The 54,885-nt window shown below is 53.8% G+C and carries 58 protein-coding genes and 2 tRNA genes (1 of these 60 running past the window's edge); 36 read left to right on the top strand and 24 right to left on the bottom strand.

Annotated elements, in window-relative coordinates; genetic code table 11:
* The first annotated feature begins 480 nt into the window (after window positions 1-480).
* Together IEW12_RS02110 and IEW12_RS02105 are read left to right on the top strand one after the other, a co-directional pair.
* Window positions 481-927, top strand: a complete 447-nt coding sequence (locus IEW12_RS02110) for a DUF2844 domain-containing protein (RefSeq protein WP_188564333.1) — start codon at window positions 481-483, stop codon at window positions 925-927.
* 67 nt (window positions 928-994) lie between these two features.
* Window positions 995-2,272, top strand: coding sequence for a DUF3443 domain-containing protein (locus IEW12_RS02105; protein WP_188564332.1), 1,278 nt, complete (start codon window positions 995-997; stop codon window positions 2,270-2,272).
* Window positions 2,273-2,297: 25 nt separating this feature from the next.
* Here IEW12_RS02105 and IEW12_RS02100 read toward each other — a convergent pair whose 3' ends face one another.
* Window positions 2,298-2,909: a TetR/AcrR family transcriptional regulator gene (locus tag IEW12_RS02100; protein ID WP_229750861.1), complete on the bottom strand. Its 612-nt coding sequence runs from the start codon at window positions 2,907-2,909 to the stop codon at window positions 2,298-2,300.
* 65 nt (window positions 2,910-2,974) lie between these two features.
* Between IEW12_RS02100 and IEW12_RS02095 the strand changes: the two genes are divergently transcribed.
* Both IEW12_RS02095 and IEW12_RS02090 read left to right on the top strand, forming a co-directional pair.
* Complete coding sequence (locus IEW12_RS02095; RefSeq protein ID WP_188564330.1) at window positions 2,975-3,574, top strand: hydrolase; 600 nt, start codon at window positions 2,975-2,977, stop codon at window positions 3,572-3,574.
* 12 nt (window positions 3,575-3,586) lie between these two features.
* Window positions 3,587-4,039, top strand: a complete 453-nt coding sequence (locus tag IEW12_RS02090; RefSeq protein WP_188564329.1) for a GNAT family N-acetyltransferase — start codon at window positions 3,587-3,589, stop codon at window positions 4,037-4,039.
* 15 nt (window positions 4,040-4,054) lie between these two features.
* Here IEW12_RS02090 and IEW12_RS02085 read toward each other — a convergent pair whose 3' ends face one another.
* Complete coding sequence (locus IEW12_RS02085; RefSeq protein ID WP_188564328.1) at window positions 4,055-4,678, bottom strand: class I SAM-dependent rRNA methyltransferase; 624 nt, start codon at window positions 4,676-4,678, stop codon at window positions 4,055-4,057.
* Window positions 4,679-4,944: 266 nt separating this feature from the next.
* Between IEW12_RS02085 and IEW12_RS02080 the strand changes: the two genes are divergently transcribed.
* From IEW12_RS02080 to IEW12_RS02070, 3 genes are all read left to right on the top strand, one after another.
* Window positions 4,945-5,337: a hypothetical protein gene (locus IEW12_RS02080; RefSeq protein ID WP_188564327.1), complete on the top strand. Its 393-nt coding sequence runs from the start codon at window positions 4,945-4,947 to the stop codon at window positions 5,335-5,337.
* Between the two features lie 19 nt (window positions 5,338-5,356).
* Window positions 5,357-5,569, top strand: a complete 213-nt coding sequence (locus tag IEW12_RS02075; protein WP_188564326.1) for a hypothetical protein — start codon at window positions 5,357-5,359, stop codon at window positions 5,567-5,569.
* A 127-nt stretch (window positions 5,570-5,696) separates the two neighbouring features.
* Complete coding sequence (locus IEW12_RS02070; RefSeq protein WP_229750860.1) at window positions 5,697-6,296, top strand: hypothetical protein; 600 nt, start codon at window positions 5,697-5,699, stop codon at window positions 6,294-6,296.
* Window positions 6,297-6,412: 116 nt separating this feature from the next.
* Here IEW12_RS02070 and IEW12_RS02065 read toward each other — a convergent pair whose 3' ends face one another.
* A complete protein-coding gene (locus IEW12_RS02065; RefSeq protein WP_188564325.1) occupies window positions 6,413-7,087 on the bottom strand; it encodes a DsbA family oxidoreductase in 675 nt (224 codons plus the stop codon).
* 196 nt (window positions 7,088-7,283) lie between these two features.
* On the opposite strand from IEW12_RS02065, the gene IEW12_RS02060 reads away from it, so the two are divergent.
* Window positions 7,284-8,054 carry a tetratricopeptide repeat protein gene (locus IEW12_RS02060; RefSeq protein WP_188564324.1) on the top strand — a complete coding sequence of 257 codons (771 nt, stop codon included), beginning with the start codon at window positions 7,284-7,286 and terminating at the stop codon, window positions 8,052-8,054.
* Between the two features lie 50 nt (window positions 8,055-8,104).
* Here IEW12_RS02060 and dacB read toward each other — a convergent pair whose 3' ends face one another.
* Window positions 8,105-9,547: a D-alanyl-D-alanine carboxypeptidase/D-alanyl-D-alanine endopeptidase gene (gene dacB, locus IEW12_RS02055; protein WP_188564323.1), complete on the bottom strand. Its 1,443-nt coding sequence runs from the start codon at window positions 9,545-9,547 to the stop codon at window positions 8,105-8,107.
* A gap of 260 nt (window positions 9,548-9,807) precedes the next feature.
* On the opposite strand from dacB, the gene IEW12_RS02050 reads away from it, so the two are divergent.
* Window positions 9,808-10,074, top strand: coding sequence for a hypothetical protein (locus IEW12_RS02050; RefSeq protein WP_229750859.1), 267 nt, complete (start codon window positions 9,808-9,810; stop codon window positions 10,072-10,074).
* A 100-nt stretch (window positions 10,075-10,174) separates the two neighbouring features.
* Here IEW12_RS02050 and IEW12_RS02045 read toward each other — a convergent pair whose 3' ends face one another.
* Window positions 10,175-10,720 carry a carboxymuconolactone decarboxylase family protein gene (locus tag IEW12_RS02045; protein WP_188564322.1) on the bottom strand — a complete coding sequence of 182 codons (546 nt, stop codon included), beginning with the start codon at window positions 10,718-10,720 and terminating at the stop codon, window positions 10,175-10,177.
* Between the two features lie 178 nt (window positions 10,721-10,898).
* Here IEW12_RS02045 and IEW12_RS02040 point away from each other — a divergent pair, with 178 nt between their 5' ends.
* On the top strand, window positions 10,899-11,804 hold the full coding sequence (locus tag IEW12_RS02040) for a LysR family transcriptional regulator (RefSeq protein ID WP_188564321.1): 906 nt from the start codon (window positions 10,899-10,901) through the stop codon (window positions 11,802-11,804).
* A 12-nt stretch (window positions 11,805-11,816) separates the two neighbouring features.
* Here IEW12_RS02040 and IEW12_RS02035 read toward each other — a convergent pair whose 3' ends face one another.
* From IEW12_RS02035 to IEW12_RS02020, 4 genes are all read right to left on the bottom strand, one after another.
* Window positions 11,817-13,100 (bottom strand): cytochrome-c peroxidase, encoded by a 1,284-nt coding sequence (locus tag IEW12_RS02035; RefSeq protein WP_229750858.1) that lies wholly within the window; start codon window positions 13,098-13,100, stop codon window positions 11,817-11,819.
* A gap of 32 nt (window positions 13,101-13,132) precedes the next feature.
* Window positions 13,133-14,599 (bottom strand): metallophosphoesterase, encoded by a 1,467-nt coding sequence (locus tag IEW12_RS02030; RefSeq protein ID WP_188564320.1) that lies wholly within the window; start codon window positions 14,597-14,599, stop codon window positions 13,133-13,135.
* A gap of 187 nt (window positions 14,600-14,786) precedes the next feature.
* Complete coding sequence (locus tag IEW12_RS02025; protein WP_188564319.1) at window positions 14,787-15,281, bottom strand: pyridoxamine 5'-phosphate oxidase family protein; 495 nt, start codon at window positions 15,279-15,281, stop codon at window positions 14,787-14,789.
* Window positions 15,282-15,368: 87 nt separating this feature from the next.
* Window positions 15,369-16,508: a hypothetical protein gene (locus IEW12_RS02020; RefSeq protein WP_188564318.1), complete on the bottom strand. Its 1,140-nt coding sequence runs from the start codon at window positions 16,506-16,508 to the stop codon at window positions 15,369-15,371.
* Between the two features lie 998 nt (window positions 16,509-17,506).
* On the opposite strand from IEW12_RS02020, the gene IEW12_RS02015 reads away from it, so the two are divergent.
* A complete protein-coding gene (locus tag IEW12_RS02015) occupies window positions 17,507-17,917 on the top strand; it encodes a hypothetical protein (RefSeq protein WP_188564317.1) in 411 nt (136 codons plus the stop codon).
* An 80-nt stretch (window positions 17,918-17,997) separates the two neighbouring features.
* On the opposite strand, the gene IEW12_RS02010 is transcribed toward IEW12_RS02015, so the two are convergent.
* The gene (locus tag IEW12_RS02010; RefSeq protein WP_188564316.1) at window positions 17,998-18,387 is read right to left on the bottom strand and encodes a nuclear transport factor 2 family protein; all 390 of its coding nucleotides are present in this window, start codon (window positions 18,385-18,387) and stop codon (window positions 17,998-18,000) included.
* Between the two features lie 45 nt (window positions 18,388-18,432).
* Complete coding sequence (locus tag IEW12_RS02005; RefSeq protein ID WP_188564315.1) at window positions 18,433-18,783, bottom strand: S24 family peptidase; 351 nt, start codon at window positions 18,781-18,783, stop codon at window positions 18,433-18,435.
* Window positions 18,784-18,953: 170 nt separating this feature from the next.
* On the opposite strand from IEW12_RS02005, the gene IEW12_RS02000 reads away from it, so the two are divergent.
* Window positions 18,954-19,343 (top strand): OsmC family protein, encoded by a 390-nt coding sequence (locus IEW12_RS02000; RefSeq protein ID WP_188564314.1) that lies wholly within the window; start codon window positions 18,954-18,956, stop codon window positions 19,341-19,343.
* A 37-nt stretch (window positions 19,344-19,380) separates the two neighbouring features.
* Here IEW12_RS02000 and IEW12_RS01995 read toward each other — a convergent pair whose 3' ends face one another.
* Window positions 19,381-19,821: a hypothetical protein gene (locus IEW12_RS01995; protein ID WP_188564313.1), complete on the bottom strand. Its 441-nt coding sequence runs from the start codon at window positions 19,819-19,821 to the stop codon at window positions 19,381-19,383.
* 237 nt (window positions 19,822-20,058) lie between these two features.
* Between IEW12_RS01995 and IEW12_RS01990 the strand changes: the two genes are divergently transcribed.
* Window positions 20,059-20,730, top strand: coding sequence for a putative signal transducing protein (locus tag IEW12_RS01990; protein ID WP_188564312.1), 672 nt, complete (start codon window positions 20,059-20,061; stop codon window positions 20,728-20,730).
* 42 nt (window positions 20,731-20,772) lie between these two features.
* Here the strand turns inward: IEW12_RS01990 and IEW12_RS01985 are convergent, their stop codons facing one another.
* Together IEW12_RS01985 and IEW12_RS01980 are read right to left on the bottom strand one after the other, a co-directional pair.
* Entirely contained in the window at window positions 20,773-21,495 is a 723-nt protein-coding gene (locus IEW12_RS01985; RefSeq protein WP_188564311.1) for a substrate-binding periplasmic protein, read from the bottom strand.
* A gap of 273 nt (window positions 21,496-21,768) precedes the next feature.
* Complete coding sequence (locus IEW12_RS01980) at window positions 21,769-22,053, bottom strand: HU family DNA-binding protein (protein WP_188564310.1); 285 nt, start codon at window positions 22,051-22,053, stop codon at window positions 21,769-21,771.
* A 436-nt stretch (window positions 22,054-22,489) separates the two neighbouring features.
* Here IEW12_RS01980 and IEW12_RS01975 point away from each other — a divergent pair, with 436 nt between their 5' ends.
* The 7 genes from IEW12_RS01975 (at window position 22,490) to IEW12_RS01945 (ending at window position 26,270) form a co-directional block, all read left to right on the top strand.
* Window positions 22,490-23,083 (top strand): TetR/AcrR family transcriptional regulator, encoded by a 594-nt coding sequence (locus IEW12_RS01975; protein WP_188564309.1) that lies wholly within the window; start codon window positions 22,490-22,492, stop codon window positions 23,081-23,083.
* Complete coding sequence (locus IEW12_RS01970; RefSeq protein ID WP_188564308.1) at window positions 23,080-23,370, top strand: SelT/SelW/SelH family protein; 291 nt, start codon at window positions 23,080-23,082, stop codon at window positions 23,368-23,370. Before IEW12_RS01975 ends, IEW12_RS01970 begins: the two co-directional genes overlap by 4 nt.
* 138 nt (window positions 23,371-23,508) lie before the next feature.
* Window positions 23,509-23,874 carry a VOC family protein gene (locus IEW12_RS01965; RefSeq protein ID WP_188564307.1) on the top strand — a complete coding sequence of 122 codons (366 nt, stop codon included), beginning with the start codon at window positions 23,509-23,511 and terminating at the stop codon, window positions 23,872-23,874.
* Window positions 23,871-24,347 (top strand): hypothetical protein, encoded by a 477-nt coding sequence (locus tag IEW12_RS01960; protein WP_188564306.1) that lies wholly within the window; start codon window positions 23,871-23,873, stop codon window positions 24,345-24,347. Before IEW12_RS01965 ends, IEW12_RS01960 begins: the two co-directional genes overlap by 4 nt.
* An 87-nt stretch (window positions 24,348-24,434) precedes the next feature.
* Window positions 24,435-24,860: a hypothetical protein gene (locus IEW12_RS01955; protein WP_188564305.1), complete on the top strand. Its 426-nt coding sequence runs from the start codon at window positions 24,435-24,437 to the stop codon at window positions 24,858-24,860.
* Window positions 24,857-25,552 (top strand): hypothetical protein, encoded by a 696-nt coding sequence (locus tag IEW12_RS01950; RefSeq protein ID WP_188564304.1) that lies wholly within the window; start codon window positions 24,857-24,859, stop codon window positions 25,550-25,552. The genes IEW12_RS01955 and IEW12_RS01950 overlap by 4 nt, the downstream gene beginning before the upstream one ends.
* Window positions 25,553-25,685: 133 nt before the next feature.
* Window positions 25,686-26,270: a cysteine hydrolase family protein gene (locus tag IEW12_RS01945; RefSeq protein WP_229750857.1), complete on the top strand. Its 585-nt coding sequence runs from the start codon at window positions 25,686-25,688 to the stop codon at window positions 26,268-26,270.
* A 31-nt stretch (window positions 26,271-26,301) separates the two neighbouring features.
* Here the strand turns inward: IEW12_RS01945 and IEW12_RS29050 are convergent, their stop codons facing one another.
* Window positions 26,302-28,377, bottom strand: coding sequence for a methyl-accepting chemotaxis protein (locus IEW12_RS29050; protein ID WP_308789108.1), 2,076 nt, complete (start codon window positions 28,375-28,377; stop codon window positions 26,302-26,304).
* A 584-nt stretch (window positions 28,378-28,961) separates the two neighbouring features.
* Between IEW12_RS29050 and IEW12_RS01935 the strand changes: the two genes are divergently transcribed.
* The 3 genes from IEW12_RS01935 (at window position 28,962) to IEW12_RS01925 (ending at window position 32,272) form a co-directional block, all read left to right on the top strand.
* The gene (locus IEW12_RS01935; RefSeq protein WP_188564303.1) at window positions 28,962-30,725 is read left to right on the top strand and encodes a chloride channel protein; all 1,764 of its coding nucleotides are present in this window, start codon (window positions 28,962-28,964) and stop codon (window positions 30,723-30,725) included.
* A 176-nt stretch (window positions 30,726-30,901) separates the two neighbouring features.
* Window positions 30,902-31,306: a nuclear transport factor 2 family protein gene (locus tag IEW12_RS01930; protein WP_188564302.1), complete on the top strand. Its 405-nt coding sequence runs from the start codon at window positions 30,902-30,904 to the stop codon at window positions 31,304-31,306.
* A gap of 105 nt (window positions 31,307-31,411) precedes the next feature.
* Complete coding sequence (locus IEW12_RS01925) at window positions 31,412-32,272, top strand: helix-turn-helix domain-containing protein (protein ID WP_188564301.1); 861 nt, start codon at window positions 31,412-31,414, stop codon at window positions 32,270-32,272.
* A 28-nt stretch (window positions 32,273-32,300) separates the two neighbouring features.
* Here IEW12_RS01925 and IEW12_RS01920 read toward each other — a convergent pair whose 3' ends face one another.
* Window positions 32,301-32,600: a YciI family protein gene (locus IEW12_RS01920; protein WP_188564300.1), complete on the bottom strand. Its 300-nt coding sequence runs from the start codon at window positions 32,598-32,600 to the stop codon at window positions 32,301-32,303.
* A 104-nt stretch (window positions 32,601-32,704) separates the two neighbouring features.
* Window positions 32,705-33,874 (bottom strand): HPP family protein, encoded by a 1,170-nt coding sequence (locus IEW12_RS01915; RefSeq protein ID WP_188564299.1) that lies wholly within the window; start codon window positions 33,872-33,874, stop codon window positions 32,705-32,707.
* A 227-nt stretch (window positions 33,875-34,101) separates the two neighbouring features.
* On the opposite strand from IEW12_RS01915, the gene IEW12_RS01910 reads away from it, so the two are divergent.
* From IEW12_RS01910 to IEW12_RS01885, 6 genes are all read left to right on the top strand, one after another.
* Window positions 34,102-34,533, top strand: coding sequence for a hypothetical protein (locus IEW12_RS01910; protein ID WP_229750856.1), 432 nt, complete (start codon window positions 34,102-34,104; stop codon window positions 34,531-34,533).
* Window positions 34,534-34,759: 226 nt separating this feature from the next.
* Window positions 34,760-37,723: a PAS domain S-box protein gene (locus IEW12_RS01905; RefSeq protein ID WP_188564298.1), complete on the top strand. Its 2,964-nt coding sequence runs from the start codon at window positions 34,760-34,762 to the stop codon at window positions 37,721-37,723.
* 37 nt (window positions 37,724-37,760) lie between these two features.
* Window positions 37,761-38,321 (top strand): VTT domain-containing protein, encoded by a 561-nt coding sequence (locus IEW12_RS01900; RefSeq protein ID WP_188564297.1) that lies wholly within the window; start codon window positions 37,761-37,763, stop codon window positions 38,319-38,321.
* Between the two features lie 201 nt (window positions 38,322-38,522).
* Window positions 38,523-39,059: a hypothetical protein gene (locus IEW12_RS01895; protein ID WP_188564296.1), complete on the top strand. Its 537-nt coding sequence runs from the start codon at window positions 38,523-38,525 to the stop codon at window positions 39,057-39,059.
* Window positions 39,060-39,243: 184 nt separating this feature from the next.
* Window positions 39,244-39,561 carry a hypothetical protein gene (locus IEW12_RS01890; RefSeq protein WP_188564295.1) on the top strand — a complete coding sequence of 106 codons (318 nt, stop codon included), beginning with the start codon at window positions 39,244-39,246 and terminating at the stop codon, window positions 39,559-39,561.
* A 253-nt stretch (window positions 39,562-39,814) separates the two neighbouring features.
* Window positions 39,815-41,404: an EAL domain-containing protein gene (locus tag IEW12_RS01885; RefSeq protein WP_188564294.1), complete on the top strand. Its 1,590-nt coding sequence runs from the start codon at window positions 39,815-39,817 to the stop codon at window positions 41,402-41,404.
* A gap of 3 nt (window positions 41,405-41,407) precedes the next feature.
* Here IEW12_RS01885 and IEW12_RS01880 read toward each other — a convergent pair whose 3' ends face one another.
* From IEW12_RS01880 to IEW12_RS01865, 4 genes are all read right to left on the bottom strand, one after another.
* Window positions 41,408-42,451, bottom strand: a complete 1,044-nt coding sequence (locus IEW12_RS01880) for a bifunctional nicotinamide-nucleotide adenylyltransferase/Nudix hydroxylase (protein ID WP_188564293.1) — start codon at window positions 42,449-42,451, stop codon at window positions 41,408-41,410.
* Window positions 42,452-42,467: 16 nt separating this feature from the next.
* Entirely contained in the window at window positions 42,468-44,162 is a 1,695-nt protein-coding gene (locus IEW12_RS01875) for an NAD+ synthase (protein ID WP_188564292.1), read from the bottom strand.
* Between the two features lie 63 nt (window positions 44,163-44,225).
* Complete coding sequence (gene pncB, locus IEW12_RS01870) at window positions 44,226-45,413, bottom strand: nicotinate phosphoribosyltransferase (RefSeq protein ID WP_188564291.1); 1,188 nt, start codon at window positions 45,411-45,413, stop codon at window positions 44,226-44,228.
* 94 nt (window positions 45,414-45,507) lie between these two features.
* Window positions 45,508-46,377, bottom strand: coding sequence for a cysteine hydrolase family protein (locus IEW12_RS01865; RefSeq protein WP_188565593.1), 870 nt, complete (start codon window positions 46,375-46,377; stop codon window positions 45,508-45,510).
* Window positions 46,378-46,576: 199 nt separating this feature from the next.
* On the opposite strand from IEW12_RS01865, the gene IEW12_RS01860 reads away from it, so the two are divergent.
* The 4 genes from IEW12_RS01860 (at window position 46,577) to IEW12_RS01845 (ending at window position 51,846) form a co-directional block, all read left to right on the top strand.
* Window positions 46,577-47,251 (top strand): NUDIX hydrolase, encoded by a 675-nt coding sequence (locus IEW12_RS01860; protein ID WP_188564290.1) that lies wholly within the window; start codon window positions 46,577-46,579, stop codon window positions 47,249-47,251.
* Window positions 47,252-47,747: 496 nt separating this feature from the next.
* On the top strand, window positions 47,748-49,625 hold the full coding sequence (locus tag IEW12_RS01855; protein ID WP_188564289.1) for a potassium transporter Kup: 1,878 nt from the start codon (window positions 47,748-47,750) through the stop codon (window positions 49,623-49,625).
* 50 nt (window positions 49,626-49,675) lie between these two features.
* Window positions 49,676-49,752: transfer RNA gene (locus IEW12_RS01850), tRNA-Arg, on the top strand.
* Between the two features lie 318 nt (window positions 49,753-50,070).
* Window positions 50,071-51,846 (top strand): O-linked N-acetylglucosamine transferase, SPINDLY family protein, encoded by a 1,776-nt coding sequence (locus tag IEW12_RS01845; RefSeq protein ID WP_188564288.1) that lies wholly within the window; start codon window positions 50,071-50,073, stop codon window positions 51,844-51,846.
* A gap of 55 nt (window positions 51,847-51,901) precedes the next feature.
* Here IEW12_RS01845 and IEW12_RS01840 read toward each other — a convergent pair whose 3' ends face one another.
* Together IEW12_RS01840 and IEW12_RS01835 are read right to left on the bottom strand one after the other, a co-directional pair.
* Complete coding sequence (locus IEW12_RS01840; protein WP_188564287.1) at window positions 51,902-52,306, bottom strand: response regulator; 405 nt, start codon at window positions 52,304-52,306, stop codon at window positions 51,902-51,904.
* Entirely contained in the window at window positions 52,299-52,802 is a 504-nt protein-coding gene (locus tag IEW12_RS01835) for a GAF domain-containing protein (RefSeq protein ID WP_188564286.1), read from the bottom strand. The genes IEW12_RS01840 and IEW12_RS01835 overlap by 8 nt, the downstream gene beginning before the upstream one ends.
* Window positions 52,803-53,086: 284 nt before the next feature.
* On the opposite strand from IEW12_RS01835, the gene IEW12_RS01830 reads away from it, so the two are divergent.
* Together IEW12_RS01830 and IEW12_RS01825 are read left to right on the top strand one after the other, a co-directional pair.
* Window positions 53,087-53,386, top strand: coding sequence for a high-potential iron-sulfur protein (locus tag IEW12_RS01830; RefSeq protein ID WP_188564285.1), 300 nt, complete (start codon window positions 53,087-53,089; stop codon window positions 53,384-53,386).
* Between the two features lie 140 nt (window positions 53,387-53,526).
* Window positions 53,527-53,603, top strand: a tRNA-Arg gene (locus IEW12_RS01825).
* Window positions 53,604-53,696: 93 nt separating this feature from the next.
* Here the strand turns inward: IEW12_RS01825 and IEW12_RS01820 are convergent.
* Entirely contained in the window at window positions 53,697-54,113 is a 417-nt protein-coding gene (locus IEW12_RS01820; RefSeq protein WP_188564284.1) for a thioredoxin domain-containing protein, read from the bottom strand.
* Window positions 54,114-54,257: 144 nt separating this feature from the next.
* Between IEW12_RS01820 and tsaB the strand changes: the two genes are divergently transcribed.
* On the top strand, window positions 54,258-54,885 hold the 5' portion of the coding sequence (gene tsaB, locus IEW12_RS01815) for a tRNA (adenosine(37)-N6)-threonylcarbamoyltransferase complex dimerization subunit type 1 TsaB (protein WP_188564283.1). Its footprint extends 92 nt past the window's final position; 628 of the gene's 720 nt are visible here — the first part of the coding sequence; it begins with the start codon at window positions 54,258-54,260; its stop codon lies beyond the right edge, outside the window.

Genomic DNA, 54,885 nt, shown 5'->3' with positions numbered 1-54,885 from the left:
GGATATATCTGCGACGCGCTGTGTTTGGTGCTAACTTGTATATTAGTAGGAGTGCCGAATTAAAAGCAAAAACTGGATGCTGCTGTAGCACTTGCCGCGATCATAACAAAGATTGATAGCCCCCGTACATAGCTTTCTTTGAATTGGCCTGGGCGATCAGATAAAGCTGTTTATGTAAATGCAAGTAAAACGGCGTAAAGCTCATGGACAGGTTTGTGAGCAACTGGTTCAATTTTTTGTTGAAATTTAAATGGTGAACCGGGTAATGAGCTTGTCAGGATAATCAGGTATGTTGATAGAATGGACAGAGGGAGCACATAAAAATATGCGCGGATAACCAAGGATGCTGACAAGCTGACCATGGCGGTTACCAACAGTTACAGACAGTTGCTGCAGCAAACTTTACATTGTTGCCAGGTGCTTCATTTGGATTTACTTCAGCTTATTTCGACTTATTCAGGGACTCATTAAGGGATTTTTATGCGCTTTATTATTCCACTGCTCGTGTTATCTGCGTATTGTTCTGCCGCCAGCGCCGCTTTGGGTGGTGCACCTACTGATTTTGGCGCAAAAGATAGCGGCCGCCAGGTGCGTTCGCTGGCCGCGAGCAAAAATGGAAGCAGTTATAACGTGACCGAAAGCACCTTATCTTCCGGTACGGTCGTAAAAGAATATGCAGCGGCCGGAGTAGTGTTTGCGGTTAGCTGGAAGGGGCCCAGCATGCCTGATTTGCAAACCTTGCTGGGCAAACATGGCGAGACCCTGAATGCGCAGGCGGCCAGGAAGCCCAAGGCCGGCAACTCCCAGGTATCCGTCAATCAGGCTGATGTGGTCATCCATTCCGGCGGACATATGCGTGCCTATACGGGTAGCGCCTATCTGCCGTCGGAGCTGCCGGCCGGCTTTACCGCGGACGACATTCAATAACAGACCTGACGATGCATTGTTACATGCATTCTATAAACGCAGTCCACAATAACAGGGGCGAATACCCATGAGATTTTTTGCCGGCTTGCAAAGCCAATTAAAACATACGCGCGTCACGGCAGTGTCCGTTGCCAAGCGCGCACGCGGCCTGGTGCTGCTGTCGTCACTGGTGCTGGCCGCCTGCGGAGGCGGCGGTGGCTCAAGTGCTCCGACTACGCCCACAACACCGACCACTCCGGTCGTCAACAACACGGTGGCGATGATTGTTGATAGCGGCCCCGCTGGAGCCAGCGGCGTGATCAACCAGCCCTATGTCAGCGTGACTATCTGCCAGCCAGGAACGACCACTTGCCAAACCATAGATCATATCCTGGTCGATACCGGTTCATATGGTTTGCGTATTATCTCTCCCGGTATATTGAATGCTTCCTTGAGCCTGCCTGCACTGCAAACAAGCTCAGGTGTTGCTGTCGGCGAGTGCGTGCAGTTCACCAGTGGCTACACCTGGGGTTCGGTCAAATTGGCCGACGTTAAAATGGCTGGCGAGGTCGCGTCCGGCATACCAATCAATATCGTAGGCGATCCTGCTGCGGCATTTGCAAACACGCCGGCTGCTTGCAGATCCAGCGCAAACAGCAACTTGGGCACGGTGGCAAACCTTGGCGCGAACGGAATTTTGGGGATAGGGGTTTTCAAGGAGGATTGTCCCGCATGCGCGACATCAGCCGTGACTGCACATTACTACGCATGTGACGGCAACAACTGTAATAGCATCAGCTTGCCGATTGCCCAGCAGGTATCCAATCCGGTGGCTGCATTTCCGCAAGATAATAATGGCGTCATTCTCGTCTTGCCGTCGGTTGCCGCAGGAGGCTTGAATTCGGTGACCGGTTCCTTGATATTCGGGATAGGTACCCAGACGAATAACGCCTTTGCTTCCGAAACGGTGTTTGCTACCAACTCATCAGGAAATTTCAAGACCACATACAAAGGAAAAACCTTGACCGAGTCTTACCTGGACAGCGGTTCCAATGGATATTACTTCAATGATTCGGCTATTACTCCTTGCTCGCTTTCCGGTGGCTTTTATTGCCCTGCAAGCCCTTTGGGCTTGAGCGCAGTCAATATCTCCGGCGACGCGCAGGGCTCTACAACGGGAACCATCAATTTCTTTATCGAGAGTGTCGACAGCCTTCCGGCGCCGATTACAGCGGCGCATATCGCCGGCACCGCAGGTAATAATACATTCGACTGGGGATTGCCATTCTTCTTTGGCCGCCGGGTTTTTGTCGCCTTGGAAAACGCCAGCACGCCCAAGGGCAAGGGGCCTTACTGGGCCTATTGATTTATCGTGGCATTGAGGCCCGGCCCTACGGGGCCAGCTTCAATGTCAGATAGGCGGTGACGACGGTTTTGAATTCCTGCACCAGCAGTATTCTGTCTTTGGCGCTGCTTTGTGCATACAGGGGATTCAGGCCCTTGACCAGTTGCAGTGTGACATTGGCGATCAGGTAAGCCTGTGCTACATCAAGGGCAGGCTGTTTTTGCTGGAAGATGCGCGCAAAATGTTCACGCAGGCGCATCCTGGCGTCGGCGCTGCGCTGGTAGTTCAATGGCGCGCTGAGCAGTGGAATATAGGCCGGCCTGGCGATCATGAATGCAGTCATCAGGTCAAACAGGCGATGCACCAGTTCTTCCAGCGTCAGTTGCGCTGCGACTTTCTCCAGGGCGGCCCAGCCTTGCGCCATTTCCTCTCCGTATTGCTCGCGCAGCGCGCGGGCGACTTCTTCTTTGTTGCGAAAATACTGGTACAGCGCGCCTATGGATGATCCGGCGCGTTCCGCAATGGCGGTCATGGTGGCGGCTTCGTAGCCGGTTTCGGCAATCAGTTCTGCCGCTGCATCCAGCATGCCGGCCAGGCGGTCTTCGCTGCGTGCCTGGCGCGGCGTGCGGCGCTTCAATAATTGAGTATCTGAGGACATCCTCACATTATACGGTATAATAATGTGAGGATGTCCTCATGTTGCAAAAATGAAAAGGAGTGAAAATGACTATCTCGAATGATACTGTTGCCAACCTGGCCCTGGAACCGGCAAGCACCGCACTGGTACTGATAGATTTGCAGCACGGCATTGTTGGTCGCGCATTGGCGCCGCATGCCGGACCTGACATAGTGCAACGCTGTGCGCGCCTGGCCGACGCATTTCGTGAAAAAGGTGCCACGATTGTGTATGTGAGGGTGCTGGTGGACCAGATACTCAGATTGCGTGCAGATACGCCAACCACGCGCCCCGCCGATGCGCCGCCTTTACCGGCCAATGCCTGCGAGCTGGTGCCTGACGCTGATGTCAGGGATGGCGACGTGCTGATCACGAAGAAGCAATGGGGCGCGTTCTACGGCACCGACCTGGAACAGCAACTGCGTCGCCGCGGCATCCATACCATCGTGATGGCAGGTATTGCGACCAACTTCGGCGTTGAGTCCACGGCGAGGCAGGCCTTCGACCAAGGCTTTGAACTGGTGTTTGCCGAAGACGCAATGAGCAGCATGTCGGAAGAGCTGCATCAATTCAGCGTGCAGCACATCTTTCCGAAAATGGGCCGGGTACGCAATTTGGAGCAACTGCTGCAATCGTTGGGCCAATAAAGCGGAGGCTGCATGGAATTCAGGAAAGCGCGCGCAGCCGACCTCGGCAGCCTGGTGGCTCTATTGGCAGACGATAAGCTGGGTGCGCTGCGCGAAGATCCTTCGCTGCCTTTGAGCCAGGCCTACCTCAGTGCTTTTGCGGCGATAGACAGCGATCCGAACAATGAGCTGGTCGTCGTAGAAGACGGAGGCAGGTTATTGGGCATGATGCAGTTGACCTTCATTCCCTATCTGACGCATCAGGGAAGCTGGCGATGTCTGATCGAGGGTGTTCGTATTCACGGCAGCTATCGCGGGCAGGGCCTAGGCCGGCAATTCTTTGAATGGGCGATACAGCGTGCAAGGGACAGGAAATGCCGGCTGCTCCAACTGACGTCGGACAAGCAGCGCCCGGATGCATTGCGTTTTTATGAAAGCCTGGGTTTTCAGGCCACGCATGAGGGGTTCAAGCTGCCCCTGGTCTAGGCGCGCGTCTGCCAACTAAGCGAGCTTGCGCTTTTTTCCCGTCTTCAAATCTACCGAAAAACGCTGGCCTTTTTCGGTGACGAAGCTTTCGTCAGGAGGTTCGTCACCGGCCAGCGCGCCTGATACCACAGGCAGGCCTTCGCCCTTGCGCATCAATTCGTCAGCTTGTTCATACACATTGGAGCAGCCGGTTTCCGCGATCAGGCTTTTTGCGATCGCCACTTTCCAGGCATCGACACCCGCCGCATTGAACTGGCATATCAGGTAGCCTTGCTTGCCGCCATGCCAGTCCACCAGCAGGCCAGGCAATCCGTTTGCTTCGCCGGTGATCAGGTGCAGAGTATCCTGCGTCGCACCGGCATGCGCGCTGACCGCTGCTTTGATCCGGCGCTTGATCAGCGCATGGTCTACTGCTTCGCTCTGATCGAAGCTCCACACGCGGGCACGTATCTGCGATTTGGGGCTATAGGCGGCGCGCGCCAGGAACTGGCCGGAAGAGGACTGCACCAGCGCTGTTGCGCCCGGCTTGTTGCGCTCTTCATGCTTGCCATCCACCCGTTCTACCGCAGAGGCATAGATCCATGGTTGCTTGTCCAGCAGGCTCTTTTCCTTGCCTTGTTTGATAGTGATGATGAGCATGGCGATATCCTGTAGAACGTGTTTATGCAGAGCATGGGGAGGGCGGATTATAGGGCTTCCGGCCTGTCTGCGGTGAAATACTGTAGCCGGCTTATTTTACCCCTGGCATCCATTAGTAACTGAAATACTCATTCCAGCGGCTTGCGGATCTGACAAGCCAACTGCGGCAGGAGCAAACATTGATTGCGCACAATTAAGCAGAGTTATACGATACGATGAGCAGGCTTCATGTTAGGCAAATTCAAATTAAATCAAAAGAGACAGACATGAATGAAAAAGCGATCAAGATCATCCTCTATGTTACCGGCGTGGTGACTATGCTGCCGGGCCTGCAGTTTGTTGCACCTGAATTGTTTCTGCGGGCATCCGGCATGCAGCTTGGCGATGTAACCGGGATATTTTTTGCGCGGCACTGGGGCCTGATCGTATTTTGCCTGGGCGCCTTGCTGTTTGCCGCGGCCACGCGCAAGGAGCTGCGGCGCCCGGTGATGTTTGCCGCTGTAGTGGAGAAGCTGGGCCTGGTGCTGATGGTCGCAATGAACTGGAGCGAGCCGGCGCTGAAAGGCCTGCATCTGGCCTCGGTTTTCGATACTGTGTGTATCATCCTGTATACGGCCTACCTGTTACGCAGGCCGGCTGACCAATTAATCCATCCGTGACTCATTTCTGGAGTAGACCATGCGTTTTTTGTTTCCTTTGTTAGTGGCTGGCCTATTGTGCGCATGCGGTAAAAGCGATGACAAGCCGCCTCCGAACATCATGGAGGGCCAGCTAAAGGGGCTGCAGAAAGCGAAGCAGGTAGAAAAAGATGTGCAAAAAGCAGCAGATGCGCAGCGGCAGGCGATCGAGAAAGAGACGGACAAGGACACCGCCAGCAAACCGGCAGAGTAGGGGGCAGGTTGAGCCTTTGTCAAAACATGTCAATTTGTAATGCTTTGTAAATCAAGTCTCTTTCCGCTGCGGATTCCCGTTTAATAGGATGAGTTTATTTTTTTCACCTATTTTGATGAAACCAGCAATGATGATCCAAACGCAAGAGCAGTGCCGTCGCCGCTTATTCTTATCTGCCGCACTGGCTGCCGGCATGGTGCTGGCCGGCTGCGCAGCGCCGCAGCGCTCGCAGCATATAGACAGGGTAAAGACGGTGAGCATGCCGCCACCGCCGGCACCTATAGTCGAGACGATACCGCCGGCGCCTTATGTGGACTCTTACTGGATTGCAGGCCACTGGATCTGGGACAAGGATGAGTACGTTTGGACCAACGGGCATTGGGAGCAGTCGCGTCCGGACATGGTCTATCAGCAAGCCTACTGGAGCAGTGAACATGGGGGGTGGGTATTCCACCAGGGGCGCTGGGTGCAAATCATTGCCGAACCGCGTGCCATCAGCACAGTGATCACGGTTGCACCGCCAGCACCGAGAGTCGAGGTCGTCACCGTTGCTCCAGGTCCCAATCATGTGTGGATAGGCGGCTACTGGCGCTGGTCCGGCGGACAGCATAGCTGGGTTGCCGGTCATTGGGAGCCTCGCCGCCCTGGTTATTTCTGGGTGCCCGGACACTGGCTGCGCGCGGGTAGTAGCTGGCGCTTTTCCGGCGGATACTGGCAGCGGTATTAATGCTAGTTAAGGCATTAGCGCGTGAGTTGATGCTGGCGCCAATTGAATAGCTGATTAGTTTCAAGGGCGGCCCTCTACACAAGAGGGCCGTTTTCGTTCGGCCAGTTCAGGGTCGCTTAATGCGTGGTCTGCTCGGCCGCGATTTGGCGCAAAGCGCGCTCAAATACTTCTGCAGGCTGGCCGCCCTGGATCAGGTGCTTGTCGTTGATGATGATGGCAGGCACTGAATGGATGCCGCTATTCAGGTAAAACTGTTCCTGCAGGCGAACTTCCTGCGCATATTCATCCGAAGACAATATCTGTTGCGCGCGTGCCTTATCCAGGCCTGTCTGTTCCGCCAGCGCCAGCAGCACTTCGTGCGAGCTGGGGTCCTGGCCCAGCGTGAAATAGGCTTCGAACAATGCCTTTTTCAATGCATGCTGCTTGCCTTCCTGCTCGGCCCAATGCAATAGCCGATGGGCATCGAAGGTATTGTAGATGCGGCCGCGTTTTTCCATATTGAAGGTAAAGCCGACGGCTTCGCCGCGCGCGCGTATTGCCTCGCGGTTGCGCTCGGTTTGTTCTGTGCTGGCACCGTATTTTTCCGCCAGATGTTCGGTAATATCCTGGCCTTCATCGCCCATATTCGGGTTCAGCTCAAACGGCTGGAAATGCAGTTCGGTTTTTACCTGGCCCCCGATATTGTCCAACGCCTGCTCCAGCGACTTCAGGCCTATGATGCACCAGGGGCAGGATACATCGGACACGAAATCAATTTTTAACGATGCTGCTTGCTTAGTTGAGGTATTCATATGTTGGTTGCCTAGGTTGAGAGCATGGGCCTATTGCCCTGTGAATGCTCCGTGAAAGTTTGCATTCCGTATATAGGAGCGATGCTGGTTTTTTCAACATGCCGGATAAGCCGATTTATTCAGTTTAGTACCTGTATGAAGATTGTCTATGGTATAAAGGCGCGGCAAAAACCTATGAAGGATACTCCTGATTGCCATGAATAAAACCCTTTTCCGGTCAGTGTTATCGGCCTTGGCGCTTGTCGTATTTTTGGCACTGTCAGTTACTGCAGCCTGGCTGATGCAAGGGCAGTCGCCAATGCCGTCGGCAGGTGAAATCTCAGCCTTGCAAATGCAGGCCCGGACAGACACCGGGGCAGAACTTCAGTTGAAACGGGCAGCGGCAGCCGGCATGCCGGAGGCGCAACTGGCGCTGGGGCGTATGCTGCTGTTGCGTGGAGGAAGCGGGGAGCTGAGCCAGGCACTGGCCTGGCTCAATAGCGCAGCCGCCCGGCCCGGAGATGTCTCTGCCGCTGCGCGGACCGAGCTGGGGAAATTGTATTTTCGCGGCGCGGCCGGCATGCCGCGCGATTACCAGAAGGCCCTGGCCTTGCTGGATGCGGCGGCGCAGCAAGATAGCGCGGTGGCCGCCTATTATCTGGGCCTGATCTACAGGAACGGGCTGGCCGGGCCAGCGGATAAAGCGGCAGCAGCAAGCTGGATGCTGAAGTCGGCAGGACAGCATATCCCCGCTGCGATGTTCATTGTTGCGAATATGTATCTGGCCGGAGAAGGGCTGCCGCAAAATGACGGCGAAGCCAGAAAATGGCTGGAGAAGGCTGCGGAAATGGAGCACCCGGAGGCGCTGCAACTGATGGCGATCGGCTTGCATGAGGGGACTATGGGTTTCCCGCGCGACGAAAAGCTGGCGCAGCAGCAAATGCAGGAGGCCGCGCATGCATTAACGCATCGTGCAATCGACCCCTGATTTCCTGGTCCCACCCCTTAGCCGGTTACGGCTGCCAGCGCTGGACTCCACTACGGCTTTTCAGGGGCCTGGATTTGCCTGGCAGCGGTTTGTTGCGCCAGCTTGCTGGCACCCTCCGCGCTGCCGTTTGCCACCCACACCAGCAACTCATCCAGCACGATGCGTGCTTTGGAAACGTCGTCGTTATTGATCATGGCAACTACGATCCAGTTTTCATCATAGCTGTCGCGCACATAGCCGGCGACGGCCACCGTATTCCTTAAAGTGCCTGTCTTGATCCTGGCGCGTCCTTCCGCTGCCGTGCCTTTCAGGCGTTTGCGCATGGTGCCGTCCACTGCCACGATGGGCATGCTGCTGGCAAATTCTGCAAACCAGTTGCTGTGTTCGGCAACCCTCAGCAAGGCGGCCATTTGAGCCGGGCTGATGCGTTCCAGCCGCGACAGGCCCGAGCCATTTTCCAGCACGATGCCATTGGTGTCGATGCCGTGCCGGTTAAACCAGCCTATGATCCTGTCATTGGCTGCCTGTAAGCTGTTTTGGCCACTGCCCAGCCCCAGCCTGGCCTGCTCGGCACCCAGCGTCAAATACAGCAGGCGCGCCATTGCGTTATCTGAACGCTTGTTGACGATGCGTATGGTATCGGCCAGCGTTTCCGACTGCCGTTCCACCAGGATTTTGGCGCCTGCCGGTGTCACGCCGTCGCGCACATTGCCGCTCCAGGTGCCGCCGATTTCCTTCCACAGGGCTTGTATGGTGCGTTCTATATACAGATTGCGTTCCAGGGTATTGAGCTCGGTCGCTACTTTGCAATTGCGTGGAAAACTGCCGCTCAGGATCAGGTTGATGGACTTGTTGCGAGTCACTTCAACTTCCGGCGGCTTCCAGCCGGCTTCCCAGGTGGCGCAGTTGCGGTCGTGCAGGGACAAGTGGTTTTCCACGCTGACCCTGTTCATCGGCGGCGACGTGCGAACGGTGATCTTGTCGGAGGAAGAGTCAAGGCTGAAGTTGATCAGGTTGCTGTGTACCAGCAGGGCGTCGGGGATGACGTTGTAATACGCATCCGGCGTTTCATCAAAGGGCTGCACATTCACGTCCAGACGGGTGGGCTGGAAGAAACTGCGGTCCAGCACGATGTCGCCGCTGATCTTCTTGATGCCTTGCGCCTGCAGGCTACGCAGCATCAGTTCCAGCTTGTCCCAGCTCAGGTTGGGATCGCCACCGCCTCGCAGGTATAGCGTGCCGCGCAGGGTCTCATTCTTGACAGCTCCATCACTCAGCATCGCTGTTTTCCAGCGATAGGTTGGGCCCAGTTCATCCAGCGAGATCATGGTAGTCACCAGTTTCATCGTTGATGCCGGGCTCATTGCCCTGTCGGCAAGAATGGACAGCGTAGGAGCGCCGGAGGCCGCGGCAACTGGTGCAACCCATACGCTGAGCGACTGGGCTGGAAGATTGGCTTTGACCAGCGCTTCGCTGACATTGGTGGGAAGCATGCTTTGCGCGTGCAAGGCCGGGGCAAAACAAAGGAAAAATACTGAACTGAATAGCTTGCGCATGGAATAAACCGGAAGGCCGGCATGGTAAAAGTGGTGAGCGGTCGAGGCTTTCGTTCTATAGTGTAATCCAGGGTGTGCCGCTGCGGATTATTTGCTTGTGGTAAAGGAATGATTTTTTATGGGCAGCACATAATTTCCGGTTATGCCTTCACAATTGGTGCGACTGAATCCGCGTCAGAACCTGCTTCGGAGTAGATATGCACACTGTGATCGTGCTGTTCATTAGCTTTGTCGTGCTGGGCGCCTGCCATATTGCCGCCCGAAAAATGACTGCCAGCAGTGCTGCCGCGAACAGGCTGGCGACGATCATCTTTCTCCCACTCTGGCTGCTGGGTGCGGGGATCAATATGTGGATGGGGGTGAGCGGGGCCGGTTACAGCGTCGAGGAAGAGTTGCCGATGTTTGGGCTGGTATTTGGTCTGCCGGCGGCGATTGCCTTGTTTATCCGGTGGAAATTGTCCTGAGCGCGCTGGCAGATCAGGCTATAGAAAAAAGCCGGCAGGCCGCAATTGCTTGCGGCCTGCCATGCCATGCCTTGCCGGGTTGATGGTATTTATCTAGAGTTCATTTGGTCAAAGGCAGCGCGACAGGGAAATCGACTTCCGTTTGTGCCACTTCATTGACATAATTGGTTAGCGTGTTGAGTGCAACGTGCAGCACGATTTCCAGTATTTCTGCATTGCCATAACCTGCCGCCCTGACAGCTTGCAGATCCGCTTCACTTGCATGGCCGCGCGCTTTGGCGACACTGACTGCAAAGCGCACCGCGGCATTAGCCTTGGCGTCGTTTGAACTTCCCTGACGATTGGCGTTGATTTCTGCCGCATCCAGTTTTGCCAGGTTGCCGCCCAGGTAGGTATGCGCTGCCAGGCAATAGCCACAGGCATTGTATTCGGCAATGGCCAGTGCGATGCGCTCGCCGGTTTTGGCGCCGATTGCTCCTTTCCCTAGCGCGCCACTCAGACTAAGGTAGCCTTCCAGTGCCGCTGGACTGTTGCCCAGCAGCTTCATCATATTTGGGACTACACCCAGTTGTTTATGGACTGCAGCGAGCAAGGGTTGTGATGCGGCTGGGGTTTGTTCTGCTGCTGGAATGCTGATGCGGTTCATGGTGATTTCCTTTTGTAAAAATGACGGATTGCGGGACTCGCATGCTCGCGTGACCTTGTTTTGTTTAGCTTGCATCGCGAATGGAGTCTCTTTATATAATTCCTGTAGAATTAAGAATATTCAAAATATCTAATTCATTATTTCTTTAAGTGGAATTATAAAAACCAACGGAGCCCGTATGGACAGATTTCATTTGATGAGTGTTTTTGTTGCGGTGGCGGAGGAGGAGAGCTTTGCTGGCGCGGCGCGCAGGCTGTCAATGTCGCCTCCGGCAGTGACCCGGGCAGTATCCATGCTGGAAGAGCGACTGGGCGTAAAGCTGCTGAACCGCACCACGCGTTATGTACGCGTGACCGACTCAGGAATACGCTATCTGGAAAGCGCCCGCCGCATCATCTCCGAAGCGGATGAGGCAGATGATGCGGTAGCCGGCGTCAACGCCGAACCACGCGGCCACCTGGCAATCACGGCGCCGGTGCTGTTCGGCCGCATGTTCGTCACACCCAGCATTGTGAATTACCTGCGCGCTTATCCCGACATGGCAGTATCTGCGGTGTTTCTCGACAGGCTGGTCAATTTGCTGGAAGAGGGCATGGATATCGGGGTTCGTATAGGCGAATTGCCTGATTCATCGATGCGGGCGATCGCTGTCGGGCACGTCCGTCGGGTAGTCTGCGCTTCGCCCGCCTATCTGGCAGCCAGCGGCAGACCTGATACGCCGCAGGACTTGGCCGAGCACACTATTACGGTGGCGGCGCCTGTGTCGCCGACCATAGAGTGGCGTTTTGGCGATGCTAAAGCCGCCGGCGGCACTACGGTGAAGGTCAAGCCGCGCCTGACCGTGACCAATAACGACGCGGCGATCGAGGCGGCCCTGAAAGGTTTCGGCCTTACCCGCCTGTTGTCTTATCAGATTGCGCCTTACCTGGCTTCCGGGCAACTGGTTACGGTGCTGGACGACTATGAACCTGCTCGCCTGCCCATCCATATACTGCATAGGGAAGGGCGGCAGGCGCCAGCCAAGGTGCGCAGTTTTGTGGACCTGCTTGCGGACACCTTGCGCGCGGACCCCGCCTTGCGCTAGCAGGAAATCCGGTTATTTTCTGCTTGCTGTCTTGTCCGCCGCCTTGTTCACGTAGGGGGCATCTGTCAGCGCCTTCAGGAAGCTGACGATGTAGTCGATTTCTTCTTCCGTGAGTGCCGGCTTGCTGCCTTCTGGCCTGTTATACGGAACGGAATTGATATTGATGTTGCCCTGGTAGCGTGCCGGCACGTCGTCGAATTTTACGCCGGATTTATACCAGTCCTCAGGACTGGTTGCCCTGGTCGCATAAAAGCCGACCACATCGCGCAACGAAGTAAAGACGCCATTGTGCATATAGTTTTCGCGCACCGCGACATTGCGCAGACTGGGCGTCTTGAAGTAGGCGCACCATTGTTCGGGGTCATTCCATTTCAGCTTGAACGCGGTTTCGCATAAACCCTTGTCGTAGTGAGCCTTATTGCGGTTGGCTGGGATCTTGCTATTGCGCGGCACGGCGATTGCATCATAGCTAAAGTCGGTAAACAGCGAGCGGGCGGGGTTGTTGGAAGTCTCGTTGAGCTTGTGGCAGGACGCGCAGTTGCCCTTGTCGGTATCCTTGAACAGCTTCAAGCCTTTCAGTTCTGCTGCACCCAGGCTTTTCTTGCCGCGGATGTGATCGTCGTAAGGTGAGCTGAACGGGCTGAGTTCTTCACTGCGCAGGAAAGCCTCCAGCGCCAAGCCTGCTGCGGATGCCGCTTTTTCAGGATGCCTGAAGATGTCTTTGCCAAAGCTGGAGCGCATTTCCACGCCGTGGGATTGCTCCAGTTTCTTGGCAATCTGAAGCGCGTTTTTATTGTTCATTTCCATGGGATTCAACAGCGGACCCATAGCCTGTTCCGCCAGCGTGTCTGCCCTGCCATCAGCGAAAAAACCGCCGAAGGGAGTCGGCAGCAGAGCATCGTCATCCTGATAGAAGAAACGCGACGGCGTATAGCGTAGATATAGTAGTGACGGGGTATTACGGGTGCCCATGCTGCCGGGTTTGCTACCCAGCGCCACTCCCAGACCGGAACCATGATTGCCGGAGAAGGCTTTTTCCGGCACATGGCAGGCCGCGCAACTGGTGCCGCGCGGTTCAGACAGGCTTTGGTCAAAGAAGAGCTTGCGGCCCAGCACCGCAAGTGCGGGGTCTACCTTGGGCACGATCAAGGGATCAGGCATCGCCGTCAGCAAGGGCGGCACCTTGCCGGCAGGGCTGTTGGCGGTTCCGGGAGCTGCTGCCAGCAGCAAGGCCAGGCCGCTGGCCAAAAGCAGTACGGCGGCCCATGGCCGCCGGAAGTAAGGCTGTGTAATCACAAATTAATCACAAATTTCACAAATTGATAGGCTTAGTTCGGGAGCAGGTAGCCTGTTTTATCGCAGTTAACCTTGCTGCCGTTTTGCTGGCAAGTGGTCATCAGTTTGCCGGCGCGGGTATAAGCCTTGTAAGCCCAGCTACCGTTGCCTTGCCTGTCCATGACCATGAAGCCGAAGGCGCTGGTGTGCGTGATCTTGTCTATCAGCGTGCCTGGGGCTGGGATGGCGCTGGCTGGCAACGGGTCAGGCAGGTTCACGTCCAGGTTGTCGCCGCCATTGCCGGATACAAAAGTAGCAGGGTGGTTGGACGCGAAATTGATCGCCTGGAAATCATGCACATGGCCGTGCAGCGCTGTCTTTACTCCGGCTGGGTAGTAGGCCGTAGGCGTCACGGATTGCATCACCGATTGCAGGGCCAGGTTGCCCGGTGCCGGCGTGCTGCCTGCGATCGGTGCGAAGGCCAGCACAGGATGGTGATTGGTGAAGATGCTGTTAACATTGGCCTTGGCTGCCAGTTGCGTGACGGCCTGGAATTGCACCTGGTATTTCTGGAACTGCAGGTCGGTGGTCGCCAGTGCAGTTTTGCCTGCCTTGGCTGAATCAAACACGATGACTTGCGTATCGCTGCCTATCGCCACAGCATACGGATCAGTGTAGTTACCCAGGTCGTCATTGGCCGGATCGTCGCAACTGCGTTTGCTGTCATAGGCTTGCGTATCCAGGAAGCGGAACCAGCCCTGGCCGGCGCGCGCGCATTCTTCATGGTTGCCGCGCACCATGATCCATGGCGCGGCTGCCAGCAATGGTGCTGCAGGCTTGAACAGGTCGGCTTCCCATGCATCCCAGCCATAACCCCAAGGGCTGCCCTGGCAGCCAGCGATGTCTGACGGGCAGGCATTTTCACGGTAATGGTAATCGCCTATGTGCAGTACCAGGTCAGGCTTCATTGCAGATGCAGCAGCCGCAATGCTTGCCAGCGGCCAGGCATCGCCATCGGTACATGCCTGCCATGCATTGTCCGCCTTTTTCAGGCGGCATCCTGTATCCGCCAGGATGACAACGCGCTGTGGATTGGATTTTGGTATAGGCAGGTTGCGTGAACCTATCACGGCCTCGGTCGTGGTGGACGGCAACCGGAACTCGCAGGAGGTGACGGGGAATGCCGATGGCTTGGAGTCCGCCGCTGCGCTGGCAGTTGGGCGCAGGGCGATAGTGCCGGCGGCGCTGCGCAGTGTCATCGGGGTACGTATGCCATTGACCAGCATCGCAGGGCAGGCTGCATCAGCAGTGATCGCGCGCGCGACGGCCTGGTTGTTGGCACCTAATTCTACCCAGGCGGACTTCAGTCCGGCATCCACGGCAGACGCTTCATAGCTTTCCGCGCCGCCGCAGCCATAGGCCAGCAGGCCGGCGATCAGCAGTGAGCCTGCTGTAACAGAGCGAGGCATGGCACGGCGGATAGGGCCGACAGAAGGACGCAGGGATATCGATGTTTTCATTTGTATTGGCGATGGTTAAAAATGGCTAAACAAACGGCTCCTACAATGCCGAGATTTGCCAAATTGTAATCAGCGCTTGTTACATGCTTGTTACATCGTCGTTACAAATGAGGTATCGATGCTGCGGATTGAGATGAGGATATCGCTTGTCATGAGCCTGGCCATCACAAGCGATGTTGTTGCAAAATCAGCGGCTTATCTTGCCGTGCTCGCCGAGATCATTCGGTTGTTCCCCCAGGATGGCCGCTGTGATGACAGCAAATAATTGCCGCATCTTGCCGCTGTCCGCATCCCAGTATTCCGCGGCGTGGACATGCACCTTGATCAGTGCAATCTGCGGATCTTCTTTACCCTTGGGGAACCAAGCGGCGACCAGCGGATTCCATAATTGCTCGATTTTCTGGCGATCGCCGGAAACCGATGCATGTCCCGAAACGGAAATATACAAGCTCTTGCCCGGATCGGAAAAACTGACGTTGACGTGCGTATTGCGTGCGAGCTGTTGGGCAACCGTAGAATGGTCAGATGTAAAAAACCACAGATAGCCGTCCTCATCCAGCTGTTGATTAGTCATGGGGCGGCTGAATAGAAAGCCTTCAGTATTCATCGTCGTCAGCATGCCGACCTTGACCTGATCTGTCTTTTCTTTCAACTTGCGGTAGTTTTCATTGCTGAATGTCATGTTATGCCCCTTCGTCTCTATTGAATTTGAAGGGTAGGGGAGATGCTGTTCAGGCTCTGTTCGTTGGCCAACAGAGCCCGGTGCTTTTTATTTGACGAGAGCGTCGCGCGGAAACAGGTCGGGGCGGCTGGTGGAGGTATCCAGGATGGGGCTGAAGCTAGGCGCAGATTCCGGTTTTTGCTTGCAGTTGCTGACACTGGACAAGGAGCCGGACAGTGGAATCTTGTAGCCGATCTGGAAGCCGGTATCTGCCACGCCATCATCGCGGGTACGGCTGATGCTGAAGTTCCAGTTGTTTCTTTCTATGCCCAGGTTCATACGGTCATAGTTGTCGCTGCTGCGATAGCGGCCCTGTAATTGCGTGCAGTTATCGATGTTATGCGAATACTTGAAACGGCTGGACATCAGGTATTCCCTGTCCCTGATTTCGTCGCCCACATAATAGTTGAGGCGGCCACGCTCTCTCCGCCATTCCACGCGGCTATCGGCGGTGGGGTGCAAGCCGAGGTTGAAGACCAGGCTGGCTTTTTTGCCCAGCGCAGGCGTGTCCAGGTACATGCTTTCGGTATCGCCCATATCCATGCCGCTGCTGACAGCGCTCGCGGTCTTGCCGGTGGATTTGCCGTTTGCCTCGACAACGTAAGTACTGATGCCGACGTCGGATACCAGGCTATCCTTGGACCAGTATTTCTTAACGTCCAGCAGATAGCTGTTCTGCAATAGCGCGTTATACCCGTTATTGGCCGACTCGGACACATAGTCGCTATTGGGCCTTAGCTGACCGCCGGAGACGGTGAAACGCAGGCTGGGGCGAGGCGCATATACGCCGTTGACCAGGACTTCGGAATACTCGCGCTGGTGCGTCACGCGGCCGCCGGCCGCGAGCTGGTCGGTCAGGCGTAAGCCATAGTCGAACATGAACATGGGATTGCTGCTCTTGTATTCGTCGATACTGGCGCGCCATTTTTGCTGCATGCTGTCGTAGTTCAGTGACAGGCTTTTTCCCTTCAGGTCTGTATGGCCAGGGGCAGAGACATCCTCGCCAGGCAATTCGGGCAAAGACTTGCTGATGTCAGGCGGGTTGGGGATGGGGGCTGCTGCATCCTCTGCCACAGCAGTTGCCGCCAAGGCTGAAAACGCACCGGTGCATGCCGCTGCTACTGAAAGGATATTCAGCAGGCGAAAAGGGTATGCAGCGATTTTTTTCAGATTGAAGCGGAGAGTCATCAAAAGCGGATTTTTTCAAACAGGGTTTGTAGCGGCGCTTATTATAAACTGAGATAAACAGCGATAAACCGCGACAGCCTTGCGTCTTTCAGCACCATGGCGAATAAGCGAAATGCGGTACCAGCTCGGGCTTGGATATGTTGCAGTGCAAATAGTTCAACAAGTTTGAGGTTTTTACAGACGAGGCGACGCCGGGTCGAATCAGCAAGCCTTCCAGCAATTCCAGGCCTGCACAGGCACCATGTGCTGCGGGTCTATCCCGCGATCTTGTATTGAATACCGTATTTCTACCATGTTGCGTCGCACAAAAAATCCATATAAGATGCAGTTGTCTCCTCCAAGCCTCCTAAGGGATTGGAATTAGCCCGCTACCGCAAGGTCAGCGGGTTTTTTTTCGCCTTTAGATCTTGTGCTTTGCGCTGCTCCGCTGCATATGCTTATGAGCTTGATGTCAGGCTGCTTTTCTGTGTGCCTATGCGGATGTGCGCTTTGGCCGCTATCAACGGTCGGCATACTGCCGGCGTCATCGGCGGGATAGGGCTAGAATAAGGCTGGGGCCAGAAAAATCGTATACATAATTAAATAAATTGAAGATACTGCCGTTACCTTTAAGCAAGCAATTGATCGCTTGGCAGGCCTTATCGAGAAGAGAATGCGACTATTTTTCGTAAATGCTTAGGAATTTGTGTTTAAAATGAAAGAATTAGCTTGTAATTATGCTTCTTATCGGTAACATTAATAATGGTTTATATGAGTAATATAGATATTTGCGAATAATACTGTTGGAAGCTTGCAATAAAAATAAATATAAATGAAAAAAGTGCAATCTTGTCCTATGATTGAATTAAGAAAATCAATGATAGCGATGATTGCGGATGCAGATAAAAACTTGCGAATGATTTTAACTATGAGCTTTCTCTTGACTCAGTCCTTGTATGCCCCGGATACCGGCAGCTTGAAATTTATTAGAAACTCTGGAAGGTGAAGGGAGAATCAATATGTTTGGCTTCCAATCTCAAAAATCGAACGTGGGGACCCTGCTATCAGAAGAGCGGGAGATACTGAACTGCGGACTTGATTCAGCTTTGCAATCAGGTGACGATAGCGCTGCTGCAATACAAAAGGTATTGGCACGCAGATACCCAGATCTGATCCGTGAAGAGCTCGATGTGTATAGCCGCATCTGCAAGTCTGCGGTGAAATTCGGGCATGATCTGGTGAACTCTGTTCCTGCGCAAGACAGATCAGCTCAAATACCGATCTGGCAGGTGGCAACCCTCGCCGAGTTTCCATGGTTGAGCGATGCATGTCTGGAACTGTTGCTGACCAGGGATGTGTATCATTCGGAGAATGACACTTTGCCTGACCTCACCGCCAACTCTATTCCTGGATACGGCCTGACTTTATAAAGGTGTTTCAGCCTTTAAATCAAACGCCCGCGGTTGCGGGCGTTTTGCTATCTAAATCGGGGCCTTTATTTTGGCTTTATTCAATCGTCATTCTGCTGATATCTGGCAGGCATGACCTGTTGAAAAACCAGTTTCCAGTTTTGCCCCGTCCGTTTCCAGATTGAGCATCGCAGTATATGGCCGACTTCGCCGGATACCGGATTGACGGATTTCAGTTGAAAGCTAAGCTGGGCCAGGCCGGGTATCAGCTCATTCAGCTTGAAATTTTCAGGGACTAATTCCAGTACTGGGCAAGCCGGGGAGCGGCGCAACAATTCCGCCTTGCGGGAGGTACGGCCGCAATGAGCGAATTCGATAAAAGCATCATCGACCAGCTTGTCCAGTGCGCAGGCATTTGCCTGTGTCTCAGCTTGCAGCAGGCAGTGTGCCTGAGCGGTGAGTATGTCAAAAAGTGAAAGCTGTTTATTCACGATACGTCCGCAGTGAAATGTAGGGAGCCTGATGGCATTGCCAGCCTAGCCGCCTTGCCTGTATATGAATTCGCCGCAGATTCTCAGCAAGCCTAGCTGTTCCGGGGGAAACCGTTGATCCGGGTAGGCTTCCTTATTGACGTTTTTACCTTCCAGCAGCCAGCTTCCATCCGCTTCTATCGATAATTGCCTTACCTGTAGCTTGCCGAGATACTCGATAGCGAATATTCTGCCGCTGCGCGGCACTGTCCTGGACGTGTCGAAGATCATGATATCTCCATTGATGATAAAGTCACCCATGGCATCATCATCGGCGTAAATGGCAATGGCGTCCTCAGGTGTGACCTTGAACTTCGTAAAGAAGCCCGGTTCTTTGATGAGATGACTAACGGCCATGATGAATTTCCAACCCAGCGATATTAAACAAATACAGTAGGAATCTATTGTAGTGCATTATGGTAATGTTGGTAGACTGTACATGAAATGATTTTTTGAGCGCAGGCTTGATAGGGCTCACAAAATTTGACATGGCTGGGTCCATACATATATCTAGAGAGAGGTTAAACGTGGAAATAAAAGTCAGCAAGGGGCAGGGCAAACTGCAGCATGTTATCGAAATTGGCGAGCACAAGCTGCTTACCGATGTATCGGCTGCCCTGGGTGGTGAAGATACCGGCGCCGAGCCGCATGATTTGCTGGCCGCCGCTCTCGGCGCATGCACGGCATTGACCGTGACCATGTACGCGCAGCGCAAGCAAATGGATTTGCAGGATATCGATGTGCGCATAGAGCATAGCCAGCAGGAAGATGTCTATGTATTCAAACGCAGAATCAGATATGTAGGTAATTTAACTGAAGCGGAGCAGGCCCGGCTGACGGAAATCGCCGGTAGATGTCCTGTGCACAGGACATTGATGGGGCAGATGCGTATTGATACGGAAACCGTCACGGGCTAGAGCGCGCCGGCTGGAGGCTGGATGCTGGGCCACGCCGTTAGCTGTATAAGTCCAGAAAGCCACCTACTGTTAAACTGGCCGATCCGGGCCGGGCGCTGCCATTGGCGGTGTTCTGGTTCAGGTTGGCGGCAGCGGCTTGGTGGGCAGCGCTGTTGACGGTGTTATTCGTGGAGCTACTGTCGGTACTGCCAGCTTTGTTCTGGGTCTGTAATTTGCCGGTGCTGCTTGCGCTGCCGTCTGTTGACTCTCCGGGCCTCGCATCGCCGACCTTTTCTATGCGCGTTTTCAGGCTGCTGATTTTGCTGGAGATGTCGTCTATCTGCGCCTTGCCTTCCGGGGTTTTCGCCGATGCACAGTTGACGCAGTCCGACAATTCTTTTTGATAGCGCTCCAGCTGTGCTTCCAGTGCCGCGCTTGCGGCGCCACTGCTGGCGGCGGCTGCCCCTGTGCCGGCGCTCGTCGTAATCGCTTGTACCATGATGGAGTCCCTTTGCTAAACCTGCGGATATGCGCTGATATTGAGGATGTTTTCACTATTAGTCGAAGCGGGTGGGGAAACCTTACGCCTTTAGTTAAATAAATTGATTTTTTACGGAATGCGGAACAAGGCGGGCGAATGCGGCGAAATTGCATCGCTGGCATGGCGAAACGCTTGCTATCTGTGCTACTTCTGGTAAAACATGTAGACCCTCAACGCAGATTGGGATTTAAGTCTATGACCGACGCAGAATTGGAAAAACTGGCGCCGAGAAGCCTGCGGCTGGCAGCCAGGCTGATGGATGTGGCACTTGTTTCGTTTGCTTGCTGGTTGTTTGCCTTATGGGAATTGATTTCTGCTGCTACGGCTTGCCTTGCCTGGATGGCGATGGTTATAGGCATAGATATGGTCAGCCCCGGCAGCAGTCCCGGTAAGCGCGTATTCAGGATCGCGGTGGCATCCGACCGTAACTTGCAAGCCTGCTCCAGATTGCAGGCGGCTGGCAGGAATTTACCTTTACTATTCTTGCCGGTGCTGGACTGGGGCTTTATATTTTGCCGTGACCGGCGCCGCATTGGCGACAATCTTTGCAATACCCTTGTCATCAAATCCATACACCTGCGGACGACAGACGCCGATCCTGCTGCAGAAAACACGCACGCTCAGGAGCAGATGTCATTGGAAACGATTGCCGTCTTCGGTTCCATGCTGGACGCAGAAATCCTGAGTGCCAGGCTGAATGCCGACGGAATACCGGCAATTGTTGTGGACGGCAACCTGGTGCAGGCATATTCGCTGATCGCAATCGCCGTTGGTGGCGTGCGGGTGCAAGTGATGGCAGAGCATGCGCAGCGGGCGCGCGAACTGCTGAAGGTGCTTAATGAAGGCGGGTTGATGATAGAGAGCTGAGTCCGTGCGGAATGCTCAAAGAGGAAAAAGCCTCAGACAAACCTAGCGGTATTTGGCGATGATATCTTCCGCCAATTTCTTTTTGCTGATGTTCTGGAAGGCTGTGGCCAGACGCGGGTAGGGGATTCTGGATTTCTTGGAGATGCCACATTCCACCATATTGGTTTCCAAGGCAAGCGGCTGGTCGGCAAACATGCTTTTGTTGGCCAGATTTCGCAAGAAATAGTGATAGTTGATGGAGTCGATAACACCGTATTTGCTGCGGTCGGCGATCATCTTTTTCAGCATGTTCAATTCCGTCGGCGCATCTTCACGGATCACTGAATGTGATTGCAGGGCCTTGTCCAATGATGGATAAGAATAGCCGGTGACGGTGCCCAGCACCTGTCCATTGAGCTCCTTGATATCTTTGATGTCGTCCGCGTCCCAGCGCCTGACAAGCAATTCTGTTGTCGAGAACATCGGGCCGCTCCAGTAAAAATCCGCGACGTTCTTGATCCATTTCTTGTTGACCAGGCAGATCACGTCTACGGTTCCATCTTGCAGTGCCGATTCTATGCGTTTGCGCGAAATGGCGATGCGGCTGGGAACAAGGCCGCTTTCCCGGGCAATCAGGTCTGGCAACTCTATGCCTATGCCGGATACGATGGCGCCGCTTTTATCGCGGAAGATATAAGGCTCGGGATTGGCTTCGTTGATGCCAAAGCGCAGAAGTTCTTCAGCATGGCTTGGCAGCATGCAGCAGCCCAGCATCAAACTCAGCATTTGACCTGCCAGCAGCGAAGACGATCTTTTTAAATTCATAAGATAGAAGACAGAATTGCCGTATTTTTGAATGGCCGCTGAGCGGCTAACTATCAAAAGCGGTTTCGGCGAAGGCAATCTGCCCGGCCCCGGCGCAAGAAGGCGCCATTATAGCCGCTCACTGTGAAGCCCGTTGGGCAGCGCTTTTTGTGATGAGGCGTGCAATTGCGAGGGACGTGAAAAAGGGGCCAGCGGCCCCTTGTCATTCCCAGAACGCTGGCGAATGCTTCTTGCTTACTTCTTCTTAGGATTCACAGCGGCTTTCAATGTTGCGCCGGCTGAGAATTTTGGTGATTTGGATGCTGCGATTTTGATCGCTTCGCCTGTCGATGGATTGCGGCCCTTACGTGCAGCACGTTTGGCTACAGAGAAAGTACCGAAACCGGTAATACCTACAGTGTCACCTTTTTTCAGGCGTTCTGTAATGATGTCGATCAGCGTGTTCACTGCATTGTTGGCAGCATTGGCGGACAATTCTGTACGCGCTGCGAATTCTGCAATCAGTTCACCTTTTTTCATAAAAACTCCATAGTTGTAAGAACGGATAGATTAGCACATGCTTGGCAATATGTAATGCCTGTAGGCAAATTCCTATGTAAATTTTTAGTAATTTTTCCTGTAAACACGGGCCTAGCGGGGAATTTCTGGCTAGACCGGGTGATAACTAGGTGGTTTTTTACAAATTGATGACAGCAGAGGGCTCGGTTGGGACCGGAAGGTTCGGGCTACAAGCCTGCTGAAAATCGGCCGCTGGTGAAAATATAGGGCCGCAATGACGGAAAAGCATGACTGAAGCATTTGGCAGTAACTGCATAATTTCCGCTTCATATTTTGGTTAGCCTCAAGGGGCGCATTCCATGAGTCCATGGAAAGATTTTTTTTACCTTGACTTATATGGCGTACGTACGTATTATTTCTTCGGCACACAACCGTATTTGCCGGAACAGGGATTACTATGCCGAAACCATCATCACGCGAGGCTTTGCTGGATGCAGGCTTGTCCGTCATGTTCAAACAAGGGTATGCCGCATCGGGCTTGCGCGACATCGTGGCAGCCGCCTCCACCCCTCTGGGATCATTTTCCAATCACTTCCGCTCTAAAGAAGCCTTCGCAGTGGAAGTGCTGGAGCGCTATACCACGCATATGCGTGAATTGATGGCGCCGACTTTGGGCAATAAGGCTCTAAGCCCTCTGGCTCGGATCAAAAGCTATCTGGAGATGATCAGTTGCAAGCAGAAGGACTCTGGGTGGTCGCGCGGTTGCCTGGTTGGCAATCTGGGCCTGGAAACCTCGGCGCACAGCGAAGAATTGCGCCAGCATTTGTCCGCTATCTTTGTCGAATGGCGCCGGCCATTTGCGGACTGTCTGCGTGAAGCGCAACAACTAGGCGAGATAGATTCGGATTTTCCGCCGGAGGACCTGGCGGATTTCCTGATCTCCGGCTGGCAAGGGGCGATGCTGCGCATGAAAGTGGATCGCAGCCCGCGTCCATTGGAACAATTCAAGAGTATGGCCTTTGCGACTTTTCTGAAAGGAAAGCAGGCATGATTTCCAATATTAATATTGGCGGCAGCGCCATCACCGCAGAGAGCGTCGCGCATGCGCACGCAGTAACCATCACTTATTGCCGGCCCTGCGGTTTTGCTGCAAGCGCCATCAATACTGCCGCCGCATTGAGAATGCAGCTTGGCCTGGATGCAGATTTGATATCCAGCAAGAGCGGTAAATTTGAAGTGTCGGTGAATGGGCGAGCAGTGGCAAAAAAGTCCGGATATGGTTTTCCCGAGGAATGGCAGATTGTGGATGCCGTTGCGGCGGCGTTGGAAATTGCCTGAGCTTGACGACTTGCTGAAAAATGATGGCGGCGGCAGCCGTATTAATTAATTACGGCAGATTTCATTGTAAAATATTTATCATCCAGGGCCGGGTTTCGGTTCTCTGTTCTTCCCTCCGTTTTTACATATGGAACAACGATGATACTTGGCTTACGCACCGTGATTTATCCCGCTCCTGATTTGCAGCAAGCGAAAGCCTGGTACGCCCAGGTATTGCAACAGCAGCCTTATTTTGACGAGCCTTTCTATGTTGGTTTTGCCGTCGGCGGTTTTGAGCTAGGCTTGATTCCTGACGCTGTGCCCGGCACTGACGGCAACCAGGCGCTGTGGGGGGTTGAAAATGTCGATACCGCATTGGCGAGGCTGCTGGAGCTCGGCGCCAGCGTGCTGGATGCGGTAAGCGAGGTCGGTGGCGGTATCCGCGTTGCGTCGGTCCGTGATCCCTTCGGCAACCGTTTCGGGATTATAGAAAATCCGCATTTCTCCAGGGATGCGGTGCAATGAGCAAGTCCTTGACCATCATCAAACGCGTGGCCGCGCTGATCCTGATGCTGAGCTTCTTCCTGCCGCTTTCTCAATGCTCGTCCAAATATGCAGAGCAGCGCCCCGGTACTGAAAGTGCTGCAGGTACGAGTGCCCAGACAAATAATGTGACCACGACAGATATCTCCGCCTATTCGGTATATCCGTGGCCCAGCGTAGCGAGCATCGCGGTATTGCTGCTGTTTGCCTGGCCTGCCGTTCTGCAATTAGGCCTGTGGCTCAAGCCTTCAGCCGGAACCAGGAGCTGGATGCTGCTGGAACTGCCTTTGATCGCATTGACTTTGAGCTTTATTGCCTTCCTGTGCGGCTGGGGACAGGGCTTGCGCTATGGTGCTTTTATCGCCTCGGGTGCCGCTGTTGCTTACGGTACTGCGACCTTTATCACCTTGACCGGATTGATGAAGGCACCGCGAGGGAGCGGGCAGGCAGCCTGAACGGATCTGCACGCCTGCGTATTGTGCCGTACGGTATACTCCCGGTTTTATGTCTTGATCGCGGCCAGACAGCCGCGCAGCTTTATTATGTCTTCAACCGCAACTTATCCCGCCATTGATACTGCCGTCCTGATCCGGGTACGGAATCGCCTGATTGAATATCTTGAAGTCGCTGCTTCGTTTGACGAGCAGCGCGAGTACCAGCGCAAGTCCCCCGAGACAAACGTACCGATGGAAGTTGTGCATCAATGGGAGGACTGGCTGACCGACGATTGGCAACAGCGCTACACCAGTCCGCCTTTCTCGGAAGCGGAGCTCGCCGCGATGACCAGTTACCAGCGGGTAGTAGATCCGCTGGCGAATGGGCTGATCGATGGAGTGCATGCGCCCTTGGCGGAACTGGAAATTTTGTGTGCGATGCCCGCGTGGCAGGAGTTGCGCCAGGCGGCCGCGGACGCTCTGGCGGTATTCATGCTGCGCGGAAAATTGCCGGAACAGGCGAAAATCCAGTGAGACAATTGCTTCAGGCACGCCAGCTTTTTGATACAGCAGTACGAATCGGCTGCGCCACATTACTTCTGTTGGGCAGTTTGATGCCGCTGGCCGGCTTCGCGCAGGAAGGAGCTGCGGTTGCCAAGCTTGCCGACCTGATGCTGATATTACGCGAGGCGCCGGGCTCCAATAAGTTGGACGATATCATCGTACCGGCAGAGCCGCTGAGCGCAGCGGATACCGGCTGGTTCGACTATCTCGGCGATATGCAGTTGCGATTTGTCTTTGACGCCGGAGCCAGCTTGCGTGATGCGTCAGCCGGCGATCTGCATTCACTACAGTTGAGCCCCAGCCAGGCGGTGAGGGTCGCCCTGCAAAATATCAAGCGTGTGTATGGTGAGCCGGAGGTGCGGCGCGGTAATGGCGGTCTGATGCTGATACAGGGGCGCTCCGCAGATTTTAGTGCCAGCTACCTGCTGGACAAGGAGCTTTGGCAGCAACTGCTGACACAGGCTCCCGGCGGCCTGGTAGTGGCTGCGCCTAAGCGGGGAGGCCTGCTGTTTACACCGCTGGCTGACGGCAAATCGGTAGAGCGCTTGCGCAAACTGATCGTGCCGCTGCAAGCCAGCAGCGAGCAGGGAAAGCTATCCTCCGCCCTGTATTTGTTCAAAGATGGCCGCTGGACGATTTTTCAAGCGCCATCGGGCGAATAGCGGCTACCTGCAGCGCTTGATTTCATGATGCACCGAATTGTCCCAATTTGTCCGCTATTGGTCGCGGCATGGTGCACTCTTGAGCTGGGGCAAGGCATAAAATTCTTTCCTACACCCACCCGAAAGAATCGCCATGCCTATTGCAAACAATTCCTCCGCTCTGCTGGTCATTGATGTCCAGGAGTCATTCCGTCATTCTGCTTACTGGCGCGAAGATGACCTGGGCGATTATCTGGCAAACCAGAATCGCCTGATCGCCGGCGCCCGCGAAGCTGGTGTGACTGTAGTACGGATATTCCACGCCGACATCGGCATGCCTGAGTTTCCGCACTTCGATCCCGCATCAGGCTATCTGGTCGCCATGTCCGGTAGTGACCCCTATGCAGACCATACCGTGCAAAAGCAGGTCCATAGTGCGATGGTTGGTACCGGCCTGAGCGAGTGGCTGCAGGCGCGCGGCATAGCAAAACTGATTGTGTCAGGCATACGGACTGAGCAATGTTGCGAGACAACGACAAGAAATGCGTCTGACCTGGGATTTCAGGTTGACTATGTGACGGAGGCGACACTGACTTTCCCAATGCGGCATTTTGCTTCCGGCCGGGTGTTTGATCCTGCAGAAATCAAGGAAAGAACGGAGCTGGTACTGGAAAAGCGCTTTGCGCGAATTTGCACCGTGGATCAGGCGCTGGAAGGAATGCGCGATTCCGGACGCTAGCTTGCTGCCGGAATCGCATAATGCATAGAGGCTAGCGAGTGCGGCCTGATGTGAGAGCAGGGCGCCTGACAGGCACTGCAGCTTTCGTTACAAGCCTGGACGCCGGAGCGGCCATGCCTGCCGTGCTTGCCTGTTCTGCAATTTTGAATACGCTCACCGATTCGCTCAATGCGATCGCCTGCTCCTTCATGCTTTCGGCGGCGGCCGCCGCTTGCTCCACCAGGGCCGCATTTTGCTGCGTAATTTCATCCATGTGCGTAATGGCGATATTCACCTGCTCGATGCCGTCGCTTTGCTCCTGGCTGGCGGTCGTGATTTCACCCATGATGTCGGCGACGTGCTGTACGCTGGCCACGATTTCATCCATGGTCTTGCCGGCTTCATCCACCAGCCTGCCGCCCAGATCCACTTTATCTACCGAGTCGCCGATCAGAGTTTTGATCTCTTTGGCGGCGGCTGCACTGCGTTGTGCCAGATTGCGGACTTCCGTCGCAACCACGGCAAAGCCGCGGCCCTGTTCGCCGGCGCGCGCTGCTTCTACAGCGGCGTTCAGCGCCAGGATATTGGTCTGGAAAGCGATCCCATCGATAACGCCTATGATATCGACAATCTTGCGCGAGCTATCCTTGATCGAGTTCATCGTATCAACCACCTGGCCTACTACTGCGCCGCCTTTGACGGCAACGCTGCTGGCGGATACTACCAGTTGATTCGCCTGGCGCGCATTGTCCGCGTTTTGCTTGACGGTGCTGGTCAGCTCTTCCATCGAACTGGCGGTTTCTTCCAGCGAACTGGCTTGCGATTCGGTACGGTTGGACAGGTCGGCATTGCCGCTGGCGATTTCCTGCGACGTGACGGTAATGGTTTCCGTGCCTGCACGCACGCGGCCGATGACATTACTGAGGCCCTGGTTGATTCCATCCATGGCCGTCATCAGCTTGCCGATTTCGTCGTCGCGGCGGGCGTAGATCGTGCTGCTCAGGTCGCCGGTTGCCATTTGTTCAGCCATGCGGGTCGCAAAGCCCAGCGGATTGGTGATCATGCGATGGATGGCATAGTAAAGCAGTATCGCGATTGCCAATATCAGCACCACAGCCAGGATGCCGTACTTGATCAGCAGGTCCGTGCTTTCCTTAGTAATCTCGCTGGAGTAAACATCGCCAACCAGCAGCCAGTTCATGCTCTTGATCTGTGAAAATACTGCGATCCTGTTTTTAGCGCTGGTCGCTCCGGCATTCTTGTCTGCCCAGGAATATTCGATGAAGCCGTCCTTGCGCTCCATCATTTCCTTGATGATTTCACGTCCATTGGCATCTTTCCTGTCCAGCACATTGTCTTGTTCTTTTTCTTTGTCAATCACCAGGTTGCCATTGGTCTTGCCGGCTTTCTGGTCAACGGCAAAAAAGAATCCGGTATCTCCGATCTTGATTGCCTTGACGCGATCCTTCAACTGCTTCAAATCTTCACTGATATCAATGCCGATGAACAACACGGCAATGACACTGCCCGCCGCATCCTTGACGGGCTCATACACCGTCATCATGTCTTTGCCGAATAGCTTGGTCATGCCGGTAAAGGTTTCACCTCTGGATAAAACAGGATATGCAGGGCTGGTTTTGTCCAGTAGCGTGCCGATCGCACGTTCGCCATTTTCCTTTTTTACCGAGGTAGACACACGCAGAAAGTCTTCACCATCTTTGACGAAGACAGTGGCGGTTGCTCCGCTTTGGGCTGTGAACTGGTCAACAACCGTGTAATTCAGGTTGACGGTGCCGTCTCCATTCTTGAGGGTAGGCACGGACTTTCCTGCGACATCAATCTTGTTTCCCGCATCCAGGGAAAAAGCAGGCGCAAAACTGGACTTGAAGATTTTGCTGATGCGCGTGGCATCGCTCTTCACGGTTTTGTCGAACATTTCAAACATGCCGTTGACGCTCGACATCTGTTGAGACAGATCAAAGATGGAGCGGTTTTCCAGCAAGTGAAAGGTCGCATTTCCAATGGCGCCGGTAAAGGCGGCAAACACCATGACCAGCATGGCAAAAGTGAAAAACGCAAATTTTTCACCAACCCCCCAAAGGCGTGGGTTGAGTATTTTATTCAACATAATGATTTTCCGTTTTTTTGATGATGCGTTTTTCCTGCAGTAGCGTGTCAGCCAGGCGCTAATAGGAACACATTGATTCGCATATTTTTTATAGCCGGATATTGCGGGCGCAATATTGCAGTACTGACGCAGCGCTGATCGGCGTTGGTCGACTGTCTAATTAGTGGGCTGTGCGAAGGCGCCATTTTAGCGTTCTATTTGTTGCTGTGGGTAAATTTTTGTGAAATATAGTGAATTTTTGCGGGATGAATAATCATTGTAGTAAGTAATTTTTCTAAAAGACTATTTTTTCTCAACATATTGTTTTTAAAAAGAAAATTATTCTCAGGTCGCAGGTGGCAGGTCTCGTCCCGGGTGGCGTCTTACACATGTAGGGGCAACGCTTAGTCCTGAATTGTTGTCTGGAAAATATATCATGTTATGATATATTGTGGCCTCTTTTTATCCCGGATAAGTCGGATGTTCTGACCTGTTTTCGCGATCTACAGTGTGCGGACATATCTTGGCCGGCCGCTGGCCTTGTGGAAAAACGGGGCAGAACTCTCCGGGAATATCATTTTTTTAATAGCCATCTTTGCCTACACATGTCTTCCCATTTGCACTTGCATAAGCGTGACTTTGCCGGAGATGCTCGCTTGCTCCGGATTTCCCTGATCGCAACGGTTATAGGCGGCTGCGGCACTGTTGCTGCATTCGTCTTGCTGAACCTGATCCGTTTGTTTACCAATTTGTTCTTTTATCAGGCATTTTCATTTTCCGCGCGTTCACCTGCAGATCATCACCTGGGTCTCTGGGTTATCTTGCTGCCGGTGACAGGCGGCCTGATTGTCGGGCTCATTGCCCGCTTCGGATCGGAGAAAATCCGGGGGCATGGCATCCCAGAGGCGATAGAAGCAATCCTGTTTGGAAAAAGCAAGATGTCGCTCAAAGTGGCCATTCTTAAACCTTTGTCATCCGGCATCGTCATCGGCAGCGGGGGGCCTTTCGGGGCAGAGGGCCCCATCATCATGACTGGCGGTGCAATCGGTTCTTTAATCGCGCAGCTATTTCACTTGACTGCGGCAGAACGCAAAACCCTGCTAGTGGCTGGAGCTACCGCCGGCATGACGGCGGTCTTTGGCACTCCTGTCGCGGCGGTATTGCTGGCAATCGAACTGCTGCTATTTGAGCTGCGCCCACGCAGCCTGCTACCGGTGATCATCGCTTGTGCCGTGGCCGGATTTACCCGGCCCCTGCTGCTGGAGAGCGGCCCTCTATTTCCGCTGCTTACTCCGGAAATCGGGCTGAATGCCTTGGCTCCCTGCCTGCTCGCAGGGATCTTGGGAGGAGCGCTGTCTGCCTTCATGTCGACCGCACTGTACCGGGTTGAAGACCTGTTTGGGAAATTGCCGCTGCACTGGCCCTGGTGGCCTGCTCTAGGTGGTCTCGCTGTCGGTGTCGGAGGCTATCTGGAGCCGCGGGCGCTTGGCGTTGGCTATGATGTTATTGGCGATCTGCTTCACAATCAGCTTGCGCTACAGCTAGTGCTGGCATTGCTGCTTGTAAAAGCAATCATATGGGTGATTGCTCTTGGTTCGGGCACATCCGGTGGCGTGCTGGCTCCGCTGCTGATCATCGGTGCGGGACTTGGGTCCGTGCTTGCTCCATGGCTGCCGGGTGATAATGCTCAGTTGTGGCCTTTGGTCTGCATGGCAGCAGTGCTGGCGGGCGTCCTTGGGGCACCGCTGACTGCGGCAGTGTTTGCATTTGGCTTGACTCATGATGTCAATGCCTTATTGCCGCTGCTATTGACCACCGGTGTGTCCTACGGCTTCACGGTCATGACTATGCGCCGCTCCATCATGACCGAGAAAATTGCCCGCCGCGGCTACCATATCTACCGGGAATATGGCGTCGATCCGCTGGAGCGCCAGCACGTTGATGAGGTGATGACGCAAAAGCTTGAAGTCATCCCTGCGGATCTGCCGGCAGATACTGCGCTGGCCCATTATTTCGGCGCACAGCAGATTCACCGCTGCTATCCTGTGGTCGACAAGGAAAACCGTTTGGTGGGGATGGCGGAGCGAAGCAGTTTTACTCAACTGGAAGATGGTAGCGTCACTGTATCCACACTGTTTAACACGGACCGTAGCAATGTCGGTGTGGAGCTGCTTGCATTTCCGCACGAGACTTGCAGGGTAGTTGCTGCCCGCATGGCTGCCCATCACGTCGAGCGTCTGGCTGTCGTGTCGGATCTTGAGACCCGCAAATTGCTCGGCATCGTCAGCCGCAGCGATCTCATCAAGCCGTCACGGAATTTTTTCGAAGAGGAACATAAGCGCGAGCGTTTCATTCGCCGGTCGGTGTAAAATCGTTTATGCCTTGCTCCCATCGCCGGTTTGCCGATTTTGATTACCTGGCACGTAATCGACAGCCTTCACTGCTGCCGAGAAAATAGGAACCTGGATGGCGCCTGACTTGCCTGCGGGTTTTGCAGGATGCGTCCATCTCTCTTTTTTCTCTTCCGACTTCAGGAGCTTGCATCATGACAAAAATCACGAACGACGCCATTACAGCTAGTCACCTTGCCGACAATGCCACCCAGATCGCCGACAACTATATTGCAGTGTGGAACGAAAACGATGCGCTTCGCCGTGGCGAGCTGATCGCCAGGCTGTTTACCGCCGATGCCGACTATGCCGATCCGATGATGCGCAGCAGTGGCCATGCCGGCTTGAATGGCATGATAGGCTCGGTTCAGCAACAGTTCCCCGGTTTGCTGTTTGGCTTGCACGGCGGGCAGGACAGCCACAATGACGTCGTGCGTTTTTCCTGGGCATTGGGTGCAGAAGGCGCGCCACCAGTTGCTTATGGGACCGATATCGTCGTGCTCGCTGCAGATGGCCGTATCAGCAAGATTACCGGGTTTCTGGATGCAGTGGCGGCATAGTGTTCAAGCTACGCCGCAGCATCAATGAATGGTAGATTATCGGCAGGGCGGATTTCACCGGTATTTGCCATGACCGCCGCAATCCATCTATTTCGGAGACAGGGTATGGGAGCAGCCCAGCTAAAAATAGCCCCGGGGCGGGAAGCGCCTGCGCCCAGGGACCGGTATTTCAGTGATTTTTCGACCGCGCTACGCTACTGGCGCGATAAGCGCGGCTTTAGCCAGTTGCGCTTGTCTACCGAGAGCAATATCTCGCAACGGCATATCAGCTTTTTGGAGAGTGGACGTTCGCAGCCAAGCAGGGAATTGATTCTGAAGCTGGGTACCGTACTGGACAATTCCCTGCGCCAGCGCAATGTCATGTTGCTGGCTGCAGGTTTTGCTCCCGCCTATCAGGAGAGGAAATTGTCCGATCCCGAATTGAATTCGGTCAAGCAGGCTTTGGATTTCATGCTGGCACAGCAGGCGCCATATCCGGCCCTGGTGGTTGACCGTTTGTGGAATCTGGTGATGACCAATGGGCCGGCGGCGATGATGATGAAATGGCTGCTGGACCTGCCGGACAATCAGCCTTTGCCGCGCGAGGGCGTGAATGTGCTGAAATTGATACTGGATCCTGCCGGCGTCAGGAAGTACCTGGTCAATTGGGAAGACGTGTGCGCTGATCTGCTGCAATGGATACAAAGGGAGGCAATGGGGGATGGTCCCGGCAGCGAAGCGACGCATTTGCTGGAAGAGCTGATTGCTCTGCCTGGGGTACAGGCGGCAACGCAGGCCCCCAATCTGGATACGCGCGCCTTGCCCTTTCTGGCCGTAAGCATTCGGAAGGCAGATGTGGAACTGAAACTGTTCACTACGATCACCACCATGGGTACTCCGCATGATGTGACCGTGCATGAATTGCGGATAGAGTCTTTCTTCCCGGCCGATGCAGCAACCGCTGCCTGGTTCAAGGCCAGGGCTTAGCGGCTTCGCTGATTTTGGCGGCGCAGCCTTATTCCGGAAAGCCTGCCTTTTGCGGCCACAGGTTCACAAACGGTAAAACGGATGCACTGCCGTACACTCCGCCTTGTGTAAATGGCTCCTGTGCCTGCCATTGCAGAGCAGCTTCACGGTTCGGGAAGTCAATTGCGAGCAGACTGCCCAGCATGGCCTTGCCGTCTTCGCTGGTCAGCGGCCCGGCAAAGGCGATGCGGTCCGCTACTTCTGCGAGGTAGGCTTTGTGCAGCGGTCGCAGTTGCGTGCGCAACTCCAGTGATCCGGGTTTGTCTAGCAAGTGAAATACATAAATCATGATCTGTTCTTTCGTGAGACGGCGTATCTTTTGCCGCCAAAATTAGGTGGGCATTGATACATTATGCGGCAGATCGGTTTTCAATGCGGCTTCAATGTAACGCGCTAAGCCTTCTCCAATCCGGCTTCAAACAGGGCGGCAATCATGTCTGACTGGGTAATCATGCCCAGCAGCTTATTTTGGTCGTCCACGATCAGCAGTTGATGCATTTCCTGGTCTGACATTAGCGGCACCAGCTCTACGATGGGTTTGCTGACGTGTACCGTCTGTATTTCTGTCGTCATGATCTGGCCCGCAACTTCCGGCTTGGTGGAATGCGTGTGCCGGGTGCGGCGTATGAAATTCGCCAGCTTGCTGCCGGTCTCTGCGTGGTTTTGCAATTGGGCATGGCGCAAGAAACTGTCGGTGGTGACGATGCCGAGCACGCGCCGGGTGCGGTCGATGATGGGCAATGCGTGCAAACGGTGCTGCCACATCAGTTGCCATGCTTCTTCCAGCGGGGTGGCAAATTCTGCGGTAATCAATTCACTGGACATGATTTCCCCGCAACTGACTGCACCGAAGCGGCGCTGATGAGCCAGCATTTCTGTTTGCAGCAAGATCGCTTCCAGGTCGTCCCGGCTGACGTCCAGCACCTGATTATATTTTCGCAATGCCGCATCCAGATCTTCCGGGGTAAAACCGAGCCGGTTGGTGGGAACCGCATTGCTGGTTTCATGCTTGTTCTTATGTTCGAGCTGCTGGGGGTGAGGGTAGCGCCTGCCTGTGGTGTTGTTGAAGAAGATGGCGGTAAGTACCATCAGCAAGGAGTTCACCGCGACAGGCACGAGGACAAATTGGAAGCCCAGCGCATGAATGACCGGGCCGCCAAGGACTGCAGTCAGAGCCACGGCTCCACTGGGCGGATGCAGGCATCTTGCGGTAAACATGGCCGCGATAGACAGTGCTACCGCAATTGAGGCTGCGATGGCGGGGTCTTTGAATACCTTGGCGCAAGCGACACCAATGATGGCAGACAGGAAATTGCCTCCGATAATGGACCAGGGCTGGGCCAGCGGGCTGGCGGGAACGGCAAAAAGCAGCACTGCGGACGCACCCATAGGCGCAATCAGCCATATCGCCGCCGGGTCCCGTCCTAGCAGCATATAGCTGACGATGGCGGTCAATACCATGCCAAACAAGGCGCCCGCGCAAGCGCGCATGCGTTCGAAGCGATTGACGGGACTGGCGGAGGGCAGGAAGCTATGCAACCATTGCAGCAGGGGTTCTTTCATTTTCGGCTAATCTTTTCTACAAATACGGAGTGCGTGTTACCAATTCAGGTCCGCAATTACATCACAATGTGATGTAATTTGCTTGCGCCTCACTTTCAACTCACTTGCGACAGGCTGACAAAGCGTTTTTTTGACAAGTTTTTAATGCTATAGGCAAAGTCGGACAATTTCTCGGGGCGATCTTGAGATACTCTATGTGCTGACAAATTAAACCGATATAAGCAGCAATGAGCGATCTGAATAAAGATAGTAATCAAGATATTGAACACGATAGCAGCATAGGACCACAACCGGAATATCCCTGGATAGTGCTGACCACGACTTATGACGTGGAGATGTGGATAGACAACTACAACCGCGAATTGCAGCGTGTCATCAGTGACAAGAATCCTGTTGGATACGGCATCTGCTTCAGCCTGCTGCATGGCGGAGAAATTTATCTACACACCACGTCCGAGGGAGAGATTGTTCTTGATGTCACACCAGAAGCGGAATGGGTTGCACCGGTAATTACCGCGACGACGCAGATACATGCACCGAGCGGCCAGATCTGGGCCTTGCCGGGCGAGGTATTGACGCAGATGATCCTGGGATTGAGCACATTGATTGCTTCCACCAGGCTCGTCACCCGGCATGACTTCAAAATCAGGAAATATTAGGCACTAGCCGCTATGGCGGCTTGGTGGCATGGTAGATACAAAAATTTGCACGAGGGCAATACTGCTTGCCTGGCGGTCCTGGTATAGGGTGCGGCATAGTGCGATTTGAATCTTGGAAAAAGCACCATTATTTACTGTAGTATCTGTAGAACTCATTTCGTCAATCAATGCATCTATCAATGCGTTAGTCAATGAGTTCTATCGTTAGGCCAGCCAAGAGAGTGCCATGTCATCACGAACCGCGATTTCCGGTGAGAGGCGAGACGGACCATCGAACGATGGGGGCCGGGCGTCCGCCGATGCGGCTCCGGTCGGGGGCGAAGAGCGGCCGGCGCTGGCTCCCGGCCTGATCGGCGACGAGCACTATCGTTTGCTGTGGGAGACGACCACCGACGTCATCATGCTGCTGGATGAGAAAAATGTCATTCTGCATGCCAATCCGGCGGTTGCCGAGGTTTTCGGATACGAAGCCGTCGACATCATAGGGCAGCCGATTGCCATACTGCAGCCGCCAAGAATGCGTGATGCACACCGGCGCGGCCTGCAAGCCTACCTGGACAGCGGCGTCAAAAAAATCAATTGGCGCAGCACCGAGGCAGTTGGCTTGCATAAGGACGGGCATGAGTTTCCCATAGAAATTTCATTCAGCGATATGCGAGTCGGTGGCCGGCACCTGTTTGCCGGTTTTATTCGCGATATCAGCGCCAGGGTGCAATCGGAAAAAGCATTGAAGCTGAGTGAAGGCCGGCTGAATCTTGTCATTTCTGCGAGTCAGCTGGGCACCTGGGACTGGGATATCAAAAGTGATGAATTGATCTGGTCTTCCCAGTGCAAGTTGCTGTACGGCCTACCTCCGGATATACCCATGCTCCACGAATTATTCCGCAATGCGATGCATCCTGACGACAGGGAGTCGGTAGACCGGCAGGCCAGGACCGCTCTGGCCGAAAAAAAGCTGTATCAAGCCGAATTTCGCACCGTATGGCCGGATGGTAGCGTGCACTGGCTGAACTCAATGGGGCGTGGCATTTATGACCAGCAGGGCAATCCTGAGCGCATGCTGGGTGTGACCTTTGACATCAGCGAGCGCCACTGTGCGGAGCAATCGCTGCTGGAATGGAAGAATCGTTATGAGGCGACGGTGAATGCCAGTGGCCATCTGCTCTACGATTGGGTGCCGGCATCCAACGAAATGAGTTACGCGGGGGATGTGCAGCGGCTGCTTGGTTATTCGCTGGCAGAGCTGGGCTCCGAATTGCATCACTGGACGAATAAGGTCGTTCACCCCGAGGACAAGAGTAAATTTAATGCTGAACTGAACCGGGTGCTGATGTCCGGAGATGCGTTTCATCTTGAGTACCGAGTAGTAAAAAAAGACGGCAGTCCGCTGATTGTGCAGGATGACGGACATTTCGTGCTGGATGCTTCGCAACAGATTACCCGCATGGTGGGCTTTGTTCGCGATATGACGGAAACCCGAAAGAATGAGGGGGCATTGCGGGATAGTGAAGAGCGCTTCCGCCGTATTGTGGAAACTGCGGAAGAGGGTATCTGGACGATCGATGCGCAATCCAATACCTCCTTTGTCAATCCCAAGATGGCCAGCATGCTGGGCTATACCGCAGAAGAAATGTGGATGCGTCCCTTGGACGACTTCATGGACGAAGAGGGGCGCGAGATCTCCAGGGCCAACATCAAGCGGCGTGAGCAGGGCATCTCGGAGCAGCACGACTTCAAGTTCCGGCGCAAGGACGGCAGCGAATTATGGGCGTCATTGAGCGCCAGTCCTATTTTTGACAGTGCAGGCGCTTATGGCGGCTCGCTGGCGATGATTACCGACATTACGCAAAGGAAGATGTCGGAGGAGCTGATATGGCAGCAGGCCAACTTTGATGCACTGACACACTTGCCGAACCGGCGCATGTTTTACGACAGGCTTGGGCAGGAGTTGAAAAAGGAAAAGCGCGATGGCTTGAAAGTAGCAATCCTGTTCATAGATTTGGATCGCTTCAAGGAAGTCAACGATAGCCTAGGCCATAATGCCGGGGACCAGTTGTTGCTGGAGGCGGCTCGCAGGATTAACTCTTGCGTGCGGGAATCCGATACGGTTGCCCGCTTGGGAGGAGATGAATTTACGGTGATCCTGCCTGCCATTGCCGATGGAGGCAGCGCGGAACGTGTGGCACAGGAGATTATCGACGGCCTTGCGATACCTTTTAATCTGAGTGGGCAAACTGTTTACGTGTCCGCCAGTATCGGTGTCGCGATCTATCCGGACGATGCCGAAGAGGCTGAGGACTTGCTGCGTTATGCGGATCAGGCCATGTATGCGGCAAAAAATTCCGGCCGCAACCGCTATTGCTATTTCACCTCCTCCTTGCAGCATACCGCCGTTTCCCGCATGCGCCTGTCCGGGGACTTGCGCAGTGCACTGGAGAAAAAACAATTTGTCGTCTATTACCAGCCCATCATAGAACTTGCTACCGGACGAATGTGCAAGGCCGAAGCGCTGATACGCTGGCAGCATCCGGTTCATGGCCAGATCGAGCCTTCCGAGTTCATTCCCATGGCAGAGCAGGCGGGCCTGATCAATGCAATCGGCGACTGGGTATTTTTGCAGGCCGCGCAGCAGGTTAAATACTGGCGGCAAAAGATCGATCCCGCTTTCCAGATCAGCGTCAATAAATCACCTGCACAATTTCGCGCCGATAACGATGGAGGCCGCAACTATTGGCTCGGCTACCTGGAAGAGTTGGAGTTGCCGGGAGATTGCATTACGGTGGAAATCACGGAGGGCTTGCTGCTGGATACGACGGAGCGTGTCAAGCAGGTATTGCAGGAATTTCGCGGTGCCGGGGTGCAGGCTGCGCTGGATGATTTTGGAACAGGCCATTCCTCGCTGGTGTATCTGAAAGAGCTGGAAATCGATTACCTGAAGATAGACTGCTCTTTCGTCAACAATCTGGCATCCAGATCCAGTGACCGGCTCTTGTGCGAAGCGATTATACTAATGGCGCACAAGCTGGGACTGAAGGTGGTAGCCGAAGGTGTGGAAACGCGGGCGCAGCGCGATATTCTCCTGGAAGCAGGATGCGACTATGCGCAGGGTTATTACTTTTCACATCCTATGCCGCCTGCCTTGATGGAGTTGCAGCCTGCCGCTTCAACCAGGGCGCAAGCCAGGACATGAATAAGATGTAATGAGTAGGTATTGATCGGGGATCTGCATGCGTAGTTACAAAGGGCTGTTGCTGGTTATTGCATTTTTATTGTTATTGCTGGCGGTGGTTGAGTTTTCCGGGTTGCGTGAACATTTCAATCTACGCTTCATGCACCAGATCATCGTGGAACATCAACTGGGCGGTCTGCTGATTTTCGTATTGCTGTTTTGCCTTGGCAACCTGATCCATGTGCCTGGCCTGGTGTTCCTGGCTGCCGCGGTATTGGCACTGGGGCGCTTGTGGGGAGGTGTGGCCACCTATATCGCGGCGTCGGTTTCCTGCATTCTTACCTATTTCACGATACGCTTCATTGGCGGCGATGCCTTGCGTGAATTGAAAAATCCATATGCCATTCGGGTGCTGGCACAACTGGACAGGCACCCGGTGAAAAGCATCGCGCTACTGCGGACACTATTCCAGACGGCGCCCACCTTGAACTATGTATTGTCATTGTCAGGCGTGCATTTTTATCAGTATTTGCTGGGAACGCTCCTGGGGCTACCGCTGCCGATAACCCTGTACTGCGTGTTTTTTGATTATCTGGGCAAGACCTTGCATCTCAATTGATTGAGCTTACGTTGGGCCGTGTAAAATAAAATGCGGGTTAGCAGGCAAACCATGCAGAAGGACGTTGCTTAATTAATTTCCATAGCGGTCGCAATTCTTTACTTATCGTGCATAGCAAATGCCACAAAAGTGCCATTGGATAGGCGTGCAATATAAGAATCGCAGTATTCATTGTTGGAAGAAAGCCGGGAATTGGAAGCCATGTCAGATATCTACATACAAACCGAAGCGCTATACGCTGCCGTGTATGACGATGCAAGCCCTGCAAATGTGAGCGGGTTTGTACAGTCTGAGATGGATGCTGCCCGTCAGGAACTGGTGTCCAGGGCGACTGAGGAGCGCCTGGCTCCCTACTATCTGGACAAGCGCCTGATTGCGTGTGCCTGGCGCGGTGAAATGCTGGCCTGGTCTTTGCCGCTGAACGGGGTATTCAAAATCGCGCTTGAATTTGCACCAGCGCTGCAGCAAGGGCGGAATGAAGGGTTTCACCTGGAGGACGTACTGCCGCATACCGCGGATCTGACCTGCCGCAGCGGGCGCTTGCGGATAAGCTGCATCAGCAAGCTTGGCGTGGTGGCCCCCATCATTGCCAGCGTACAGCCGGGCGACTACCGCATTTCTTTATTGCGCAATGAGCAAGAGGAGGGGAAGCACCAGGGATTACGCAGCGATGCTGACTATCCGGTGACGGATGGCCCTGACTGGGTTTTCACGATACAGCGTTTGTTGGCAAAATAAAAATTCTCGCCCGGTTTGCCCGGGAGGCGAATTAATAATCTGTTGTTTGGCTTGCAATTTGGCAACCGATTTTGTAGGAATCCATTACCTTTTAATTGCATATGGACTATACTTTCCATGATGTAATTGCCGTCGGATCGCAGAATAAGCACTTTTATCCGGGCTTGGTAATGGGAGTAATAACGTGGTTGCGCTTTCAAAAAGAAAATTAGCATCAAGGATTTCCATCCTTGCGGCTACTTGCGCTTTATTGCAGGCATGCACCTTTGTTTTTGCATCGTTGGCAGATTACTTCAGGAAGCCTGACTATGCCGACTATGCATTCAAGCTTTTGATGGGCGTTTTCATCCCGGCAGCCTTCTTCCTGCTCTTTCTTGGGCTGTACAAATCTGCCCGCCGCAAAAAATTGTCTTTTGCGCTCGGCTATACCATTACCTATACCGTAGTGTCCTACTGCTGTTTTGCGATGGTGTCTCTGGTCATTTTGTTTTTCCCAAAATAGTTTTCGCTGACGCCTGTGGGCCTGGCTGTGGTTAATGAAAGCCAGATTTTGGTCGCTTTAAGCTCTTGCAAAGTATTTTGTTTTTTATTGTTGCAAGTGTCCGGTGCGGCGCAACGTCGGCATATACACCTGATTTGCCTTGTTCTATACTTTTTGATTATTTCCTGGCTTTGCCTCCTGGTCTTTGCATGTAGCACGTGCCTGGGTTCGTGTTACAGCGGTTTAAAAAATAATATCAATAATTAAGGGACACATGCCCAAGGCTTCAGCAACCATATTGGCCGTTATAACGGGGGTGGCGGCGCTCGCCATTCCTATCCTGGTTTCCTTGAAACTGGCGCAGAGCCAGAGCCTGCAATCTGAAAAAGATCGCGCACTGAGTTATGCGATGGAGGTCATGGGCCGGTCCGAGCGCACCGCGGGCCAGATCTATAACGGAATTGACAAGCTGTTGCGCACGCGCGGCGACAGCGGCGACGATCCCTGTTCGGAAATGCAGATTGCGCTGATGCGCGAGATCGATCTCAGTTCCAGCTACATCCAGGCGATAGGTTATGTGGCCGGCGAGCGCCTGCTATGTTCCTCAATGGGGATGCACGTGGGGGGCTTGGCATTGGGGCCTGTCGAGCAGCTTACTGCATCGGGCACGGCGATCCGCAATCATGTCAAGCTGGCGGCGATTGCCCCTGACATCGACTTCATCGTGATCCAAAAAGGCAGCTATGCCGCCATCATCCACAAATCCCTGCCTATCGATGTCTCTACACAAGAGAAAGATGTTTCCCTGGCGACATTCACACCGGGCTTTCGTGAATTCAGGACATCCCGCGGCCTGGTCAAGGAAAGGTGGATAGACGAACTGCAGGGGCGCCACCAGGCCAGCTTTTTTGACGGCGAATATGTGGTCGCGGTTGTGCAGTCCACGCAGTATGCGACTGGCGCAGTCGCAGCGGTACCTGCGGCCTATCTGACCAAGCGCGTCTATGAATTTGCGTTGATCCTGGTGCCCATCGGTTTGCTGGCAGGCCTGGCCCTGGTATATGTCGCTCGGTATATGACCAAGCTGCAGCAATCCCTGCCTGCGCTGATACGCACCGGCCTGAGAAAGAAGGAGTTCTTTTTGGCCTACCAGCCCCTGGTCGATCTGCAGACGCGCGAGTGGATAGGTGCGGAAGCCCTGATACGCTGGCGGCGCAGCGACGGTGTGCTGGTACGGCCGGACCAGTTCATTCCCGAGGCGGAAGAGAGCGGGATGATACAGCGTATCACTGCGCATGTACTGGAGTTGGTGGCGAAGGATGCGCCGGAAGTATTTCGCAGGCATCCGCATTTCCATATCGGCGTCAATCTATCCTCTGCCGACCTGCACACGCGCGACACGATAGACCTGCTGAAGGAAATGATCCAAAAGGCGCATGCCGGCCCTCACAATGTGCTGGTTGAGGCGACCGAACGCGGCTTCATGAATGCCGATGTCGCGCGGGAAGTGGTCAGGGACATCCGGGCACTGGGCATAGGCGTTGCGATTGATGATTTCGGCACAGGCTATTCCGGCCTGTCTTACCTGCAATCCTTTGAATTGGATTACCTGAAGATAGATAAGTCCTTCGTCGATACCATAGGCACCGATGCTGCCACCAGCCGCGTTGTATTGCACATCATACAAATGGCTAAATCACTGAACCTGAAGATGATTGCAGAGGGTGTTGAGACGGAAGCGCAGGAGCAATTTTTGCGTGAGCATGGCGTGCAATATGCGCAGGGCTGGCTGTTCGGCAAGCCCATGCCTATGGAAGATCTGGTACGCGAGCTGGCGAAAAGAAAATCTCGATCACAGGAATAGCTCTCAATCCTTCAGCAGCGCCAGGAAGTGATCCAGGATATGGAAATGGTCATCAAAGAACTGGTCTTCCATTACCGCCAGCTCTTCTACCGGCACCCAGCTGGCGCTTTCTGCGTCGTCAGCCGCTTCTACTTCCGGTAGCTGCTCATGTTTCAGGTCGAAGAAATGCGCATGCGTGATGGTGCGGCCACGCAGGCTGCGGTCGGGATGGTCGAATACCTGCACGCCGGCCAGCGCATCCGGCAAAGTATCGCTCAGCACACCCAGTGTGGTTTCTTCTTCCAGTTCACGTATTGCCGCTTGCAGCACGGTTTCCCATTGTTCAACGAAGCCGCCCGGCAAGGCCCACAGATTCCGGCCCGGGTGTCTCTTTCGCTTGATCAGCAGCACGTGGCCCGCGGTTTTAACAACGGCATCCACGGTGGTGAAGATAGGCGGGTAGGGCGCGCTGCTCCAGGAAGCCTTGTAGGCTTGTAGTACCGCATATTCCTGCACCAGATCCTTGTAGCAGGGAAGTAAAGCCCAGGCCTTCAAATACTGGCGTATGGTTTCCGGCATTGCGCCGGCGATCACGTTGAGGGAGACATCCAGGTTCTCGGCCTCAAACAGTACTTGCCGGATGTTGCTGGCGTCAATATTCGCCTGGTTGCCGACCTCTATCAGACTCCATTGCGGGAAGTGTCGCAGATAGCCGCTGGAGGCATCTTTAAAGTGACCCACCAGTGCAATGCTACCCGTATTGGGCGCCTGCTTACTGACGGCTTTTAATATCTCCTTTGCCCAGCGCTTTTCATCGTAATAATCTCGTATAGGGAGGTAAGACACGCGGGAGCGCTCGGTCTCATCCAGCGTGTTGGCGATCATCGTTGCGCGTTCTTCCCAGGTAAAAGGATTCTTGGGATTGCGCGCATGAAATGCCGATCCCAGTATCACGATGACATTCGGTGCGCTCTCCAGCGCTTTTTTCAGCAACGCTGCATGGCCATTGTGGAAGGGCTGGAAGCGGCCTATCAGGATCGCGAGTTTGGCAGAAAAATTGGCAGTCATTGTCTTTCCCGGTATGTCAATATTTAGCGGCAAGAGGCATCTGGCGGCCGCTGCCGAAGGCGCGCGAGCGCACCCTGATCAGCGGCGGCGCCTGGCGCCGTTTGTATTCGTTCCTGGCGACCATGGCCAGTATGCGCGCGACTAGCTGGCGACCTTCTTCGCTGGTCTGCAGCCCTTGCACGTGGTTGCGCGCCGCCTTGGCTTCGGCAGGCGGCATCCTGTCGCCTTCCAGGTGCCATTTCAGTATTTCATCCTGCACTTCATAGGGCGGCAGGCTGTCGGTATCTTTTTGATCCGGCGCCAGTTCGGCGGACGGAGGCTTGCTAATGATGGGTTCAGGTATCAACTCGCGTCCAGCCTGCTGGTTGATATGGCGGGACAGTGCATACACTTCCGTTTTGTACAGATCGCCTATCAGGCCCAGGCCACCATTGGTGTCTCCATACAGGGTGCAGTAGCCGACCGATATCTCACTCTTGTTGCCGGTAGTGAGCAGCAGGGCGCCAAAGCTGTTGGAATACTCCATCAATATGGTGCCGCGAATGCGGGCCTGCAGATTTTCCAGCGGTAAACCGCGCAGCGGCGTGTCAAAACTGTGCTCGAATCCGGTGCTGAATTGTTTGACCAGGTCGGCAACCGGGTGAGTGTGCAAGCGGATGCCGAGATTTTTGCATAAATCCACAGAGTCAGACACCGATCCTTCGCTGGACCACACGGACGGCATGGTAATGGCAATCACGTTTTCGGCACCCAGTGCCTGTGCCGCCAGTGCCAGCGTCAAAGCCGAGTCTATGCCGCCCGACGATCCCACGACGACTTTGCTGAAGCCGCAACGGCGCGCATAGTCGCGCAAGCCGAGCAGTATCTGGCGGCGAGTGAATTCTTCAACTGGCAAATCCACCAGGGCAGACGCAAGTAGCGGAAGGCCGTCCTTCATGAATGCACCGGCATCAAATCCTATGCACTGAAAATCCTCTTCGAATTGGGAGGCTTCAAAAACCACGCCCTGATCCGGCGTGACAGCAAAAGAAGCCCCATCAAACACCAGTTGGTCCTGCCCGCCTGTCTGGTTGACGAACAGGATAGGCAATTGTGTTTCCTGGCAGGCTTTGGATATGGTTGAATGCCTTTTTTTGCGCTTGCCAATGTCGGATGGACTGGCATTAATGCTGATCACGAGTTCCGGGGTGGCTTGTTTTAGTGCGTCAAAGGGATTGACCTTATAGTCCAGTCCCGGCTGATTCCAGCCGTCTTCGCAAATCATGAAGCCGACGCGATGTTCCCTGACGCTGAGCGTGCAAGCCGTTTGCGGCCCCGGTTCAAAATGACGGTATTCATCGAAGATGCCATAAGTAGGTAGCAACTGTTTGTAATACTCGGCAATGATCTGACCGTTGCGAATGGCGAGTAAGCTGTTGTGCAGAGGTTTGCCGGGGCCATTATTGCGGCGTGCCGTGCCCACTACTGTGACCAGCTCCGGCAATTCGGCGGAAGTGCGAATGATTTCGTCCAGGGCGGCATCGCAACGTGCCAGAAAACTGCTGTCTTCCAGCAGGTCACCGGGATAGTAGCCGCAAATAGCGAGTTCGGAAAAAACGGCGATATCGGCAGATGCCGCTGCTGCGCGGCGCATATGCGAGATGATCGCCGTGGTGTTGGCGGAAAAATCGCCAACGGTGTAATTCAGTTGCGCAAGTGCGATGTTCAGCATGGCGTTGTTTGTCTCGTCAGTAAGGGCCGAAGTTTATTAAAACAAGTGCTTCCTTATGATCGCCTACGCTGGATGATTGAAGACTTGCCGCAGATAGGCGAGGAAGGTTTCATCCTTGCACAGGGTCTTTCCTGGAGCATCGGACAGTTTGGCCACTGCCTGTCCATTGCACGATACCAGCTTCATCACAATGTTCAGCGGCGTGATGCCCATGTCATTGGTCAGGTAGGTGCCTATGCCGAAGGCTGTCATGGTCCGGTCGGCGAAGTGCCGGTATAAGGATAGCGCGGTGTCAAAATCCAGCCCATCCGAAAATACCAGGCGCTTGGTGTTGGGATTGACGCGCAGTTTTTCATAGTGCGCGATTGCCTTCTCTCCCCATACGACAGGATCGCCGGAGTCATGGCGTAAGCCGTCAAAAAGCTTGGCGAAGTAAAGATCAAAGTCGGCCAGGAAGGCATCCATGCCGACCACATCGGTCAGTGCGGTACCCAGGTCGCCACGGTATTCCTGCACCCAGCCTTCCAGTGCGGCCTTTTGAAAATCGCGCAGGCGTACGCCAAAGGACTGATAGGATTGCAGGTACTCATGCGCCATGGTTCCTATTGGGACCAGATTGTATTTCTTTGCCAGATAGACGTTGGAAGTGCCATTGAAGTAAGTGGGGATTTCGCGTGCCAGCGTAGCAACGACTTCTTCCTGCCATGCGCCGGAAAAACGACGCCGTAAGCCAAAATCGAAGAAGCCGAAAGAATTTTTGCGTGCAGGCTCTTTACTGAATGCTTTCAATACTTCGATTTTTGCGCTCAGGCGCCGGCGCCCCTCAGCCAGCAATGGCTCCGCATCAAAGCGGCGGAAGTAGAGTTCATTGACGATATACAGCACATAAATTTCAAAGCCCATCACATGCACTTGCGGCCCTTTGGCCTGGATGACCAGTTTGTCCCCATCCAGCTCCACGCTGATCAGTCTGCGCTGGAAGCGGAATACTGTCAGGAAGTCGACAAAATCACTCTTGATGAAGCGCAGGCTGCGCAGATAGGCCAGCTCTTCTTCAGTGAACGACATTGTGCACAAGTGGTCGAGCGCTTCATTCACTTCGTCTCTCAGCTCTGCCAGAGGATAGGCGGGCGTATTACGGCACACGAAAGAATACTCAGTCTGGGTATTCGGATGGCTGTGCAGCAGCGCTTGCCACATCGTGAACTTATACAGATCGTTTTCCAGCAGGCTGCGTAGGATGGTTTTCATTGTTCTTGTTTTCCGGTGTGATCGCCGAACAGGCTTTTTGATAGGTTTTGCGTGATGTGCCGGTCAGCAGCAGCGACTGGAACCAATGGCATACTCAAGCTGCGCGCCTGGCCAGTAATTCAGGCAGTAGCTCGGTGCTTTGCGCCAGGCGCAGGCCTTTCGACTGCATATCGCCAAGGAAATCCCTGTATTGCGAATCGAATCCGGACACCGGGCTGATGCAATCGGTGAGCAGTACCAGCCTGGACAGGGAGTGTGGACCGAAGTTGTCAACGATGTGCTCGGTAGTGGCTTTCACGCAGTGGCTGCCGGCTTCGCCTGCAATCAGGATCTGGTCTGATTGGGCAAGCATATCGATAAAAGCGCGATTAAGCTGGGTCGCGGGGTCTTCTGCATCGGGTACTTCCGCCATGATTGCAGAATAATGCTCGGTCCAGGGGTTGGAGCCCTTGCTCAGCTTACTCACGCTGCGCTGCGAGGCATCTTCCCAGCGGTTATACGCTGCATGCACATCGGCATGGATATTTTGCCCCCATGAACCTATCTCGCAATGTACCGGCCACACCATCAATTGATAACGGCCTGCGCTTTCCAGTGCATCCAGGTAGCTGAGTGCGCGCGCCAGATCCGTCGATTTGCGGGGCTGGTATACGCCGCTGCGCACTTCTGCTGCGGAGATCTGTGTGAATGGGGTCACTTGCTGCTTCTCGGCAGTTTGCCAAAAGCCGGGATGGGCAATGTCCAGCCTGTGGTGAGAATCCAGCGTGATGCTGATATCGCTGATGCCGGCACCGGCGCGATCTATAAATTGTGCCAGCCGTTGCATATCGGCGTGCGCTCCGGGCACCGGCAGAGCCGGTGAGACCCTGCTATTGGAAGCTGGGTCAAAGGGTAAGTAGTCCTGGGGCAGATCGCAAAAATCATTCTGCGGGTCAATGATTAACAGGTGCGTGCTGCGCATGATGTTCATCCTGGCTTTGAGGTGATGATGATTCTAGTGTAGGATACTTAAATTAAAAATGCAACTAAGTAAAAGTGTCTTTTTTTAATTTTAGTACCCATTGGTGTTGACAGTTTTTTTCACTGAGCTTATCTTTAGTCAACATTTAAACTAACAAGTAGTGAAGTTGGAAAACAATGCGAGAAAGAGCCTGGAGTAACCTATGAATCAGATAATTTGCACAGTGGATCTGGTTTTGCTGACGCTGAAGGAGGGCGCGCTGCAGGTTGCTTTATTAAAACGCGACAAGGAGCCGTTCAAAGATGTGCTGGCCTTGCCTGGGGGCTTTATTCACGCGGAAGAAGATGCTGATGCCCGCGGGGCGGCATTGCGAGTGCTGAAGGAAAAGGCGCATATTACTGCGCCTTATCTGGAGCAGCTGGCGACATTTTCCGGTCCGGCGCGGGACCCGCGCGGCTGGTCTTTGTCCATTGTTTATTATGCGTTGGTGTCGATTGATATCGTTGAGCAGGTGGGCCATTCCGGTCGCGATCAAATTCGGCTGGTGGATGTGGATAAACTCATGCAACTGCCGTTTGATCATCAGGCCATCATCGGCATGGCAGTGGATCGCTTGCGCAACAAGAGCCAGTATTCATCGCTGCCTTGCTATCTTGCCGGGGAAAATTTTACCTTGCCACAACTGCAGCGCGTGTACGAAGCCTTGATGGGAGGGGAGTTGAACAAGGTCAGCTTTCGCCGCAAGATGAGTGAGATGGGGATGCTGGAAGAGGTTGACGGGAGATTTGGCTTGGCTGGTGCGCACAGGCCTGCACAGCTGTACCGGCTCAGGCCGGAGCACAGGGAGCATCTGAGTCTGCTTGAGCGCGGCTTGTGATAGATGCCTGGCTGGCCATCAAATGCGACCGTCTTGCTGCAGACGGCATTTCTCAGAAAAATGCTTGCAATAGAAAAACACCAGTGGTATATTTATTTCCAATGAATGTCGCAGTGCTTGTGGTTATCTACTAGATTGCATTGGCTAAGAGATTCATATTGCAGTAATACATGAGTTGATTCTTTTCACGTCGGAGCCACTTTTCAGATAGAACTGGGTTTCGGGAATCCACTCATGTATTACTGTATTTAAGAAATAAACAAAAAGCCCCGCAAATGCGGGGCTTTTTGTTTGTGGCTTGCAGCCTGCGCGCCTTATGTTTAAGGCATGCTTGCCTCAGGCTTAGTATTTTTTTGACTATGCTGCAACCGGATTTTGTGCAAAACTGGCATTCTGTTGCGCATTTACATAAGCATGTGGAAAATTTGATTTCCATCTTGAAATTCGATCGGGAATCACCTATTGTGCAATGCACCAATAATAACTAGGTATTCACTTGTCTACCCAACATACTAAAAGCAGCCTCAGCGCTCTAACGCTGGCTGCTATCGGTATCGTCTACGGCGATATCGGCACTAGCCCTCTTTACACGATGAAAGAGGTGTTTTCAAAAGAGCATGGCCTCGCACTAGATCAAGCAAATATTTTCGGCGTTGTATCCCTGATTTTCTGGGGGCTGTTTTTCATCGTCGCAGTCAAATATGTCACCCTGATTCTGCGCGCGGATAACCGTGGCGAGGGAGGCATCATGGCGCTGACCGCACTGGCGCTGGAGTCGGTCACCAAATTATCCCGCTGGCATTTTGTGCTGATGGTGCTGGGCTTGTTTGGCGCCTCGCTGTTTTACGGCGATGGCGTCATTACGCCGGCGATCTCGGTGCTCTCGGCGATAGAGGGGCTGGAGGTGGCGACGCCTACCTTCAAGCCTTATGTGATCCCCATTACGCTGGCAGTATTGATTGCCTTGTACTCAGTGCAGTACAGGGGCACGTCCGGCATAGGCAAATTATTTGGCCCCATCATGATCTTGTGGTTTGTCGTGCTGGCGGCGATGGGCCTGGTGAATATCATCAAGATGCCAAGCATATTGCGGGCACTGAATCCCATGTACGCGATGGAGTTCCTTAATTATCACCGCTACCTGGGTTTCCTGGCCTTGGGTGCCGTTGTGCTGGCCTTTACCGGCGCGGAGGCGTTATATGCGGACATGGGGCATTTCGGCCGCAAGCCTATTCGCGTTGCGTGGTTTTTGATCGTGTTTCCTGCTTTGGCATTGAATTATCTGGGGCAGGGCGCCTTGCTGATTGCTCGCCCTGAAGCGGTCAGCAATCCGTTTTATCAGCAACTGGGTCCATGGAGTGTTTTTCCTTTGGTTGTTTTATCTACGGTGGCGGCGGTTATCGCCTCGCAGGCAACCATCTCCGGCGCATTCTCAATGACCAAGGAGGCGATCTCGCTCGGCTTCCTGCCGCGAATGAAGATCATTCACACTTCAGCAAAAGAAATAGGCCAGATCTACATCCCTATCGTCAACTGGCTGCAGTTGCTGGTGGTGGTGGGCGTGGTGGTCGGCTTCGGCTCCTCCTCCGCGCTGGCGTCGGCTTACGGTATCGCAGTCACCGGCACCATGCTGATCACCTCGATATTGACTTTCTTCGTGATCCGCTATGGCTGGAAATATAATCTGGCCATCTGCTTCCTGGCGACAGGCTTCTTCTTCGTGATTGATGCGGCATTGTTCTCTGCCAATGCATTGAAGTTCTTCCAGGGCGGCTGGTTCCCGGTCGTGCTGGGTGGCCTGATGTTTACCATCATGGTGACATGGAAGGGCGGCCGCGAACTGGTGTTCGACAATTTGCGCAAGCATGCAATTCCGCTGGAGGATTTTTTGGAGTCGCTGTTCGTGTCGCCGCCTACGCGTGTTGCCGGCACGGCGATTTTCCTGCGTGGCGAAGCCGATGGCGTGCCGCATGCGTTGCTGCATAATTTGTCTCACAATAAAATCCTGCATGAACGCGTCGTGTTTCTGACTTTGCACAATACGGATATTCCGTGGGTGCCTTTCTCCGATCGCATCAAGATCACGGATCTCGGCCATAACTGTTTTCAGCTGGATGTGTTTTACGGCTTCAAGAACGAGCCGGACATTCCAAAGGCGCTGGAGCTGTGCGCTGCGCATGGATTGGAATTTGAGCCGATGGAGACTTCTTATTTCATCGCGCGCCAGACTATTATTTCGCGCCCAGGCGGCGGTATGGCGATGTGGCGCGAATGGCTGTTCGTTACCTTGTCCCGCAATGCGCGCGATGCAGCCGATTATTATCAGGTTCCAACCAACCGAGTTATCGAAGTAGGCTCGCAAGTAGAAATTTGATGAAAAGGTAGTGACAAACGAAAAATGCCTATGCTATAATTTTGTTTTTCGCGGCTGTAGCTCAGCTGGATAGAGTACTTGGCTACGAACCAAGGGGTCGTGGGTTCGATTCCTGCCAGCCGCACCAGATTCAAGGGACTAGATGAAAATCTAGTCCCTTTTTTCTTTTCTGAGCCACCCACATACATCGGCGAATTCCATCGACAAGGATTGCAAGGCGAGGCGCTCAAGTCGCGCGAGCAAAGCTGCTGCATGGAGCAAGACCAAGTGGCCGAATTTGCTGGTCCCCCCGCATTCCCGCGATAGTGGCAGGACAGGCAGGCAAAGCGAGGCGATTGAGTAAATAGTGCGCACGGAACCTGGAGAAATGTCGGGTTGGCAGTGATTTGCTCCGTCTGTATTTTGATACAATGCAAGATTGCCCTGTCAAAATCGATGGTTATCAATGCTCAGCTGGCTCAAGAATTTTTTCTCGTCTTCCGAAGAAAAGCAAACTCCTGTAATCACGCCCGTCGATGATCGCGCTTCTGCTCAAGCTGCCGATGACATACGGATAGAAAAAAGTCTGGTTTTTAAAAAACTGGGAGATGGCTGCTGGAGCACCGGTTCTTGGGCCGATGCGGCAGGATACTATCGACAGGCTTTGGCATTGAATGGATCATCAGCTGCCATTCATATCAATCTGGGTTTTGTCCTGATAGAGCAAGGCCTTTTACAAGAGGCAAAGTCGCATCTTGAACAAGCAATTGTATTGAGCCCCGGCTTATCTGACTCTTATTTTTTTCTAGGAAAAATTGCGCAAGGTATGGGGGATCCGGATGCCGCCATCACAGAATTTTCCCGGGCGGTTTCGGTAGATCCTAATTTCGTGGAGGCCTACGAAACACTGGGCATTTTGTACAGAGATCGTGGGGAAATTAAAGAGTCGGTCGCGGCTTTTCGCGCCGCGCTTGCTATTAATCCGCAACTCCATAATTGCCACACCGGGCTTTTATTTTCGCTTCAGTATTTGCCTCAGGCGCATCCTGCTGAATTATTCTCCGAGCATCTGCAATTTGCCGGGCAGTTTGAGGCGCCGGTCAAAGCTCTGCAGCGCATGCATTCGAATAATCCAGATCCTGAGAGGCGCCTAAAAATTGCGTATGTTTCCTCGGATTTTCATGCACACTCCGTCGCCATATTCATGTTGCCTGTGCTGGAAAGGCACGATAGGGCGCAATTTGAAATCTTCTGTTACTACAATGCTAGTGTGCGGGACATCATCACAGAAAAAATCCAACAGGCAGCCAGTCATTTTTTGTTTTGCGAAAATTTGTCTGATGCGGAGCTTGATCAGCGCATCAGGGCCGATGGAATCGACATCCTGATTGATCTCAATGGGCACACCGGCAATCATCGATTGCTGACGTTTGCGCGCAAGCCTGCGCCGGTGCAGGTATCGTATCTCGGTTATGTGGATACGACGGGGCTCTCCGCGATGGATTACCGGCTGACCAACGAGGATGCCAATCCTTCTGAGAGCGATCGGTTTTATAGCGAGACTCTGCATAAATTCAAGGACCGCTTATGGTGGAGTTTTCGTCCGGTAGAAGATTTGCGCGAGATGACGGAGTTGCCAGCCCTGAAAAATGGCTTTATTACTTTTGTTTCCGCAAATAATATTTCCAAAATTTCTGACGTTAATATCAAAGTATGGTCAGAGCTCATGCGCAGTATTCCTGACGCGCGCCTGCTGATTATGGGTACGACTTCACCTGGCGCGCAACGGGTGCTTGAGCGTAAATTCAAGACAGAAGGCATAGAGCTGCACAGGCTGGATTTCAAAGGTAAGCTCAATCTTGCCGCATTCAGGGAGCAAGTAATGCAGGCGGATATCGCGCTGGATACCTTTCCGTTTAACGGCGGGACGACGAGCTGTGAAACGTTCTGGCAAGGCTTGCCTCTTGTGACACTCACTGGGGAGTCGTTTGCCTCAAGGGTAGGGTATGCTTTGTTGAATAACCTGGGATTGCCCGAGCTTGCTGCTGCGAATGCAGAAGATTTTGCCAGGATCGCGATAGAGTTAAGCAGGGATATGCAGCGCTTGTCCGCGCTGCGGCAAGGCATGCGCGCACGCTTGGCTGCCTCAAGTTTGAGTGACGAGCTCGGCTTTACAAAAGCACTTGAAGCGAGCTATCGGGGTATGTGGCGCAAATATTTGGAAAAAGCAAAGCCTGAGTAACAATAGTGCTCGGCACAAATGTCTTCGCATGCGCTTTTTGCGTTTGATGATGAATCTACTTGCTGACGATCGCAAATTCAGTGAAGACATCCAGCAGCAGGCGGGCGCGGAACGGCTTCAGGATGATGCGGGTTACTTCGCGCTGGCTTAATGCCTGCAGCAGATTTGAATCGCAGCGTTCAACCATGGCGGCAATCGGTATCGCCTTATTGCTGGCCGTGGCGCCGTTCCTGACCTGGTCTAGCAAGCCCAGGTTGGCGGCGTCGGTTTTCTCAGTATCGATGGAGATGACGGCGCCGTGAAAAGCCTGTTCCTTCAGCATTTGCTCGGCCAACACCATGTTGCCTGCTTCATGAATATTTCCTACGCCAATCGCACGCGCAGTCAGTGCCACCGTTTGCCGCAATAGCGTCTCCGGCTCCACCAATAACATGCGTCTGTTTGCCGCTGGATTAGCCATCGGAAGTCTCCATCGCATTGGACAATTCTTTGACCACCAGATCTCTTAACGTAGAGAGTATGGCCAGATCAAGCTCATCTAGCTGGCGAGGCTTGGTATCGATCAGGCATAGCGTGCCTGGGGAGTGCCCTGATTGCAGTATCAGCGGTGCGCCGGCATAGAGGCGGATATAAGGATCGCCGGTGACCAAGGGGTTGTCGGCGAAACGCTCGTCTGCAGCCGCATCAGGTATGACCAGGATATCGGTACGCATGATGGCGTGCCCGCAAAATGAAATATCGCGTGAAGTCTCGCAGGCACTTAATCCGAATCGTGATTTGAACCATTGCCGGTCGCTGTCAACCAGCGAAATCAGGGCAATGGGCACGTCGAATTCTGCTGCTGCGAATGCGACGATCTTATCGAAGCGTTCTTCGGGTGGGGTGTCGAGTATCAGCAGTGCATGAGGCACGGCAAGGCGTTTCGCATCGTTATCTGGAGTCGGGGCTGCAAGCATGATGTCCAAGCTCCGCTGTGCGCATTTAAAGAAACGTGTGGCCAATGTACCAGATCGCTATCAGATCATGTGAGTGAATTGGCAATTTTTTTGTTTATCTTGTCTTAATTTTGCACTTGCCCTGGTGTCTGTCGGTGGCTTTGCTATCGGGCAAATATTGAGAAATTCCGTGGACCTTATGTTGCCGAGGCTGCCATTCTTGATCGGTGCGGCATTCGGGGCCATGCTCTGGCATAATTGCTGTCAAGTTTATCAAACGTCAATATTTGCTGAGGAGCTTACCCATGAGTCTAAATCGCAGGACATTTGTGATCAGGTCGGTAGCAGGTGTTGCCGCTCTGACGACGTGCGGCTTTGCTATTGCGGATGATCCGCAGCTTCTTGAAAGCGACGCTTCAGCGGTAGAGCATGGCTACAAGCTCGATCCTTCCAAGGTCGACAAGAAAAAATTTCCCAAATACGAGGCAGGGCAGATTTGCGGAACTTGCCAGCTATACGAGGAAAAGAGCAAGGATATGGGTGGGTGCGCTTTATTCCCCGGTAAACTGGTGCATGTGAAAGCCTGGTGTGATGCCTGGGGATGACAGGGCTAGCGCATTAACTAGGGATATCTGCCTGGTGTTGCGTATCTGCTGCTGAAATAATGGGCAATGATAAATTATTTCATCTTTTTTATAGATAAACTTCCTATTTAAAAATACCCGTGCTATACTTTCGTTCTTTCGCGGCTGTAGCTCAGCTGGATAGAGTACTTGGCTACGAACCAAGGGGTCGTGGGTTCGATTCCTGCCAGCCGCACCAGATTCAAGGGACTAGATGAAAATCTAGTCCCTTTTTTCTTTTTCCTGTCAGCTTTTGCTATATTCGAATGTGAGATTGCTTAGATTGCGGATGTCAGAGGTTTTCAAGTAGCAGGCGGCGCAAGCTCCAGTCTTTCGGCGTGCCCTGGTTGAGCAATTTGCCATGCGAGATGCTTTGCTCGGTATTTTCCGACAGCGACGATATCAATCTATGCAATTGTTTTACATCGGGCAGCATGGTCCCAAAAAATAAAATATGGTCGCCATGTTGAATCAGGATGGTGGGGAAATTTTCTACATCGATCTCATCAACCAGATGGGCTTGATCCTCGATGTCCAGCCAAGCAAAGCATTTATCCGCATGCTGTGCGCGCAATGCATCGAAAGCTGCACGATAGTCACCGCAGGTATTGCACCAGGCTGCACACAGGCAGGCGACCAGCCAGGGCTTATGCTGCAGCTCACCCCTGATGTGGGCAAGATCTTCAGTATTGTTCAATATTGTACTCATGACGCTGCATTTTACGTGATTGGATGTTTCACTGCATGCTATCGCCCAAAGCGGCGATGCAATGATGATATTTGATGATATTAAGACAGGCAAGGTGATGATGAAATGGCTTCTCATCGGGCGAGGGCGCGGTAAAATACGGGCATGACAATTATTCTAAGCATAGAAACCTCGACTGAGCTGGCATCGGCTTCCTTGTTGACCGATGGCGGCATTATTTCCCGAGAACTGTCCGGCGTGCAGACGCATTCCCAAGGCATATTGCCTATGGTGCAGGAACTGCTCCGGCAAGGCGGCATCACTTTGAGTCAATGCGATGCGATAGGCTTCGGTTGCGGACCGGGTGCCTTCACCGGAGTTCGCACTGCCTGCGGCGTTGTGCAAGGTCTGGCTTTCGGCTCCGATTTACCTGTTGTTCCTGTCGTTAGCCTGCTGGCAATGGCGGAAGGTGCGCGCGCAGCAGCGCAGGAGCGGGGGCATAGCGAGCTTGTCTGTGTACTGGATGCCCGTATGGAAGAGGTCTACTGGGCGCGCTATCGTTATGTAGGCAGCGAGTGGCAGGTAATCAGCGAACCAGCGCTGGGTTCATTTGCAGGCCTGATGAATGTTACTGATCTGAAGACTGCTGCACTAGTGCATGGCAATGGTTTGAAGCTGGATGATTTGCCGCCTGACGTAGTGACATTACCGTGCATGCCGCATGCAGAACAGATTGCACGGCTGGCGCTGGCAGGCTATGCAGCAGGAAGGGCCGTGTCTGCCGAGCAGGCTC

The sequence above is a fragment of the Parundibacterium terreum genome (assembly GCF_014636315.1).
Lineage (GTDB): Bacteria > Pseudomonadota > Gammaproteobacteria > Burkholderiales > Burkholderiaceae_D > Undibacterium > Undibacterium terreum.
Note: the sequence above shows the minus strand (reverse complement) of the source record. Positions and strands in the feature narration are given on the sequence as shown.

What these genes read in the sequence shown, in the direction of transcription:
- IEW12_RS02020 (WP_188564318.1), bottom strand. Translation starts at nt 16,508, where the DNA reads ATGACTCTCCGCTTCAATCTGAAAAAAATCGCTGCATACCCTTTTCGC.
- IEW12_RS02095 (WP_188564330.1), top strand. Translation starts at nt 2,975, where the DNA reads ATGACTATCTCGAATGATACTGTTGCCAACCTGGCCCTGGAACCGGCA.
- IEW12_RS01915 (WP_188564299.1), bottom strand. Translation starts at nt 33,874, where the DNA reads ATGAAAGAACCCCTGCTGCAATGGTTGCATAGCTTCCTGCCCTCCGCC.
- IEW12_RS01875 (WP_188564292.1), bottom strand. Translation starts at nt 44,162, where the DNA reads ATGCTGAACATCGCACTTGCGCAACTGAATTACACCGTTGGCGATTTT.
- IEW12_RS01955 (WP_188564305.1), top strand. Translation starts at nt 24,435, where the DNA reads ATGTCTTCAACCGCAACTTATCCCGCCATTGATACTGCCGTCCTGATC.
- IEW12_RS01930 (WP_188564302.1), top strand. Translation starts at nt 30,902, where the DNA reads ATGACAAAAATCACGAACGACGCCATTACAGCTAGTCACCTTGCCGAC.
- IEW12_RS02105 (WP_188564332.1), top strand. Translation starts at nt 995, where the DNA reads ATGAGATTTTTTGCCGGCTTGCAAAGCCAATTAAAACATACGCGCGTC.
- IEW12_RS29050 (WP_308789108.1), bottom strand. Translation starts at nt 28,377, where the DNA reads ATGTTGAATAAAATACTCAACCCACGCCTTTGGGGGGTTGGTGAAAAA.
- IEW12_RS02045 (WP_188564322.1), bottom strand. Translation starts at nt 10,720, where the DNA reads ATGAACCGCATCAGCATTCCAGCAGCAGAACAAACCCCAGCCGCATCA.
- IEW12_RS01970 (WP_188564308.1), top strand. Translation starts at nt 23,080, where the DNA reads ATGATTTCCAATATTAATATTGGCGGCAGCGCCATCACCGCAGAGAGC.
- IEW12_RS01980 (WP_188564310.1), bottom strand. Translation starts at nt 22,053, where the DNA reads ATGAAAAAAGGTGAACTGATTGCAGAATTCGCAGCGCGTACAGAATTG.
- IEW12_RS01960 (WP_188564306.1), top strand. Translation starts at nt 23,871, where the DNA reads ATGAGCAAGTCCTTGACCATCATCAAACGCGTGGCCGCGCTGATCCTG.
- IEW12_RS01885 (WP_188564294.1), top strand. Translation starts at nt 39,815, where the DNA reads ATGCCCAAGGCTTCAGCAACCATATTGGCCGTTATAACGGGGGTGGCG.
- IEW12_RS02090 (WP_188564329.1), top strand. Translation starts at nt 3,587, where the DNA reads ATGGAATTCAGGAAAGCGCGCGCAGCCGACCTCGGCAGCCTGGTGGCT.
- IEW12_RS02075 (WP_188564326.1), top strand. Translation starts at nt 5,357, where the DNA reads ATGCGTTTTTTGTTTCCTTTGTTAGTGGCTGGCCTATTGTGCGCATGC.
- IEW12_RS01925 (WP_188564301.1), top strand. Translation starts at nt 31,412, where the DNA reads ATGGGAGCAGCCCAGCTAAAAATAGCCCCGGGGCGGGAAGCGCCTGCG.
- IEW12_RS02110 (WP_188564333.1), top strand. Translation starts at nt 481, where the DNA reads ATGCGCTTTATTATTCCACTGCTCGTGTTATCTGCGTATTGTTCTGCC.
- dacB (WP_188564323.1), bottom strand. Translation starts at nt 9,547, where the DNA reads ATGCTTCCCACCAATGTCAGCGAAGCGCTGGTCAAAGCCAATCTTCCA.
- IEW12_RS01905 (WP_188564298.1), top strand. Translation starts at nt 34,760, where the DNA reads ATGTCATCACGAACCGCGATTTCCGGTGAGAGGCGAGACGGACCATCG.
- IEW12_RS01860 (WP_188564290.1), top strand. Translation starts at nt 46,577, where the DNA reads ATGAATCAGATAATTTGCACAGTGGATCTGGTTTTGCTGACGCTGAAG.
- IEW12_RS02085 (WP_188564328.1), bottom strand. Translation starts at nt 4,678, where the DNA reads ATGCTCATCATCACTATCAAACAAGGCAAGGAAAAGAGCCTGCTGGAC.
- IEW12_RS01990 (WP_188564312.1), top strand. Translation starts at nt 20,059, where the DNA reads ATGACCGACGCAGAATTGGAAAAACTGGCGCCGAGAAGCCTGCGGCTG.
- IEW12_RS02025 (WP_188564319.1), bottom strand. Translation starts at nt 15,281, where the DNA reads ATGACATTCAGCAATGAAAACTACCGCAAGTTGAAAGAAAAGACAGAT.
- IEW12_RS01830 (WP_188564285.1), top strand. Translation starts at nt 53,087, where the DNA reads ATGAGTCTAAATCGCAGGACATTTGTGATCAGGTCGGTAGCAGGTGTT.
- pncB (WP_188564291.1), bottom strand. Translation starts at nt 45,413, where the DNA reads ATGAAAACCATCCTACGCAGCCTGCTGGAAAACGATCTGTATAAGTTC.
- IEW12_RS02015 (WP_188564317.1), top strand. Translation starts at nt 17,507, where the DNA reads ATGTTTGGCTTCCAATCTCAAAAATCGAACGTGGGGACCCTGCTATCA.
- IEW12_RS02030 (WP_188564320.1), bottom strand. Translation starts at nt 14,599, where the DNA reads ATGAAAACATCGATATCCCTGCGTCCTTCTGTCGGCCCTATCCGCCGT.
- IEW12_RS01995 (WP_188564313.1), bottom strand. Translation starts at nt 19,821, where the DNA reads ATGGTACAAGCGATTACGACGAGCGCCGGCACAGGGGCAGCCGCCGCC.
- IEW12_RS01895 (WP_188564296.1), top strand. Translation starts at nt 38,523, where the DNA reads ATGTCAGATATCTACATACAAACCGAAGCGCTATACGCTGCCGTGTAT.
- IEW12_RS02080 (WP_188564327.1), top strand. Translation starts at nt 4,945, where the DNA reads ATGAATGAAAAAGCGATCAAGATCATCCTCTATGTTACCGGCGTGGTG.
- IEW12_RS02040 (WP_188564321.1), top strand. Translation starts at nt 10,899, where the DNA reads ATGGACAGATTTCATTTGATGAGTGTTTTTGTTGCGGTGGCGGAGGAG.
- IEW12_RS02100 (WP_229750861.1), bottom strand. Translation starts at nt 2,909, where the DNA reads ATGTCCTCAGATACTCAATTATTGAAGCGCCGCACGCCGCGCCAGGCA.
- IEW12_RS01975 (WP_188564309.1), top strand. Translation starts at nt 22,490, where the DNA reads ATGCCGAAACCATCATCACGCGAGGCTTTGCTGGATGCAGGCTTGTCC.
- IEW12_RS02070 (WP_229750860.1), top strand. Translation starts at nt 5,697, where the DNA reads ATGATGATCCAAACGCAAGAGCAGTGCCGTCGCCGCTTATTCTTATCT.
- IEW12_RS02050 (WP_229750859.1), top strand. Translation starts at nt 9,808, where the DNA reads ATGCACACTGTGATCGTGCTGTTCATTAGCTTTGTCGTGCTGGGCGCC.
- IEW12_RS01935 (WP_188564303.1), top strand. Translation starts at nt 28,962, where the DNA reads ATGTCTTCCCATTTGCACTTGCATAAGCGTGACTTTGCCGGAGATGCT.
- IEW12_RS01880 (WP_188564293.1), bottom strand. Translation starts at nt 42,451, where the DNA reads ATGACTGCCAATTTTTCTGCCAAACTCGCGATCCTGATAGGCCGCTTC.
- IEW12_RS01945 (WP_229750857.1), top strand. Translation starts at nt 25,686, where the DNA reads ATGCCTATTGCAAACAATTCCTCCGCTCTGCTGGTCATTGATGTCCAG.
- IEW12_RS01845 (WP_188564288.1), top strand. Translation starts at nt 50,071, where the DNA reads ATGCTCAGCTGGCTCAAGAATTTTTTCTCGTCTTCCGAAGAAAAGCAA.
- IEW12_RS01965 (WP_188564307.1), top strand. Translation starts at nt 23,509, where the DNA reads ATGATACTTGGCTTACGCACCGTGATTTATCCCGCTCCTGATTTGCAG.
- IEW12_RS01985 (WP_188564311.1), bottom strand. Translation starts at nt 21,495, where the DNA reads ATGCTGAGTTTGATGCTGGGCTGCTGCATGCTGCCAAGCCATGCTGAA.
- IEW12_RS01840 (WP_188564287.1), bottom strand. Translation starts at nt 52,306, where the DNA reads ATGGCTAATCCAGCGGCAAACAGACGCATGTTATTGGTGGAGCCGGAG.
- IEW12_RS01835 (WP_188564286.1), bottom strand. Translation starts at nt 52,802, where the DNA reads ATGCTTGCAGCCCCGACTCCAGATAACGATGCGAAACGCCTTGCCGTG.
- IEW12_RS01900 (WP_188564297.1), top strand. Translation starts at nt 37,761, where the DNA reads ATGCGTAGTTACAAAGGGCTGTTGCTGGTTATTGCATTTTTATTGTTA.
- IEW12_RS02060 (WP_188564324.1), top strand. Translation starts at nt 7,284, where the DNA reads ATGAATAAAACCCTTTTCCGGTCAGTGTTATCGGCCTTGGCGCTTGTC.
- IEW12_RS01910 (WP_229750856.1), top strand. Translation starts at nt 34,102, where the DNA reads ATGAGCGATCTGAATAAAGATAGTAATCAAGATATTGAACACGATAGC.
- IEW12_RS01820 (WP_188564284.1), bottom strand. Translation starts at nt 54,113, where the DNA reads ATGAGTACAATATTGAACAATACTGAAGATCTTGCCCACATCAGGGGT.
- IEW12_RS02005 (WP_188564315.1), bottom strand. Translation starts at nt 18,783, where the DNA reads ATGGCCGTTAGTCATCTCATCAAAGAACCGGGCTTCTTTACGAAGTTC.
- IEW12_RS01920 (WP_188564300.1), bottom strand. Translation starts at nt 32,600, where the DNA reads ATGATTTATGTATTTCACTTGCTAGACAAACCCGGATCACTGGAGTTG.
- IEW12_RS02065 (WP_188564325.1), bottom strand. Translation starts at nt 7,087, where the DNA reads ATGAATACCTCAACTAAGCAAGCAGCATCGTTAAAAATTGATTTCGTG.